Annotated in this window: 31 protein-coding genes and 5 pseudogenes; 16 read left to right on the top strand and 20 right to left on the bottom strand. The window is 35.7% G+C overall.

Features of this window, described 5'->3' with window-relative positions; translation table 11 throughout:
* Nucleotides 1–748: 748 nt before the first annotated feature.
* Complete coding sequence (mnmH, locus tag ACP6PM_RS12905) at nucleotides 749–1,786, bottom strand: tRNA 2-selenouridine(34) synthase MnmH (RefSeq protein WP_426585166.1); 1,038 nt, start codon at nucleotides 1,784–1,786, stop codon at nucleotides 749–751.
* 156 nt (nucleotides 1,787–1,942) lie between these two features.
* On the opposite strand from mnmH, the gene ACP6PM_RS12900 reads away from it, so the two are divergent.
* Nucleotides 1,943–2,809, top strand: a complete 867-nt coding sequence (locus tag ACP6PM_RS12900) for an isocitrate lyase/PEP mutase family protein (protein WP_426585164.1) — start codon at nucleotides 1,943–1,945, stop codon at nucleotides 2,807–2,809.
* A 542-nt stretch (nucleotides 2,810–3,351) separates the two neighbouring features.
* Here ACP6PM_RS12900 and ACP6PM_RS12895 read toward each other — a convergent pair.
* A pseudogene (locus ACP6PM_RS12895) lies at nucleotides 3,352–3,775 on the bottom strand (hypothetical protein); the annotation flags it as partial.
* A gap of 196 nt (nucleotides 3,776–3,971) precedes the next feature.
* Between ACP6PM_RS12895 and ACP6PM_RS12890 the strand changes: the two are divergent.
* The 3 genes from ACP6PM_RS12890 (at nucleotide 3,972) to ACP6PM_RS12880 (ending at nucleotide 9,202) form a co-directional block, all read left to right on the top strand.
* Nucleotides 3,972–5,132 (top strand): cytochrome P450, encoded by a 1,161-nt coding sequence (locus ACP6PM_RS12890; RefSeq protein ID WP_426585180.1) that lies wholly within the window; start codon nucleotides 3,972–3,974, stop codon nucleotides 5,130–5,132.
* Between the two features lie 166 nt (nucleotides 5,133–5,298).
* Nucleotides 5,299–5,808 carry a hypothetical protein gene (locus ACP6PM_RS12885; protein ID WP_426585162.1) on the top strand — a complete coding sequence of 170 codons (510 nt, stop codon included), beginning with the start codon at nucleotides 5,299–5,301 and terminating at the stop codon, nucleotides 5,806–5,808.
* A 1-nt stretch (nucleotide 5,809) separates the two neighbouring features.
* Nucleotides 5,810–9,202 carry a glycerol-3-phosphate acyltransferase gene (locus ACP6PM_RS12880; protein ID WP_426585160.1) on the top strand — a complete coding sequence of 1,131 codons (3,393 nt, stop codon included), beginning with the start codon at nucleotides 5,810–5,812 and terminating at the stop codon, nucleotides 9,200–9,202.
* A gap of 203 nt (nucleotides 9,203–9,405) precedes the next feature.
* On the opposite strand, the gene ACP6PM_RS12875 is transcribed toward ACP6PM_RS12880, so the two are convergent.
* From ACP6PM_RS12875 to ACP6PM_RS12850, 6 genes are all read right to left on the bottom strand, one after another.
* Entirely contained in the window at nucleotides 9,406–9,993 is a 588-nt protein-coding gene (locus tag ACP6PM_RS12875) for a Uma2 family endonuclease (protein ID WP_426585158.1), read from the bottom strand.
* 142 nt (nucleotides 9,994–10,135) lie between these two features.
* Nucleotides 10,136–10,633 carry a tetratricopeptide repeat protein gene (locus ACP6PM_RS12870; RefSeq protein WP_426585178.1) on the bottom strand — a complete coding sequence of 166 codons (498 nt, stop codon included), beginning with the start codon at nucleotides 10,631–10,633 and terminating at the stop codon, nucleotides 10,136–10,138.
* 4 nt (nucleotides 10,634–10,637) lie between these two features.
* Nucleotides 10,638–12,242 carry a tetratricopeptide repeat protein gene (locus ACP6PM_RS12865; protein WP_426585176.1) on the bottom strand — a complete coding sequence of 535 codons (1,605 nt, stop codon included), beginning with the start codon at nucleotides 12,240–12,242 and terminating at the stop codon, nucleotides 10,638–10,640.
* A gap of 251 nt (nucleotides 12,243–12,493) precedes the next feature.
* Nucleotides 12,494–12,979, bottom strand: a complete 486-nt coding sequence (locus ACP6PM_RS12860; RefSeq protein ID WP_426585156.1) for a hypothetical protein — start codon at nucleotides 12,977–12,979, stop codon at nucleotides 12,494–12,496.
* Between the two features lie 132 nt (nucleotides 12,980–13,111).
* The gene (locus ACP6PM_RS12855) at nucleotides 13,112–14,008 is read right to left on the bottom strand and encodes an Rpn family recombination-promoting nuclease/putative transposase (protein WP_426585154.1); all 897 of its coding nucleotides are present in this window, start codon (nucleotides 14,006–14,008) and stop codon (nucleotides 13,112–13,114) included.
* A gap of 152 nt (nucleotides 14,009–14,160) precedes the next feature.
* Nucleotides 14,161–15,342, bottom strand: coding sequence for a tetratricopeptide repeat protein (locus ACP6PM_RS12850; RefSeq protein WP_426585152.1), 1,182 nt, complete (start codon nucleotides 15,340–15,342; stop codon nucleotides 14,161–14,163).
* Nucleotides 15,343–15,955: 613 nt separating this feature from the next.
* Between ACP6PM_RS12850 and ACP6PM_RS12845 the strand changes: the two genes are divergently transcribed.
* From ACP6PM_RS12845 to ACP6PM_RS12835, 3 genes and pseudogenes are all read left to right on the top strand, one after another.
* Nucleotides 15,956–16,114: a hypothetical protein gene (locus ACP6PM_RS12845; RefSeq protein WP_426585150.1), complete on the top strand. Its 159-nt coding sequence runs from the start codon at nucleotides 15,956–15,958 to the stop codon at nucleotides 16,112–16,114.
* 399 nt (nucleotides 16,115–16,513) lie between these two features.
* Nucleotides 16,514–16,768 (top strand): annotated as a pseudogene (locus tag ACP6PM_RS12840) (glycosyltransferase); the annotation flags it as partial.
* 521 nt (nucleotides 16,769–17,289) lie between these two features.
* Nucleotides 17,290–18,879: a hypothetical protein gene (locus ACP6PM_RS12835; RefSeq protein ID WP_426585174.1), complete on the top strand. Its 1,590-nt coding sequence runs from the start codon at nucleotides 17,290–17,292 to the stop codon at nucleotides 18,877–18,879.
* A 442-nt stretch (nucleotides 18,880–19,321) separates the two neighbouring features.
* On the opposite strand, the gene ACP6PM_RS12830 is transcribed toward ACP6PM_RS12835, so the two are convergent.
* The 6 genes from ACP6PM_RS12830 to ACP6PM_RS12805 all read right to left on the bottom strand — a co-directional run bounded on the left by ACP6PM_RS12830 (nucleotide 19,322) and on the right by ACP6PM_RS12805 (nucleotide 28,627).
* Nucleotides 19,322–19,882, bottom strand: a complete 561-nt coding sequence (locus ACP6PM_RS12830; RefSeq protein ID WP_426585148.1) for a hypothetical protein — start codon at nucleotides 19,880–19,882, stop codon at nucleotides 19,322–19,324.
* 647 nt (nucleotides 19,883–20,529) lie between these two features.
* Nucleotides 20,530–21,165 (bottom strand): carbonic anhydrase, encoded by a 636-nt coding sequence (locus ACP6PM_RS12825; RefSeq protein WP_426585146.1) that lies wholly within the window; start codon nucleotides 21,163–21,165, stop codon nucleotides 20,530–20,532.
* A gap of 305 nt (nucleotides 21,166–21,470) precedes the next feature.
* Nucleotides 21,471–22,112: an HAD-IB family phosphatase gene (locus ACP6PM_RS12820; RefSeq protein ID WP_426585144.1), complete on the bottom strand. Its 642-nt coding sequence runs from the start codon at nucleotides 22,110–22,112 to the stop codon at nucleotides 21,471–21,473.
* A gap of 1,581 nt (nucleotides 22,113–23,693) precedes the next feature.
* Nucleotides 23,694–24,806: a RuBisCO large subunit C-terminal-like domain-containing protein gene (locus tag ACP6PM_RS12815; RefSeq protein ID WP_426585142.1), complete on the bottom strand. Its 1,113-nt coding sequence runs from the start codon at nucleotides 24,804–24,806 to the stop codon at nucleotides 23,694–23,696.
* A gap of 922 nt (nucleotides 24,807–25,728) precedes the next feature.
* Nucleotides 25,729–27,897 carry an EAL domain-containing protein gene (locus tag ACP6PM_RS12810; protein ID WP_426585140.1) on the bottom strand — a complete coding sequence of 723 codons (2,169 nt, stop codon included), beginning with the start codon at nucleotides 27,895–27,897 and terminating at the stop codon, nucleotides 25,729–25,731.
* A 382-nt stretch (nucleotides 27,898–28,279) separates the two neighbouring features.
* Nucleotides 28,280–28,627, bottom strand: coding sequence for a response regulator (locus ACP6PM_RS12805; protein ID WP_426585138.1), 348 nt, complete (start codon nucleotides 28,625–28,627; stop codon nucleotides 28,280–28,282).
* A gap of 600 nt (nucleotides 28,628–29,227) precedes the next feature.
* Here ACP6PM_RS12805 and ACP6PM_RS12800 point away from each other — a divergent pair.
* Together ACP6PM_RS12800 and ACP6PM_RS12795 are read left to right on the top strand one after the other, a co-directional pair.
* A pseudogene (locus ACP6PM_RS12800) lies at nucleotides 29,228–29,932 on the top strand (transposase family protein); the annotation flags it as partial.
* 466 nt (nucleotides 29,933–30,398) lie between these two features.
* A pseudogene (locus tag ACP6PM_RS12795) lies at nucleotides 30,399–30,488 on the top strand (IS5/IS1182 family transposase); the annotation flags it as partial.
* Nucleotides 30,489–30,700: 212 nt separating this feature from the next.
* Here ACP6PM_RS12795 and ACP6PM_RS12790 read toward each other — a convergent pair.
* Entirely contained in the window at nucleotides 30,701–31,447 is a 747-nt protein-coding gene (locus tag ACP6PM_RS12790) for a Crp/Fnr family transcriptional regulator (RefSeq protein ID WP_426585136.1), read from the bottom strand.
* 174 nt (nucleotides 31,448–31,621) lie between these two features.
* Between ACP6PM_RS12790 and ACP6PM_RS12785 the strand changes: the two genes are divergently transcribed.
* On the top strand, nucleotides 31,622–32,524 hold the full coding sequence (locus ACP6PM_RS12785; RefSeq protein WP_426585134.1) for a DALR anticodon-binding domain-containing protein: 903 nt from the start codon (nucleotides 31,622–31,624) through the stop codon (nucleotides 32,522–32,524).
* 1,661 nt (nucleotides 32,525–34,185) lie between these two features.
* Nucleotides 34,186–34,611: a thiol-disulfide oxidoreductase DCC family protein gene (locus ACP6PM_RS12780; protein ID WP_426585132.1), complete on the top strand. Its 426-nt coding sequence runs from the start codon at nucleotides 34,186–34,188 to the stop codon at nucleotides 34,609–34,611.
* A 598-nt stretch (nucleotides 34,612–35,209) separates the two neighbouring features.
* Here the strand turns inward: ACP6PM_RS12780 and ACP6PM_RS12775 are convergent.
* On the bottom strand, nucleotides 35,210–35,551 hold the full coding sequence (locus ACP6PM_RS12775; RefSeq protein WP_426585130.1) for a hypothetical protein: 342 nt from the start codon (nucleotides 35,549–35,551) through the stop codon (nucleotides 35,210–35,212).
* A gap of 921 nt (nucleotides 35,552–36,472) precedes the next feature.
* Nucleotides 36,473–37,279: a TPM domain-containing protein gene (locus tag ACP6PM_RS12770; protein WP_426585128.1), complete on the bottom strand. Its 807-nt coding sequence runs from the start codon at nucleotides 37,277–37,279 to the stop codon at nucleotides 36,473–36,475.
* A 720-nt stretch (nucleotides 37,280–37,999) separates the two neighbouring features.
* Here ACP6PM_RS12770 and ACP6PM_RS12765 point away from each other — a divergent pair.
* Nucleotides 38,000–38,878: an RNA-guided endonuclease InsQ/TnpB family protein gene (locus tag ACP6PM_RS12765; protein ID WP_426585126.1), complete on the top strand. Its 879-nt coding sequence runs from the start codon at nucleotides 38,000–38,002 to the stop codon at nucleotides 38,876–38,878.
* 62 nt (nucleotides 38,879–38,940) lie between these two features.
* Nucleotides 38,941–39,228, top strand: a complete 288-nt coding sequence (locus ACP6PM_RS12760; protein WP_426585124.1) for a zinc ribbon domain-containing protein — start codon at nucleotides 38,941–38,943, stop codon at nucleotides 39,226–39,228.
* A gap of 38 nt (nucleotides 39,229–39,266) precedes the next feature.
* On the opposite strand, the gene ruvC is transcribed toward ACP6PM_RS12760, so the two are convergent.
* From ruvC to bchI, 3 genes are all read right to left on the bottom strand, one after another.
* On the bottom strand, nucleotides 39,267–39,758 hold the full coding sequence (gene ruvC / locus ACP6PM_RS12755) for a crossover junction endodeoxyribonuclease RuvC (protein ID WP_426585122.1): 492 nt from the start codon (nucleotides 39,756–39,758) through the stop codon (nucleotides 39,267–39,269).
* On the bottom strand, nucleotides 39,746–39,886 hold the full coding sequence (locus ACP6PM_RS12750) for a hypothetical protein (RefSeq protein WP_426585121.1): 141 nt from the start codon (nucleotides 39,884–39,886) through the stop codon (nucleotides 39,746–39,748). Before ACP6PM_RS12750 ends, ruvC begins: the two co-directional genes overlap by 13 nt.
* A 1,039-nt stretch (nucleotides 39,887–40,925) precedes the next feature.
* A complete protein-coding gene (gene bchI, locus ACP6PM_RS12745; RefSeq protein ID WP_426585119.1) occupies nucleotides 40,926–42,005 on the bottom strand; it encodes a magnesium chelatase ATPase subunit I in 1,080 nt (359 codons plus the stop codon).
* A gap of 97 nt (nucleotides 42,006–42,102) precedes the next feature.
* On the opposite strand from bchI, the gene ACP6PM_RS12740 reads away from it, so the two are divergent.
* From ACP6PM_RS12740 to ACP6PM_RS12730, 3 genes and pseudogenes are all read left to right on the top strand, one after another.
* The gene (locus tag ACP6PM_RS12740) at nucleotides 42,103–42,339 is read left to right on the top strand and encodes a helix-turn-helix domain-containing protein (protein WP_426585117.1); all 237 of its coding nucleotides are present in this window, start codon (nucleotides 42,103–42,105) and stop codon (nucleotides 42,337–42,339) included.
* Nucleotides 42,340–43,159: 820 nt separating this feature from the next.
* Nucleotides 43,160–44,181: pseudogene (locus ACP6PM_RS12735) on the top strand (IS701 family transposase).
* A gap of 313 nt (nucleotides 44,182–44,494) precedes the next feature.
* Nucleotides 44,495–45,028 carry a transposase gene (locus tag ACP6PM_RS12730; RefSeq protein WP_426585116.1) on the top strand — a complete coding sequence of 178 codons (534 nt, stop codon included), beginning with the start codon at nucleotides 44,495–44,497 and terminating at the stop codon, nucleotides 45,026–45,028.
* The last annotated feature ends 6 nt before the right edge of the window (nucleotides 45,029–45,034 follow it).

Raw genomic sequence — 45,034 nt, 5'->3', positions numbered from 1 at the left:
ACTTGAGCTGTTAAGGTAGTTCCTACTTTTTAAGGGAGTAGGGAGTAGGGAGTAGGAAAAAAATATTGTTCTTTCCTAACTACTAAAGTTATTATATAGCAGACAAGCAAAGTGTGAGGACATTGATAATTAAAATGCTTGACAACCAATAGTTTTGACTTGAGCTGTTAAGGTAGTTCCTACTTTTTAAGGGAGTAGGGAGTAGGGAGTAGGAAAAAAATATTGTTCTTTCCTAACTACTAAAGTTATTATATAGCAGACAAGCAAAGTGTGAGGACATTGATAATTAAAATGCTTGACAACCAATAGTTTTGACTTGAGCTGTTAAGGTAGTTTCTACGCAGGAGGCTAGCTGAATCCTTAAAGCTATAGCAATCAGGAATCAGATGTGAGAATTGAAGTGTTTCTTAAAAGAATAGAGTATAGCAGTTATCTTATTCATTGATATACATTTTTTCCTTCTTCTCTGTTCCCTGTTCTCCGTTCCCCGTTCCCTAAAAATTTCCAATATCTCACAACTCAAATCATATTGCTATATAATATGAAATCCGGCTATTAAGACAGATCTTCTGTTAAATACAAATTTAAAAATTCAATAGTTCAAATCCTCTCTTTCTCCTGATACCAAATCCGGTTAATTGCACATAGAATCCGGTTATATGATATATGTTTGTAATTTCTATAATTACTTCAATATTCAATCCCCCATCTCCCCATCTCCCTATCCCCCCAACTATATAATAAGTATTCAACCAGATTTGATATGACTCCTCAACTCCTTACTTTTATCTCGCACCAATATTGCAGCATCAACCGCCGATAACCCAGAAACATCAAATTTATAAATACTACCACCTCGTTTCTCCAAATCATAATTATAGGTTTTATCGTAATAGTGAAGAATTAAATCTGAAGCTGCTGCTAAATTTCCTTCCCTCAGAAAATTAATCGTTTCTTTCGCTCGCACACCTCCCAACCGTCTGCGAATACGTTCAGTAGCAGCAATCAAATCATTAATATTCGCTTCTCCATATGTTTCTACCAAAAAGGCGACCCTTTCCTGACGACTCCGACTTATTTCTATCACTGTCGCTCTTTCCATTTGTGCAAAAATCTCCTGGGGAATACGACACACCCCAATGCTCTTACTCTCAGCTTCTACCCATAAAGGTTGACTCCGGTCACACTTCGCCCATTCCATTGCCACAAAATTCCAAAATTGCTCGTTCGTAGGTTGAGGTAACTGCCCCAAAGCACCAAAACTACTACCTCTATGGTTGGCAAGAGCTTCCAAGTCTAACACTTGTTCCCCCATATTTTTTAAACCACGCAATATTTCTGTTTTGCCACTACCAGTCATTCCACCCAAAACAATAATTTTTTGAGGAATTGAAAATAGAGAAAGCCCCCAACGCCGAAACCCTTTATAACCGCCGATAAGTAGAGTAGCATTAAATCCAGCCGTTTCCAGTAACCAACCAACAGAAGCACTACGCATTCCACCTCGCCAACACTGAATTCTAACTTGACGGTCTGGAGCTAAAATTTTGGCATGGGCAACAAAATTAGCTAATTTCGGACCAGCTAGGGCTAGCCCTAGCTCTACAGCTTCATCTTTGCCTTTTTGTTTATAACAAGTTCCGACTAGGGCACGTTCTTCATTATTAAATAGAGGGAAACTAACAGCACCAGGAATATGACCTTGAGCATATTCGGCGGGACTGCGAACATCAAGAATAATTCCCGGTGCTTGGAAAAATGCGTCTGGTTTGAGAGATTTTGACATATTAGCAAGAAGGAAGGAAAAAGGAAGAAGAAAGAAGTTTGAATAAATCCTGTAACTTCTTGTCGGAAATTGCAGGGTTGATTATTTTACAAATTCTCTAATCTTAATTTTAAGAATTGGTATAAAATTCTATCATGTTTACTCTGGGAAGGTGTTATGACTGCAGGCCAACAGTTACGTCAAATATTAGAACAACCAGGAACTTTGGTGCTGCCTGGGGTTTATGATTGTATTGGAGCAAAAATTGTGGAACAGATAGGATTTTCTGCTGTGTTTACCAGTGGGTTTGGCATTTCTGGTTCCACTCTTGGTCGTCCTGATTATGGTTTTCTCACTGCTACAGAAATGCTCTACAGTGTGAGGCGTATTACTGAGTCGGTGAATATTCCTTTGGTAGCTGATATTGATACTGGATATGGCAACCCGTTAAATGTAATTAGAACTGTGACTGATATTGTGAATATGGGAGTTGCGGGAATTATTTTGGAAGACCAAGAATGGCCAAAAAAATGCGGTCATTTTGAGGGTAAACGGGTTATTCCAATGGCGGAACACGTAGAGAAAATTAAAGCAGCAGTTCACGCTAGGGGTGATAGTGGTTTAGTGATTATTGCTCGGACTGATGCTCGTGCGCCTTATGGTTTGGACGAAGCTATTAAGCGGGGACGTGCTTGTGCTGACGCTGGTGCAGATGTGGTTTTTATTGAAGCACCTCAGTCAGTGGAAGATTTGCAGGCGATCGCTACTGCTTTTGAGGATGTGTATTTATTTGTAAATATGATTGAGGGTGGAAAAACTCCAGTTTTGTCTGGTCAGGAGTTGGCAGAAATTGGTTTTAAAATAGTCGTTTATCCTTTGTCTGGATTATTTTCTGCGACTAAAGCAATGATAAATTGTTATAGTCAATTGTTTGAAAATGGAACTACAGCAGGGTTAACAGATATTGTTTCTTTCCCAGATTTTGAAGAGATTATTGAAGTACCTAAATATCGAGAGTTGGAACAAAAATTTTCAGTTGATTAGATTAGATTTATTGCCGAAGGAAATCAAAAATTAAAGAAGCACTCAGCGATCAGCAAAATTATTTTTTTAAACCCTAGTTCTAAAAGCTGATAGCTAGTTAATCAATACCAGGAACTTTTTGATATATAAAAGAAATCTGGCAATTAAAATCTATACTAGTAAAATTGACTTCTTCTCCCCTGCTATAAGTTTGAGAAATCCAAATTTATTGTTCGTTTTTCCGAAAACATTCTATACTCATCTGAGACTGACTAACTAATACATATTCAGGGCTTACGCAAAGACACTAAAGACACTATCTATAGCGTATGGTAATGTAGAGCGATGTAGCTGCCGCTAGGCTCCGCCAACGCCTCAAGACAAGTATCATTATGAAAACAAGAGTCAAAAAATACCTATCAAATAAAAACAGCTCTGAATTTGATTGTGGGTTTCTTCAGTTCTTGGAGCAGATAATCTCAGAGCAATTCATGTTTGACTTTATAAATGGTTTTTCCTATTTTTACTGCTAATCTTTTTCAAAAATTCCCGAGTAACATCCCACAAACAATATGATTTATTTGAATTTGTATCAGACGACATTGACAGGAGCATAGACCTGTTAATTGCTTAATTTATCTGTGAAATTATTCAATTTCCCATCTGGTTTGAGATTCAAATTCTACATCATATTTGCTGTATTGGTTCAAGTCATTAGACATATCCATAAAAGAGGAAAAACTTAACTGGAAGGAAAAAAATTGATAATTTATGGATAATAATTGATTTTATTTTAGATTTTCGCAAATGTCTATTAGTAGCAATATATTCTGTTCTGTTGGTAGAAACAGTTGCCCAGAACAGCTTTACTTTTTGATATCTCGGAAAACCTTTGATTTGAATGATTTTTCCCGTTCTTTTTTCTGATTTATTCCAGCTTAATTCAGCAATATTTTGATATTTTTTTACACCACCAGTATCATCTACGCGCGCGATTTATTTTTAAAGTGAAAATTCATATCGATCACTTTATACAACATTTCTAGATAATTAGATTCTCGATAATTATATAATCATTAGAGTATTTTGATGAAATTTATTAACATGGAGCAACACCCACCAAACTTAGGTCAGTACACTATATATAGCGTCTTTGTCTAAGTCCTGATAATGATACTTATATATCTTAAGAATCGCTCTACATTACCATACGCTATATGGCGAGTACAGTCTATTTCTACGTCCTGATTTACACACTCAGCGCAAAGCAGCATTGGCACCTGGTCTAACTGGCGCAACATTAGCAGAATATATTCCCCAGATTAATGACATTATTTACCAAAGTCTTAAAACATGGAGTAGCAAAAAAATTCACCTATATCTAGCAGTGGAGAAAATTAGCTTTGATATACTTACTCCCCTACTATTGGGAATTAGCTTAAACGACTCCGAGGCTAATACCTTTGAGGGATTACCAGTTTCTTCAAAAGCAGAATTAAAAGCTTTATACAAAACCTATTTTGACGGTTTTTATGGATTACTGAAATGGGAATCTCCTTTAACTGCTTATGGTCGCGGAATAAAAGCACGAAAAAAATTGATGGAATTTATGGATGCAGTTATTAAGCGACGACTGGGAGAAGGGGGAAGTATTAATGCTACTCAAGACTTCTTGTCAATGATGTTAGCTAGTCAGCAGGAAAACCCAGATGGAATATTTAGTGATACTCTGATTAAAAATCAATGCCTTTTACAATTGTGGGCATCCCACTACGAAATTTCTGGATTTGTATCTTCTCTAATATATCAAGTTGGAAAATATCCCCAGATATTGCAGAGGTTAAGACAGGAACAAGAACATATATTGGGTGAAAATAATAATATTAGTCAATTTTCACCAGATCATTTAAAACAAATGATTTTTCTGGAGGCAACAATTAAAGAAACTCTTCGCACCTTACCACCAAGTCCTACTGCTAGTCGTCGGTTAACTAAATCTGTCGTAGTTGATGGTATCCTCTATGAAAAAGGCTGGACTTTAATTGCAGAACCCAGGGTAGCTCACATTATCCCAGAACATTTTGAGGAACCAGAGAAATTTGAGCCAGAGCGTTTTTTGCCAGAACGTAATGAAGGTCAGATGTACAAATTTATCCCTTTTGGTGGTGGGGTACACGCTTGTTTAGGGGCGCAGATGGCAATGATAGTTAGTAAAGTTTTTGCATCTCATCTGCTACGGATGTTTGAGTGGAAAATTATAGGAGAGCCAAAGTTTGTTCAGTTTCCCATTAAGAGAATTAAAGATGATTATCAGATTGAAATTAAACCTAGGGTAAAAAATTAAATATACATTCTAGGTTTACTTTAAGTAAAAAGATTTGTATGAGTTAGAGATAAACACCATGAGTTGACTATTTTTCTATAATTTTACAAAAAATACTTGTTTTATAAGTACAATTGATTTATATATAATAAATTATATACCCCAAAACTATAGCGCTATAGTAATAATGACTTATATTGGAACCAAAGAAGCTGCTTTTTTATTAGGTATTTGTTGTCAACGAGTCAGATATTTACTTCATCAAGGTAGAATCAAAGGTGCTTACAAGGATAAGAAAAGAGGATTTTGGCAAATCCCTCTTTATGGAAAAAGACAAATGCCTATTGTTAAACCAGGTAAAAGAGGTCCTAAAGGTGTCTGGTGTCATCACAGGCGCGAGAATCCGACTAAGATTCATGTTAATCAACATTGCATTAAAGCAAATGGCAAGAGAATTAAAAAAGATCCTCTTATGACTCCTGACCAACTGATACCAGTAGTTACCTTGAAGCAGACAAATCGTAACGATATGGGTTATCAGATGATTCTTGATGGTCCGTGTCGTATAGTTTATAAGCCTTATGAACCCTTGCCTTGTGGCGCACATTTGTGGATTGAGACTCACAAGCCAGTGCAGTTTGTAGATACTCAGTTTAATCCTTGTACCGCTAGGCGACCGTATAAAGATATATGTTGATATGCAAATATTAATTCCAGGATTATTTCTAACTGTCTGCTTTTGTCTAGGCGCTCTTCCTCTAACTAATTTAATAGTTAAAAATCTGGCAAATATTGACTTAACAAAAGTTGGTACAAGTAACGTTAGTGTGGCAGCCGCATTTGTTCACGCACCTAAACCCTTGGCAATAGTCGCGGTCTTAGGAGAAATTAGTAGAGGTATTGCTCCTGTTTTGGCAGCAAAATTATTATTTCCAGAAATTCCTACTTTGCAATTAGTAGGATTAATATTTTTAGTGGTAGGTAGATATTTTATTGCTCAAGGTGGTGGTGTTACTAATGCTAGTTGGGGAGTTTTTGTTTATTCTCCTGTTGTTGCATTTGCTTCGGGAATTACAGGTTTTTTAATATTAGTAATAGGTAAACAAATCTTTCCTCGAAAAAATCAAAATATTCGACAATGGTCTGCTCGTTTGGGATGTCTCAGTAGTTTTTTATGGGTTTTATTATTTCGCCACGAACCGTCTTTTTCTGAATTTTTGGCAATGGCGGGGTTAGTCATTTTCTTAGTAGTAATAAATTTTCGTCAAAGTGATGATATGGCTTTACAGAAACAACCTAGATTTTGTCTTGATAGTGAACTTGACCATAAAATTTGTGGAGAAAAAGCAGCTAGATTAGCTCTACTCAAAAAAGCTGGTTTTAATGTTCCTGATGGTTTTGTTTTACCTGCACTTGAAAATGGAAATAGGGAATTAGTAATAGAGGGTGGGGTGAAAAAATCTATTCCTGATTCTCGGTTCTCGACTGGCTTTTTTTCAGCAGATAAAATTTTGGATAAATTAAATGAAATGTCTTGGAGTTTTCCCCTAATTGTTCGTTCTTCAGCAGTTGGGGAAGATAGCGATAATAGTTCGGCTGCCGGACAATATAAAACTATTTTTCCTGTGAGAAATCAAACGGAATTATTAGAAGCGATTAATATCTGTCGTCAATCTTATTGGTTGCCAGAAGCTGTTGCTTATCGGCGACAAAGAGAAATTCCTCATGCAGAAATGGCGGTATTGATTCAGCCTTATATTATGAGTCAAGTCGCCGGAGTAATGTTTACTCGTAATCCTTTGGATGGTGGTGGAAAAATAATTATTGAAGCTCTGCCTGGGGGTGCAGAAAAAGTTGTGGGTGGGCAGTTGACTCCTGTGCATTGGGAAATTGTTGAAGAAGGAAGAAGGAATCCCCCCTTGCCCCCCTTTGAAAGGGGGGAGGAAGAAGGAAGAGGGAAAAAGTCGATGGTGACTCAAACTTTAACCAATTTTAAACATCCTGTAGACGACAGGGTATTAAACCCAAAAGAAAAAGATAAAAATCAATTTTTAGAGCAGGTAAAAACTCAGGAGATTTTGCCTCCAGAAATTACTCAAGAATTGGTAAATCAAGCAGAGGCAATTGAAGGATTTTTTCATGGTTTGCCTCAAGATATTGAATGGTGTTGGGATGGGAAAAAAATTTGGATTTTGCAAAGTCGCCCGATTACTAATTTGAGACCTATCTGGACACGAACTATTGCAGCAGAGGTAATTCCAGGGGCTATTCATCCTTTAACTTGGTCGATAAATCGTCCTCTGACTTGTGGAGTTTGGGGAGAAATTTTTACTATTGTTTTAGGGGAAAAGGTAGCAAAGTTAGATTTTACTGAAACGGCAACTTTACTCGGTTCTCATGCTTATTTTAATGCCAGTTTGTTAGGGGAAATTTTTAGAATGATGGGTTTGCCGGAGCAGGGTTTAGAGTTTTTATTACGAGGGCAAAAAATGGGAAAACCGCCTTTGGTAAAAATCTGGTCTGCTTTGCCTGGTTTATGGCGTTTGATTCAAAAAGAAATGACAGTCGATTATGAGTTTGAGCGTGACTATCATCAAATTTTTGTTCCAGCACTAGAAAGTTTAGAGAATAATTTTAAACAAAATTCGTGTCTGTCTTTATCAGAATTATTGGCACAAGCGGAAAGAATTCAGGAATGGTTAAAACCGATTACTTATTACAATATTTTGGGTCCTATAGGTTTGGCAATTAGGCGATCGCTCTTTGGTGTTTCTGAGGAATGGTTGCCTACTGATACTACTCCAGAAATTGTTTCGATTCGAGAATTACAAAGGTTGGCAGTTAAGTTAAAAATGGCAACTAATTATGATGGGGAAATAGAGGCAGAGTTTGAGGAAAATCAGGAATTACAAAGGGAGTTTCAGCAATGGTTAGAAAGTTATGGTTATTTGAGTGAGGTTGGTACGGATATTGCTGTGGCAACTTGGGGAGAAAAGCCGGATAATTTCCGTGATTTATTATTTGCCATGACTCTGAAAGGTGAGGGGGAAAGAGAGAATTTTTCAGTAAGGTCTTTAAATTTATGGCAGAGGTGGCGACTGGCGCAATGTGCAAAACGTGCGAGAACTAAGGGGAAAATTGCTGAAGTTTATGGGAAGCTTTTGGCTTATTTACGACAGACGTTTTTGGCAATAGAAATAGAATTCAAAAGTCAAAAGTCAAAAGTCAAAAGTGATGAGCGACAAGAAAATTTAGAAGTTTTTGAAGAAAAGGGTGATATTTTTTATTTGGAATTTGAGGAAATTCGGGAATGGATTCTATCTACAGAATCCCCCCTAACCCCCCTTGGTAAGGGGGAAATGTTGAGTCAAGAAGCTAGCGTAGGTTGGGTTGAGGAAGGAAACCCAACAAAAAGATTCCCCCTAACCTCCCTTGATAAGGGGGAAATATTTGAAGAAGAAAACCTAACAAAATTTGATACAGAACCTCCTGTAGGTTGGGTTAACAAAGGAAACCTAACAAATAGTGTAGGAGTTGAAGAACAAAACAGAAGAGAATTTAATATAGTTTCTTCCCCCTCTTCCCTCTCTCCCCCCTCTTCCCCCTCTTCCCCCTCTTCCCCTTCTCCATCCTCTTCCCACACTCTCAAACAATTTATCCGTGAAAGAAAGGAACAGTTGGAAAAAGATAGCGATCGCCAAGTTCCCTCTGTAGTTTATGGGAATGTATTACCGCAAGAAAGTCGGGAAACTATTTCTACTGAGGAAAATGTTTCTATTTTACAAGGGATACCGGGAAGTGTTGGTTGTGTAGAAGGTTATGTCAAGGTTTGTCGGAGTTTAGAGGTAAATCTTGCTGAGTCGGAAAATCTAATTATAGTTGTGCCTTATACGGATGCTGGTTGGGCACCTTTGTTATTGAAGGCAAAAGGTATTATTGCTGAGGTGGGGGGGCAGTTATCCCACGGAGCTATTATTGCGCGGGAGTATGGTATTCCGGCAGTAATGAATGTTTCTGGAGCGATGACTCGTTTACAGGATGGGCAAAAAGTTAGGCTTGATGGATATCGGGGTACTGTGGAATTTATTTAATCAGGAGTCAGGAGGTATATTTACGATCCCCCTAAATCCCCCTTAGAAAGGGGGACTTTGAAAGCTCCCCCCTTTCTAAGGGGGGCAGGGGGGATCTAATTATTATGGCTAATTAATGAGACTTGATATTATTCGTAAAAGATAGTAATAATTGGAAAGGGAGAGCATCACTTATATCTGGAATCTGCTGTAATATTACTTCGTTACTTCTTACTTCTTCCTTCTATGCCAGGAACTTTTTGATAGATTAATTCTATCTGACAATTAAAATCTAGACTAGCAAAATTAACTTTTTCTCCCCTGCTATAAGTTTGAGAAATCCAAATTCCTTGTTCATTTTTCCGAAAACATTCTATGCTCATCTCAGACTGACTAACTAATACATATTCTTGTAGACTTGTAGCAGTTTGATAATCGGCAAATTTGCCTCCTCTATCAAATTTAGCTGTGTTTGGAGACAAAATTTCTATGATTAAAGAGGGATAAAGAATAAAGTCTTCATTTGAACTTAAATCCCGTTCATCAGAAGTTACTACCAGATCGGGATAATAATAACAATTAGCTTCTTCTAGTCGAATTTTAATATCAGAATTAAGTACAAGACAATCATTATCCAGAAGATGATTCCCCAATAATGCGCCTAAATTACTAGCAATAATAACGTGGGGTTTATTTACCCCTACCCTTGCATAAATTTGGCCTCGTCTATACTCATGTTTAATCGGACTTTGTCGCTCTCCTGCTAAATAGTCTTCTGGAGAAACATAGAATTGATTTTGGTTAGCTAGCATTGAGTTTGACTCTGCTATTTTTACTGTTATATTATATCAATAACTTAATAGTTGGAAAGAGCGATCGCCTATTAATCAGGTGTCAGGAGGGAAGAGTTGGAGACCGCCTATTTCCCTCAGAGAAAATTGATTTTAAATTACCTCATTTCAATAATCTTCTCAAGATGATTTCTCCATCTCTGAATATAATTTTGAAACTAATTTCGTCGGATAAGTCCTCTTGTCTGTTTTCCCTGAAAACTTGGTGTAAAAAATATAGATAGTTTTTGTGAACAATTTGAGTATTAGGATGTTCTTCTCCTAGTAGTTGCTTATATATCTCCAATGCTTTCAGTAACAAAGGTTCTACTTTTGTGTATCGCCCTTGCAAGTAGTAGAGACTGCCCAGATTGTTGAGACTGTTGGCAACATTAGGATGTGAAGAGCCTAAAAGTTGTTTTTTCATCTGTAATGCTTTCAGTAACAAAGGTTCTGCTTTTGTGTATCGCCCTTGGTTAGAGTAGAGATTACCCAGATTGTTAAGACTGCTAGCAACATCAGGATGTTCTTCTCCTAGCAGTTGCTTATACATCTCCAATGCTTTCAGTAACAAAGGTTCTGCTTTTGTATATCGTCCTTGTTTGGAGTAGAGACTTCCCAGATTGTTAAGGCTGGTGGCAACAAAAGGATGTTCTTCTCCTAGTAGTTAGTTGCTTATACATCTCCAATGCTTTCAGTAACAAAGGTTTTGCTTTTGTGTATCGCCCTTGCAAGTAGTAGAGATTACCCAGATTGGTGAGACTGCTGGCAATATCAGGATGTAAAGACCCTAAGAGTTGTTTTCTCATCTCCAATACTTTCAGTGATAAAGGTTCTGCTTTTGTATATCGCCCTTGGTCAGAGTAGAGACTTGCCAGACTGTTGAGACTGGTGGCAACATCAGGATGTTCTTCTCCTAGCAGTTGTTTATATATCTCCAATGCTTTCAGTAGCAAAGGTTCTGCTTTTGTGTATCGCCCTTGGTTAGAGTAGAGACTTCCCAGATTGTAGAGACTGGCTGGAACACCAGTATGTTCAACCCCAAAAAGACTTCGAGCCATATCTAAGCATTGCTTACGCCAAGGTTCTTCTAGTTCATATAATCCCTGACCTTCATAAAATCTGCCAATGCTGACGAACAGCCACATGAAATCTTCATCCTCAATCCACTGTTGCATCTCAGTTGCCGTCTGAGCCAAGTGAGGAATAGACAAGCCTAGTTCTTCTATCTCTGCTTTTACTGGAGTATGAGGAACTTTTTTTGCTTCCACCACCATACCCCGACAAAACTGAGACCTCAACTCCTCTACTTTTTCCATCTTCTCCAACTTGTCTCGGAAATATCGACGTACCAATTGATGTAATTGATAAGTTTCCTCTGCCGTCTGTTGAATCAAGTTTAAATCTAACAAACTATCTTCCCTCACATCCTCCCAAGTGCTTATAAATTCTTCCTCCTGACTTTCACTTCGAGACAAACACTGTTCCACCAAACTCCAACGTATAGGAGCTAAGGCAAACATACTCAAGAAACAACCTAAATACCTCCCACTCTCATCCAACTCCCGCCAACTTAATTCCAAAGCAGCTTTCACTCCTCTTTCCGCCGTCATTTCTCCCCATGGTTTCTGTAGTGCAGGCAAATCTAAAGCTAGTTTCTCCAATTCCCGTATCATTCTTTCCAACTTCCACCCAGACCGTCTCTTGAGAAAACGTCCTACCAATTCTAATCCCAAAGGTAAATATTCTAACCACTGACAGAGTAGTTTTGCCTCCTCTCTTTGCTCCGCCACGCGAGACTCACCAATCAACGCCACCAACAACTCCAAGGCAGCACCCTCATCCAATACTTCCAAACGCAAATTTTCAAATGATTCTGACAACCAATATCTGCGGGAAGTAATTAGTAACTTGAAACGCTTTTCCTGTGGAGGTAAATAATCTGCAATTTCCTCATAATTATCTACATTATCTAAAATAATTAGCACATCTCCCGCAGGTTGCCAGTTTGACCAACAGTAGTCAAGCTGCTTTTCTAAACTCCAATCTTCAGCCGGAAATAGCCCTAGCTGAGTCTGGGCAAAATCTAATAACTGTTCTACAAAACTCCTTTCCCCAAAATTTATCCAACAAATGCCACCAGGATAAGTCAATTTCTCTCTAGACAAGAGAGCGTACTGGAGTGCCAATTCTGTTTTGCCAATTCCTGCCATCCCTGTTACTGTTGTTATGGAGACTCGCTCATTTTTCTGAAGTTGTTCATGTAATATTTTGAGGTCTCCATCTCTACCGACAAATTTGACTGCACCAGTGCGTAGTTTATTCAGGTTATTAGGAAAATTTGCTGGTTGCCCCTTCCTTGGTAGTCCTTTTGTTTTTGTACCTATATTAATATCACGAATATTAATATCGCGTACTTGAGAGTTATCAAAATCAAGACTAACTGCTGAGTTAAAGGGTGTGACAGGTAAGGAAGGGGGATTTACTTTTTTAATGTGATATTTTCTACTGTCATATCCCCTTTCAATTCCCAGTCTTCTCCTTTTATCCTTACTCCTGTAGCTCCTCCCTCAGAGATAACTTTTTGAATCTTGACATTAACTGCTTTGACACTCTTTATGTCTATACCTACAGCATCAAACTCTGCTTGTGGTACTTTTTCCAATGATTCTGTAAGAGCTTTTGTTCTCCCAAGCAGCTGATTAATAACAATCTCTATTTCCTTTGGGGTTCCTGGCAAAGCCTCAATAGCATCCCCTAAATCTTCTGCTAATAATTTTTGCCTTTCCTCACTTAGCCTTTTTTCCAATTGGTCTACTGGTTTTATTGGTCCAAACTTTTCCCCAATAAATTCTTTCAGGGAACGATACTTGACCACAATTTCTTCTCTAGCTACAGAGGAAGCAACTAATGCAGCACCGGATGCTAAAGCATGAATAACAATCGAACTGATATTTACTAAGTCCATTTAATTATTTTCAAGAGAATATATAGTGATTTAATTTTAACGCAACAAAAAGTCAAAAGTAAGATTTTAGAGCTTTGAAACCTAAATTGAGATTTCCAAAACTTCAACCAAAGTGATAATTTAAAACTAAATTTACAGATTCTCCAACCAACTCAATAAATCTGCCAGACTATTAAAATCAAAAAGTGCCTTAACTAAACTTTCTAGATTTTCACTAGACAAATTAGAAACCCGATCGCTAATATCTTTATCAACCTCTCCAAAACGTTGATTAACTAACAACATTACGACTTCAGCTTTGCCTTCTGCTCTACCTTCTTCTTTTGCATAATTTATTTTCCCTCTTTCATCTTGAAACATAATCGCTCGCCTATCAAATTCCTCTAATTCTTCCCTACTAAAATTAGCTTGATTGGCAATATTTAGAGCGCGTTCAATTTCTGGCACTTCCCCTAAAGGTTCTGGAATTATATCTAAACTAGCAGTTTCTTTTAAAAAGAAAATCCACTTATCAATTAAACTCTCTAATTCCTCTAATTTTTTCTGAAATTTTGGTAATTCCACAAATATCAATCTTAAATCATCCCCTATATAAGCAACATTTTTTGTCTCCTCTTTAAACACAAATCTATTGATGGCTTTCGGAAGTTCATCAAACATATTAAAATCAGTAATTGTCACAGCTATTACTGGATTTAGCAGAAAATAAAGTTCACCTTTTTCTAATTGATTAGCATAAGTTTTACACAAATTATAAGCTACCCGTTTGTTAAAGGCTTGCATCCGAGAAACTTGCATTTCAATAATGACTATTGATTTGTCAGATAATGTGGCTCGAATATCTAAATAAGTATCTTTTAAAGATTCTATTTTACTGGGATTATAGGGATTTTTAATTGTTAAGGATTGGATGATATTTTCACCATCATAAATAATGGCATTCAGAAAACTGATAAGTATTTGTTGAGATTGATTAGAGCCGAATATTTTTTTAAAGGCATAATCAATTTTAGGGCTGATAAATCTCATAATAGTTTAGCAATAAGTAGATTGATAAGAATATATAGTAATATTCTAACCAAAGATTTCAGGGAATAAAAATTATCTTAGAAAAGTAGGGACGTTGCATCTAACATCCCTACAGTAAAAACCGCAACAACCACCAAATTAATAGTCTGTAATTAACCTACCTTTCTTAAACTCTGTTCTTCGTAGACGATACCCAAATTATGAGAAATTATTTCCCAATAAATAGGATAACTTTCCTGAGTATAAACTTCTTGCGCTCTAACAAAACAAGCGATCGCTTCTTCCAAATTATCTTGTCTATTTCCCACCATCCGATCTAAATAAGCATTTCCCAAATTATTTTGAGTAGTTGCCCAGTCTAAAGGAAACTTTTCCTGAGTCCGTACTTTGAGAGCAAAATTATAACAAGCGATCGCCTCTTCAATATTTTCCTTTTTTTCTCCAGCAATACGTTCATGGAAAACACTACCCAGATTATTTTGAGTACTAGCCCACTCTTGAGACAACTTTTCTAAACTTCTAACAGTTAAAGCTTTCTGATAACAACTAATGGCATTCTCCAAATTTTCTTTTCTATTTCCCGCAATACTTTGTTGATAAGCATTTCCCAAATTATTTTGAGTAGTTGCCCATGCTTGAGGCAATGCAGAATTAGTCCGAACTTCAAGAGCTGCATAATAACAAGCGATCGCCACTTCTATATTTTCTTCTAGGTTTCCAATAGTACGTTTTTGGTAGCTACTGCCTAAATTATTTTGAATAGTTGCCCAGATTTTCGGAAATTGTTGACGGGGTAAAACTTTTAAAGCAATTTCATAACCTGCTATTGCTATTTCCACATTATTAGCTTGATTACCCAGAGTAAATTGTAGAATTAGGTTACTGAAATTAACAATATCTAGAGCAAAATTTTGTGCTAATTTTGGTTCCATTTTTGGCAGATTTACCCCTGCCCAAGTTTTGAGAACTCTTAGTAAATTTTCATTGAGCCGATCCTGATTATATTCTAATAATGAATAGGCAGCTTCAGGTTTTCCGTCATTATCTGAAATTACTTGTAATATATGCATCAGGAAAATTAGATATTTTTCCTCATCTACAGAAAGGGAAGCATCTTCTAAATTTATCTCTAACATTGTTGCCAAATTTTCCAACCATTGGGCGTTCAAATTACCTATTTTTTTCTTGATTTTCGCTATTTTTCTCATTACTTGAACTAATCCCCGATCTAGTAAATCTTGATTAGCTTGTAAAATTTTATTTTCATTACCAGCAGGGGAAACTAATAAGGATTGAATTAGACCGATATAACTAGGAATTTGTTGTTGATTCATGTTTTTTTCCTCAGAGTTTTTTTCCTAGACTCCATAACCTGTGTCTAAGATAGATATTTGTAATCTATTTGAAACTGATGCTTACCCTGATAAAAAACTTATAAATAAGAATTTGTAGTTAGTAGAAATATTAGATGGGAATTTTATAGAATTCCAGAGCTAATTAATACAGTAAATAAATGAATTTCTGCTACCTGTTATTTTGATTAGCGAAAAATTCAGGTATAAAGCCTCTCCATTCATGGATAAAAAAGAAAAAAATCCTTTTAGCCAATCCTCTTCTTTATAAGAAGAGGTAATTATTAATTGTTAATTATTAATTATTGAAGAGGGGAAGGGAACAGAAAGCCATTATTTGAGTTGACCCAACAGTTAGACCCATCCTAGCAATCTCTAGTTTAGGAATCTTGCGTTAACTAAGTTAATGCTAACTTTTGGAGATTAACTTATTCGATCGCCACCTCACTTTAGACAAAATCAGGCTTTCTTTTGATCGTATTTATAAATTAACTCTCAAATATTTTCAGTTTATGTTAACTCTTCCCTAATTTATCATAACTAATTGAGTGTTGTATATACCTATAATTAATCCTTAATATATATCCTTCATCCAGTGTCAGTATATTTCCGTAAAGGTTTTATCTTGAATTATAAAATTTCAGAAAATTTATTGGAGTTGGTAGTAGAGATAGCAACACAAGCAGGTAAAGTCCAAAAAAAAGTTAAAATCAAAAGTCAAAAATCAAAAGTCAAAAGTTTATTTTGTCTTTAAAGACCAAATAGTGATAGTCTGTTTCAAAATTATAATATTTAATTGTTAGGTAAGCATTCAGCCGTCAGCTAGCTTCCTACAGATGAACTACATTTTTCATGTTGACGACAGCCGTTTCGCTCCGCGACATGAAAAGCGTTTGCGGAGCATGACCTAGGAAAGTTTTGCGCCAGCAAAACGAAGTTGTGCGGTAGCAAAACAGCTATAAATTATTAACTTATTATCACACCGAAGGAGGAATTAGTTTCCAAAGAGTGAAATATGTTTGCGCAGCATTCCGCAGGAAAAAAATTTCATCAACTAATCTTAGTCCTTGCTTGATTATTTCAAAAGCTGAATACTTACGTTTCTAGATTCTATTAAAGTTCCTTGAGGCAACGTCGGAAAAATATCTATCCAATGAAAAAATTAATTATTCAAATACCTTGCTACAACGAAGAAGAATCTCTAGGAGTAACTCTAACTGCTTTGGCTCGACAACTACCAGGAGTAGATATTATTGAATGGCTAATAATTAATGATGGTAGTCAAGATCGAACAGTTGAAGTTGCCAAAGAATATGGAGTAGATTGCATTGTTAGTTTCCCCACAAACCAAGGTTTAGCCAAAGCATTTATGGCAGGTTTAGAAGCTAGTTTAAAAGCAGGAGCAGATTTTTAATTTTTTATAAATTATTTAGGGTTGCTATATAGCAATCCGCGCATAGGTTGCGGGTAATCAAAAAGTAAATAAAAAAACTGAAACTCTTACCAGTTAAGAGTTAAGAGTTAAGTTTTCCCTAAAAAGCAGTAAGATTTTTGACAGGAATAAAATAGGGTTGCTATATAAGACTTTCATTTTGATACTGCAAAAAAATAAATTGATAACTAACTGCTAATTTATATAAATTAGAGAAAAGTATAGCGTTTCTCAAGCTAATGAGGTACAGTTGTTTTTCTTCTTTTCTATTCCCTGTTTCCCGAATTGCTACTCCCTACTCCCTACTCCCTACTCCCTAAAAATTACTAATTTTGTACCTCACGCTTTTTGGGAATTGCTATATTAACAAGAAAATCAATCAAACTATAGATATGAAAAATCCTCAGTCACCCATAACTAATCAAACTGATTTATCAGATATAGAATCTCATTCATCCTCCAGCAAAAATGACATAGCTAATACCGAAAAAAATCAGATGAGATACTTATTTGCTCAAGAAGCATTAGCTCAAATACCAAAAATTTTGACATTACTAGACCGCAATTTACATAGCCCAACCTACGGGTGTTTTGACCGCAATTTTTGGCATTATAAAATTATAGATTTTCCAAGTGGTATGGCTCAAGAATTTGTCTTGCCTTTAGCTCTAGCTTATAGTTTAGAAATTCCTAATAATCCATATTATCTTCAGGAAATGATACATGAATGGGTAGAAGCCGGAATTTTATATGCTGCTCATACTGCTCATACTGACGGTTCTTGTGATGATTATTTCCCATTTGAACGAGCTAGTGGAGCAACAGCTTTTTCTTTATTAGCTAGTATTGAAAGTTATCAAATATTAGGATTAAATAACTACGAAATTCTCAGTTTTTTTGAGAAACGAGCAGATTGGTTAGTTCATCATTATGAAAGTGGCAAATTGGCTAACCATGAAGCATTAATTGTTTTGTGTTTGGAATTACTAAGTAGATTATTAGAAACTTCTAAATGGGATACAGCAAAAGCAGCCCGTCTTGAAAGATTATTAAGTTGGCAGAGTCAGGAAGGATGGTTTACAGAATATTCCGGTTTTGATCCTGGTTATCATACTCTCACAATATCTTGTTTAGCCAGAATTTATGAATTAAACAAGAGTGAAAAATTAAAAGATATTATTACTAAAGCAGTCGAATTAGCTGCCCAATTTATTCATCCTGATGGTTCTTTTGGTGGAGAATATGCTAGTCGCAATACCTATAACTTTTTTCCTCACGGATTTGAATTAGTCGGTAAATGGTTGCCTGGTGCTTTGTCGATTAACGACCAATTTTTAATAGGTTTAAAAAATGGTTTAGCTCCTTGTTATGCTGACGATCATATTATTGGTCATCATACCTGGAATTATTTGTTGGCATGGCGAGATTTTATTACTGAAAGACCTGTTGATATGAATCGTGATGTTGCTAGTATTTGGTTAAAAGAAGCTCAAATTTTGATTAAACGACGACCAGGAACAGAATTATATGTGAGTCTGAATAAAGGTGGTGTTTTTAAGTTATTTCGTGACCAAAAATTAGTGGCTTCTGATACTCATTTATCACTACAAGTTAGAAAAGGTAAAAAAATTCTTAATGCAGTTAGTCATTTGAACGGTGATTATGATGTGAAAATATTTCAGGATGAAATAGTTATTTCTGCTAATATGGGTTGGGCAAAACAAACTCAAATGTCACCTCTTAAGTTAATAATTCTCAGGTTAGTAATGTTAACTTTTGGGCGTTTTTTCCCAAATTTAATTAGAAAAATATTACAAAAAATTCTGATTACTGGTAAACAAGATGCACCTTTTTATTTCATGCGTTATTTTAAATATGAAGATGGAAGTTGGCATATTACAGATGAACTTTTTGCTAAGTCTTGGTTGAATGTAATTAATGCAGGTATTGGTTGTGACCAAACCTCTATTTATGTTGTAATGAGTCGCACTTTTCAAATTAATCAATTACAGCCTTGGGATGATTTAACAAAAGAGATTAAAAAACTTTCTCCCGGTCAACCTTTGAGAATTGAACGTAAATTTTGACTTATTATAGCTTAAGCATTCAGCTATTAGCTATCAGCTATAGCAATCTTAAATGATTTGTGAAAAAACACTGTAGGTGTTTGGTTTCCAAACCAAAGTAAAAAAGGGTTTTGGTTTCCAAAACCCTATAATAAAATACTACAACTTATTACTAAATGGGGTAAATATAGCGAAGTTGTCATAGAGGGAAATTTAGATATTATTGCAGTTTTCAGTGGTTGGGAGTGTGTAGCGCACTTGGTACGCAAAAGCTAGTAAAACAACTAGCAGATATGCTTTTTAGCCATTCACATAAATTCACTTAAATTTTAATATTGTGCCATATTTCATTGGATGTGATTATGAAGATATCGGTTTCTGAGATGCTTACAGAGTAAAACTTTCATTCCTAGATTGCCCCTGGTGACAGCTTCGCTATATTTGACCCTATTACCTATCGCCCTTATTGCGCTTGATACGGCAGAGATGAATGGTGCAGATTGATTTTCAGCTCGCCATTTTCATCGCGAACATAACCAAAAGTGTATTCTACCTTGATCTCGCTACCGTCTGTTTTGGTGAAAAAATACTCACCCATTGAGGTGGCTGTATTGCACTGGGTAATAATTCCTTCATTCTCAAAGCGCACATTGTTATAGGGGGCAAGAGCAAAACCTTTATCTTCCCTGATGCTGCCGCCGACAAAATAAGACAAAGCCTCTTTCTCCGTGCCTCTGAACGGATCATCGCTGGCCAGTGTTGGTTTGAACAAAACCGTACCAAGATCATAAGCATAAAGCCTGTCAAGAGTACTTTGTGCTTCTGCTTCTGGGTTTTCTGCCTTGCCAATGGCGACAATGGCTTTGCCCCAGCTTTGCTGTGCAGCTAGAACATCGTTTTCTGTGACAGGATTTTCGCATGGCGCAGCCTGTACTGTTGGCGTAGATTGAGGGTTAGTGCAACCAGCCATTGTGATTACTGTGGATACAATTAAAAGTACAAAGAAATATGGTTTCATGGTCATCTTTTTCTTTTATAGGACTAGTGGTTTGTCAATTTTCAAATGATGGGTCTAGACAAGGCAAGGAAGACAAGGGAGGAAAATAGACAAGGGAGAAAATTTAATAGCTTATCCCTCAAATCAATCTTGACAGACCACTCGGCGGAAATAGGTTAACTTATTTCCGCCTACAAGGAGTATAGACTATTTTCTTGAGAAAGTTGCTGAAATTGTTCATCATTTCTGGATAATTAGTTAAGGAAATGTAACTTATACTAGGGGTTTAGTTACCGAAAAATTGAGATCTAAAGCCTCTCCATTCATGGATAAAAGAAAAAAAATTCCTTTGAGTCAATCTTTCTATTACAGAAGAGGTAATTATTAATTGTTAGACATCTCCGATAATTAATAATTAAATCAATTATCGTCCATAAATCATTAATTATTTCCCCCTACTCCCATACGGGCGATTCGCGAATCGCCCCTACTCCCTACTCCCTCTTTTCCGGAGAGGTCTATTAATTATTGAAAACCTCTTCCTGAATGTTTACCCTTTTTTAATTTATTAGATAAACTTTTCCCTGGTCTAAATCATAATAACCACCCACAACTTTTAGTTTATTTTCTTGCACTAACTGGCTAATTACTGGAGAAGAATTTATGATTTTTATTTATTGAAATACATTAGCTTTCACAGTATTTTCTACAGGGTTTCCAGGTTGACCTTTAGCAGCTTCTACAGCAGGTTTAATTGTAGCAATTATACTACCAATCTGACCAGGAACAGGTTTTCCAGCCATTGCTGCTTTGACTGCTCCACAATTTTCATGTCCTAATACCATTAATACTTTTGAACCTAACACCAAAGTACCAAATTCTATACTACTAATTTCTTCAGGAGTAGCAATATTTCCAGCTTCTCTAACAACAAATAAATCTCCTAAACCCCTATCAAAAATTATCTCAACAGGTACACGAGAATCTGCGCAAGAAACAATACTAGCAAAGGGATTTTGACCAGAAGCAACTTCTGTTAATCGGGCAAAACTTACATTAGGATTTGTACGTTTATTTTCAACAAATCTTTTATTTCCTGCCATTAATATTTCCAAAATTTCATCTGGAGACATTTCTGGAGAAACTTTAATTTGGGCAGGTGTTGTTGATGTTGCTTCTGGTTGCCGAACATTTTCTTTTTGACAGCTAACAGCTAAAGTCGTTACTCCTGTTCCTAGAGCAAATTTGCCATAATTTAGTATTTTTCTGCGGGAAATTTGACTACTAAACTTTTTTGCATTTGTATTCATTAGAGTTTTTCTTGATAATTTGATTTTCATTTTTGCCGCCTACATTATAGCGTTTCTGAAATTACTAGACATCTCCAGAAAAGAGGGAATAGGGAATAGGGAATAAAGGAAAATAATTGATTGGATTTTTTATTATTGAAGATATCTACTAAAGTACAGTTATTTTTCTTCTTTTCTATTCCTTGTTTCCCAAATTACTATTCCCTACTCCTTATCCTTTACTTCTAGTATTTGGATAATATTGAGACTCGAGACTTACACAGAATCACCATATGTAGTAGGGGTGGCCGTTAATCCCTACTACATTACCGCCAAAGATTAACTAAATATTGACGCACATCAAAAAAATCATCCCAAGATATATAAGACTTTTGCCTTTCATCTAAATACTTAGCTAGGCGATCGCGTGCAAATACCAAGGACGCTTCTAAACCCATATTCAAATCTGTTACTGAATCTCCTATTGCTATTTTTTCACTAGCATCATATAAATTCATCACCTGTACTTTTGCCATTAACTCTGTCTCTCCTTCAAAGTCAGAATGTACCTGCAAAAAATTACCTCCATTACTGACATCCACAGCGTAAATAGCTTCTACCCTATTTACCAATTCTCCCAATACCGTCTCCACCATAATTCTAATTCCACCAGAAACCACGACAAACTTTACTCCCTCAGCGTCAAGAAAATCTAATAATTCCACTAACCCCGGTCGTATTTGCTTTGTCTTGGAAAATTCAATTATTTCCGAATAACGTTGTGAAGGTATAGCTTCCAACATTTGGCGCACACCTTCCCGTAGACTTATCCGCAATTGATAAATTTCTGGCATAACTTGAGCTGAAACTTCTGGCGCAAAATACTTCAACATTGCCACAAAAGTTTCCTCGGCAGTAATAGTACCGTCAAAGTCACAGAAAACAACTGGTTTTGATTTATCGAACATTTTTATCATTTTATATTAAATACGTTTAATTCGGTATAAAAAAAATTTTCCAGTGACCTAATTGCCAATTTTTTTACAATTCTCTTACCGAAAAAATAAGGTTTAAAGCCTCTCCTTTTAAGGAGAAAAAAAGAAAAAAAATCCTTTTAACTAATCCTCTTATTTTTAAGAAGAGGTAATTATTAATTATTAATTGTTAATTATTAATTATTGAACTCCTAATACTAATTACAAAAATACATCTCCAATCATAAAAAATAAAATTAATTATTGTAGAGCAATTATCAGTTATTTGCCTTCTCCACTCCCTACTCATCTTTGATGGAGATGTCTAAAAGTAATGCTATACTTAGGTGAGACTTCAATTATTAAGTAATTAACACTAGCCCAATAACCTTTTTGATAATTATTAGCGACCTAATATGTTAATTATTCTTATGTTTACCGAAAAATAAGGGTTTAAAGCCTCTCCTTTAAAGGAGAAAAAGCGGTCGTTTGCGGAGCAGTCAGTAGGATGGGATGGCGAGGTTTCCTCACCATATCCAATCTACTCTTGAAAAGAAAAAAATTTCCCTTTTAATCAATCCTATCCGTTTTCAAGAAGAGGTAATTATTAATTATTAATTGTTAATTATTAATTATTTAATTCTCCGCCTACTCCTACTTTACAAGGGTATGTTTTTTATTATAAAAGTGGGTAATATTTGGTAGAGTTGGGGAAAGTAGACAAGGAAGCACAAACGCCTCCAAATTAAAACTTATAGAAATTTAGTTATCTATTACACAAGAACTTAATCTAGCAATGACAATTGCTTTTTTCTGGTTTGTCTTCCTTAGACCTCTTGCAAAAAAACTTTGTGGTATAATAAAAAGCTATTTTTTTGTCTAAATTTACCTGACAAGAACCCCGGAATTCCTCATTTTTTTGAATAATTAAATTCGAGGGCGATCGCCAATCTGATATAGAACCCGGTTCAACAATTAATAATTAATTATTAATTATTACCTGTCCTTGAAAACAGATAGGATTGACTCAAAGGAAAATTTTTTCTTCTGAAGGGGAGATTGGATATGGCGTACTTCGGAGCGGCTCTGAAAGAGAGGGATAGCGCGAGGTCTCCCTCTACCGCTTGTTTCTCCTTGAAAGGAGAGGCTTTAAACCTTAATTATTCGGTAATTATAGCGCTACGCAAATACGCTCTTGATATTCTTCTGTTTCCTGTTCTCTATTCCCTGTTCCCTTATCATCCAAATTTATTGTCAAACACCAAAAGACGTAGTGTTATAGTTATCGTATTGTCGAGGAGTCAGAATTGAGAATTCAAAATTCAAAATTCTGGATAAAGAAAGAATTTGAATAAAATGAATTTTTAAATTCGTATTCAATGGAACATCTGTATTAAGAGGAAGTAATGGATATGATTACTCTATAACCAGATTTTATATGATAGTTGGTTGTAGGCAAGTAAAAAAAATGGATAAATTTTTATTATATCATGAAAAACTTTTGTAATAAATCTTTTGTCTTCCTTGTCTATTCACAACCAGAAAGTAAAAAACCCACCCTTGTGAACCAATCCCCTACTGCCTCACTTCTGACTCCAAACCCAAAGCCTGAAAAAACGCCTTTATCCCTGCCTCTCTACCATCAGGATAATCCATAATTCCTGTACCAGCCATCAAAATTACATCCTGACCATAATCTTTCAAAACTTGAGGTACTACACTTGGTTTAATACCAGCAGCAGGAACAGGAAACACATCTCGACTTCGGAGAATATCCCGAATTTTTCCTTCCTCAGTAGGGTCAAAACCTAGACTGCCATAACTAGCAGGATACAAAACTGCATCCGCACCAGCATGAGCCATCAAAGTTCCCAATACTACCGGATAAGCAATACCATAGTCAGGAGCAGCACATATTGCCCCTGCCAAAGCTGGATGAGCAAAAATCGGAACATTAATTTCTGGGTCAGCAGCCAAACTTTCTAATACAGAAAAACCATAAGATAAAACATTCAGTAAAAGTGCATTTGCACCTTCACGCACTAATAATTTTGCCGTGTCCAGTGGATTAGAACATTTCCCCAATTTACTCGTAACATTAATAGCATATAATACCGTCCGACCCGTTTTTTCCTTAACTTCCTCCAGCACTTGGCGACAAACATGAAGACGAATGAGGGTGGGAGCTTCCTCAAGATTTCCCATAATTTCATCATCCTTAATAATATCCAGACCAGCATTAGCTACTTCTCTTAAAATAGAAGCATAGTCTTTGGTCGATAACCCTAACGCTGGTTTAAAAATTCCCATCAGTGGCGGGCGAACACCTACTCCCAAAATTTCCCGAATACCCTTAATCCCAAATTTTGGACGCAACCCATAATTTTCTGGCAGACGCACTGCTGCTACTTTGGCAGTACCCGCCATCGAATATTTACCAAAAATCATGGTTAAAAGACTGGGAATATCCCCTTCCACATTTGCTTCTGGAAAAGCAACAGTTACTATGCTATCCCCTTCTGGGTTAGTCACACCCTTGACAACTTTCCCTAAATGTGAATGCAAAAACTTTTCTCTATGGGCAAAATTTGTACCCCAAGTACCTGCGGTTTGACCCACTGCAATAATTTGGCCTTGCTTTTCAGCATCTACCTCTGGAGGGAAAATATAGTCAACCTCAATAGTCATAAATTCCTCAGCTAAACTTCCATTAATAATTTATAGCACTACACAAATAGGGCGCAGACATTTATCTCAATGTTGGTTGAAGACCCGCGCTCTCCCGTTGGCGGAGCCTAGCGGCAGCTATTAGGAGAGCCTCGGGATGAAAACCAATCAATCTTGCGGTTTTTACAATAGGATGCTATTGTTAATAGAATTAGGCTACTAGGCTAGTAGTGTCAGTCTCTGGAGCGACCGTAAGACCAGAAAGAGGTTCGGCCTTGGAAGCTGGTGCTATGTTAGCGCAGCTCCTCTGCAAGAGGCAGCAGAAAGCCCCTATCAGTGATGTTAGGGAATCCCGCGATTTCCTTGTAAGCCCAACGGGAGGATGTCAAAAATGCTCTCTCCTCACTCAGAGATTACTTCTAATATCATGCACCCCCTCCAGGGGAGCTACGAATTGCGGATAATCAGTTATAAAAAGTGTTAGTTTGTAGTTGGGCTTTAGCCTGCTAAATATGTATCTGGGGCTAGAGCAAAACTACAAGCCTAATTGTAAGTATTCAAGCGAACATGATATAAGTAGGTAGGTGAAAAAATTTACAAGTACGTCCGCAGCGACTGAAGCGGAGCGGAAGGAAGCAATATCAAGGAAGGAAGCAATATCAAGGGTTTCAACTGCTTTAACATTTCGTTACATAGTGATGTTTATTCGTGCCTACCTACTTAACTTCTAATATTATGTCCGGTTGAATACCTATAAATAATAGGACTTACGCAGAGACCATGTATGTAGTGTTAAAAACTATAGCGCTACAGTTTTTGCACTCTATATATATTACCCCTGCGTAAGTCCTGAATAATAAATAAATGATGATAGGGAACAGAAAATTTTTTCATCACTAATTATCCGGACATGATATAACTTCTGACTTCTGACTTCTGACTTCTAATAATTTACCATTGGTATTAGGGGATTTGGTCTCTCAATATAAAACCCTTGACCATAGTCAATACCTAAATCAATGACTTTGCTGAAAATAGACTCGGTTTCTACATATTCAGCAATGACAATTAAACCCATTGTCTTACCAATATGATGAATACCCTCTACTATTCCTTGAGAAACGGAATCTTCTTCCATCTTCTTAATAAACATCCCATCAATTTTCAGGTAATCTACTGGCAAATTTGTCAGATAAGAAAAAGAAGACATTCCTTTGCCAAAATCATCTAATGCGAAACTACAACCTAGTTGTTTAAGAGACTGAATAAACTGGGCTGCCTTTTCTAAATTAGTAATAGCTACAGTCTCAGTAATCTCAAAACAAATTTGTTGGGGAGGCACTTGATAAAAAGCAAATTGATGTTCGATAAATTCTAGAAAATAACAATCATTAATACTAGCTCCAGAAAGATTAACTGTAAAAATCTGGTCTTTGTATAATAGAGAAATTTCACGCAAAGACAGATAAGCTAATAGAGTTTTAACTACCCAACGGTCAATTCTAGGCATTAAATGATAACGCTCTGCTACTGAGAGAAAAGTAGTTGGTGCAATTATTTTCCCATAACCATCCCAAAATCTCAGGAGAATTTCATACAGCTTTGTTTGCACACCCTCATGCAGTGGTAATATTGCCTGAGAATACAAACAAAAACGATTTTCTCCCAAAGCATTTCGCAGTTGTGTAGCTAAATTAATTTCTTGTTTTTGCTTCTCCAAATTTTGCCTAGATGAATCATAAATCTCAACACAATTCCTGCCAGAAGTTTTAGCATTGTAGAGAGCCATATCTGCCGCTTGAATCAATATCTCCGGATTAGATTGATTAGAGCAGTTGCTATCTGCTACTCCTAAACTACTTGTCACCCATTTACTTACTGCTGAACCTTGATGGGGAATTTTTAAACCTTCTATTTCTGTTCTAATATTTTCTGCAACTTGAAGTGCTCCTTCTATAGGAGTATTTGGCAAGACAACCGCAAATTCTTCCCCCCCGTATCTAGCAACAAAATCTCCTGGTCGTTTCACTACAGGACTAATAGTCTGAGCCACCTGTTGCAAACATTTATCTCCCTCCTGATGACCATAAGTATCGTTGTAGGCTTTAAAATAATCTACATCTACCATAATAATTGATATTGAAGTTTTCTCCCGTGCTAACCTTTTCCACTCTTGTTGTAGTTTTTCTTCAAAGTGACGACGATTATAAATTCCTGTCAAACCGTCAATATAAGCTATTTTTTTTAATTCTTGATTTAGTTGTTCTAAACGATGATAAAGTTGAGCTTGTTGAATAGCAATTCCTGTCTGAGTTGCCAAGCGCCTTAATAAATCTGTTTCTGATAGGAGCCACTCCCTTTTTTCCCTACAATGATGAGCAATTAATAATCCCCACACAACAATTTCTGATACTTCTTTCTCTCCTTCTTTTTGACTAATCAAGATTGGCAATACCATATTTGCTTTCACTTGAAATATTCTAAGTAAATCTCGATGACAGTTTGTTATCTCTGGGCTTTCGATATCCTCTATGATACTAATATAACCTTGTTTAAATTGTTCTAGAACATTGTCATTAGGAAAACATGGGTCGGTAATAATGTTACCTAAAATGGGGGTGTAACCTTCTGTTACAGATTCCTTTTCAACAATGCCACTTGGACCTGGCAGAAAACGATAAATAATTACTCGATCACACTGTAATAAATCCCTGACAGAATCTACTGTTGTCTTTAAAATTTCCTCTAAATTTAAAGATTGATTAATCCTGTCTAGAATTAGACCCAATAAATACTCTTTTTGCCTAAGATTCTGAAGTTCTAATTCAGCTTCTTTGCGCTCTGTAATATCTAGCATTGTGCCGAATATAACTATAGCTTCCGAGTTATTATCGACAATTACAGTAGACTGAGTAGAAATATATCTAAATCTACCGTCAGGTCGAATAATTTTATATTCTGATTCACGACCTTGTTTTTTTTCTAATATTAAAGGCAGATTTTGCTTCAATAATTCTTGGCTTTCAGGAACCAACATTTTCAGCAATTCTGAATAAGTTGGTTGCGATTGATTGGGATTAAGACCAAAAATCCGAAATGCTTCATCCGACAAAGTTATTTTTTGTGTAGCTATTTCGTATTCCCAGTTACCTAAATGGGCAATTTTTTGTGCTTCTTGTAATTTAGCTTGGCTTTCTTTGAGAGCTTTTAAACTTTGATTTCTGTCAATTGCATAACGAATTACCCGCTCTAATGTATATGCTTTAATTTCTGACTTATGTAGATAATCTGCAGCGCCTAAGAGACTGTTTGTAAAGGAAATATAAAAAGGATATAGGGAACAGGGAACAGGGAACAGGGAATAGGGAATAGGTATGGAGGGAGGAAGAAATCAAGACAACTATTTGTAAGTTAAAAATCTGGGAATATATGTACCTTTAAACCTCTGGTATCTAGGAAATTTCAATCTCTTGAAGTACTACCGCTTTTAGATTTTAGTCATTATTTGCTCTGTTAAGACTTATTTTACAAACAGTCTCTAAATTTATAGCATTCACATCTAATTCTCTATCATCTCGATCTGTAAGCAATATAATTGGTATTTGGCAACCCTGAATAATTGCCGTTTGCAGTAGTTCTAACCCGTTTTTTTCTCCTAACCAATAGTCAACTAAACAAACATCATGCTGACTTTTTTCTATTGCTGCTAATCCTGCTCTATAAGTATTTTCCCAATCTACAAATATTTTTGGTTTTCCCTGGTCTGATAATAAATCATTAATGAGAATATAATCATCTTCATTATCTTCTATTAAAAGCACCTTAATAATTTCTTGATTCATTGGATATAATATTTTTTTTGACAAAATTTTTTACTACAAAAACTTAATAAATATTTATAGCAATTCCCATACTAGTGAGGTACAAAATTTTAGGTTTGAGGGAACAGGGAACACTTAACTGGGAACAGAAAAGAAGAAAAAAAACTGTACTTCATAACTTTGGGAATTGCTATATTTTTTTTCTGTATTTCAGTAATACCATTTTAATCAAATAATTTGACCAAGCTAGCCTCAGCGATCAAAAAACCTTATTTCAATTTCTCTTTGACTAAATATAGTAGCTCATGGGTTGTCTCCAAGAAATGCGGGAGTAGCTGCCAATAGACAAAAAATAAGACTTCTTGCAAAAGTATTTCGTGGTACAATTAAAGGCTATTTATTTTGGGAGTAACCACTACAGTAAGCGCGATCGCCACCTAAAAAAGTGATGGGACAGCACTCCTTACTCCTTTCGCTCTGACTGCCAAGTAGAAAAAGTTAATTAAGTTTTCAAGGAAAAATTATTTTCTAATTATTAAAGACAATTGTTTAGCAAATCAAATTAATTTAATCGTGAAATATTTGCCAGCCAAAAAGTTATCATAAACAGAATTTAAGCGTTTGACAGGGGTAAAAAAAACTTTTAGAGTAATGGTTCGTACTGTCAAAACTCAAGAAAAAGAAAAAAAGAAATCAGGACAAAAGCCCAAATTAATAGTTGAAGACCAAATTTTAATGACTCTTAAATATTTGAGAGAATATAGAACTTATTATCATATTGGATTGGACTGGAAAATGTCTGAATCTAATGTCTGTCGTATTGTTCATAAAATTGAAAATATCTTAATTAAATATCGTCAATTTCAACTGCCGGGAAAAAAAGAATTATGGAAAACTTATGCTGAAGAAGAACTGGTAGTGATGGATGTCATGGAAAGTAAAATTGAAAGACCATTAAAACGGCAAAAACAGTTTTACAGTGGAAAACAAAGATAAAATACACTAAAAACACAATTAGTAATTCAACAAAAAAATGAAAAAATCTTATGTTTAGTCAATGGAAAAGGTATAACTGATAATTTTAAAAAATTTTAAAAAAAAATAGTGCAGTTAAATTTGGGAATTTAATTAAAGTTATCGCAGATAAAGGTTATCAAGGAATAGGTAAAATTCATCAATTAAGTCAAACACTACTCAAGAAAAAGAAAGGGAAAAAGTTAACTTTCATAAGAGAAAAAATATAATTGGCAACTGAGTCAATTAAGAATTATAGTAGAACATATTAATAGACGACTAAAAATCTTTAAAATTCTCTCTTATCCTTACTGAATAATTAAGGTTTAAAGCCTCTCCTTTAAAGGAGAAACAAGCGGTCATTAGCGTTTCGGCTGTCGCCGACATGAAAAGCCTTAGCGAAGGTCCTCTGTTAGCGCAGCTCCTCCGTTTGCGTTAGCGTTAGCGAAGGTCCTCTGTTAGCGCAGCTCCTCCGGAGGAGGCAAGAGGCAGCTCCTCTGTTAGCGCAGCTCCTCCGGAGGAGGCAAGAGGCAGCATTCTGCAGGAAAGGAGGCAAGAGGCAGCATGACCTAGGATGGGATGGCGAGGTTTCCTCACTGGCCTCCAATCGACCAAGAGAGCGGTCGTTTCGGCTGTCGCCGACATGAAAAGCGTAGCTTTCCGTAGGATGGGATGGCGAGGTCTCCTCGCCATATCCAATCTCCCCTTGAGAAGAAAAAATTTTTACGCTCCGCGTCAATCCAATCCGTTTTAGGGAGAGGTAATTATACATTATCCATTATCCATTAATGAACGAAATCTTGGTCAAAGATTTGGACTAAGAGCGAACTTAATAGCTCGTCTTTATAATTATGATTTAGCTAATTAACTTTGAAGTTGAATTTATTAAATCTCTAGTTAAATTGAGCTTTTAATTATTAGCTGAACTTATTTTTATTGCCTATTTTTAATGACTTTGCTTTGTGGCGATCGCCTCTTATTAATTATTCAAGAAAATTGATAAATTCTGGATATATTATCAAGCAAACTTAGACCCAAAAATAGCAATTTACCATAGCACAAAATATTTTTGCAAGAGGTCTACTCTGTTGGCAAGCAGATCAGATTATCGTTTTGGATATAGATTAAGCCTTGCTGGCGTAATTTACCCATAAGACGAGTCACAGTTACACGGGTGGAACCAATAGCACTACCAATTTGAGCATGGGTCAAAGGCCAAGGTAAATAATAACCGCTTGTTAGTTCTGCCCGATCTTCACTAATCCAGGGTTCTCCATATTCTTCAATTAATAGTGTGATAAATCCAAATAACCGATCGATAGTACGACGTTGACCCAGGGTACTTAGCCACAAAAGCTTCCTTTGATGTTGATACCTAAAAGCATCTAGAACTTCTCTGCGGAAGTGAGGCCAGTTATCGAGGTCATGCCAATACATCCAAAGTACAGTTGTTTGATCCGCATGGGCATAAGCTTGTAGTGTAAATGGTGACTGAGCTATTAGTTCAAAGGGTTGACCAGCACCGACAAATCCGAGGAAAGCTTCGTCTGAAATTGGACTTGTTTTTGACTTACTAGACTTATTGCGACTGGCACTAATGTGGGCATTACCTACTAGGCGAATTGCTCCTTTTTGTATTAGATACAACAAACCTGGGCGGGCGGGAATACGTTCATCTTTGGTAAAAGCTCTACTACGGTAGTGTTCTTCTGCCCAATCTATGATCAGTTGCCAAGTCAAAAATGGTCTATTATTAGGGGCAGAATTGTTAGTAGATTGTATATTTAGTGACATTTCTGGTAGGTCTGGATGTGATGATAGTTGCATTCTTACTCTCTTTTGCTAAAAGTTGGACTTAAGTTCAAATCAATTTGCTCGAGGGCACACGAGCAGATATTAATTTGTCTGTTTATATCAGTCTTATCTTTTATATCAGTGTAGCAAAAAACACATCTTTTTCCGAATGTTGTAGGATAAATTTTATTTGAGGTGGTGATAATTTTGACAAAATTATCATTTCAGTGTAAAGCAATACATTTTTTGCAAAAAGCTGTAAGTTTATATCGGGAGAAATTGGAATGGTCTTGTAGCGATGAAAATAAATTAGAAGTTTGGGCAAGGATGAAGGTAATTCCAATGAACCAAATTAGGGATTGTAGAGGAGTTATATACAAGTCAGCGATCGCTCTCAAGTTAGCCCCAGTTTTGCAACAACCAGCAATATATATTGCTACTGAGTTAGCTAAGTATTGTAGAGAAATAGTTAATAGTGAAGGAAAGAAAGATGTAGTAAATTTCCAGGTTGAAGTAATTTCATCTGGCATAATTTACTTGAAATTAACGGATTTGAGCATAGCTAAATGGTTGAATTATTTAACTTATGTTCCCCTCAAGAGTGATAAGCAAAAGTTTCAGGTGGATGTTGACCATCAATCTCGTGAAACTATAAATTTGTTTCCTATTCAATATAGTCATGCTCGTTGTTGTTCCCTCTTGCGTATGGGTGAACGGGATGGTCTGATTACTCTTGCTCCGACAACTCCAGAAAACTATGGTCAATTTTGGTTTATTCACACTCCTGATCCCATACCTTGGCAAAAATCTAATGGGGAATTACAATTTTTACATGATGCTGAATATGAATTAATTGTTCAAATTGCTTCTACCCTAGATTACATATATTGTCTTTCCACCACTAGAAAACCTATAAATTGGGTCAAAGTAGCTAATTGTTTTAGTACCACTTTTCAAACTTTTTACGGTCAGTGTCGTATATGGGGCGAGGTGAAAGTCAAAACACCGAAATTAGCAAAAGCTAGATTAGGTTTAGTTTTAGTAACTAAGTCTGTACTGAGATTTTTATTAGAAGAAAGGTTGAGTCGGAAAGCACCTATAGAACTTTAGTTCAGTTCTGTCCCTACTTAGAGGTTTTTATCTACCACTTAAAAGATGGTGGTTTTCAAATTACTAAGGATTTTGATATGAGTTATAAAGTTATATCATGTCTCTTTGAATAACCACAATAAAAAATTTAGGGAGTAGGGAACAAAGGGAAAGAGCGAAAAATATTCTCGCGGGAGTAAAGCACTTCTAGAAGTTGAGTTAGCAGGAATAATTTTGATTGTGTTTAAAATAAATTAAGACCTTTGAGATTCTCAGGATTATATCAAATCTGTCCCTATTTAGGGCTTGCTGATTAACTTTCAAAGCCTTCCATTGTAAATATTTTAGCCTTTTTATAGTTAAAAAAGTGCAAGATTTTCAGTCTAGGGAGCTAAAAAAATTAGGATGAGTGAGTAGATAAGGTATAGAAAAATCAAGGGATATTTCTGCCTCCTAATATAGAATCCGTTTATATAATATATGTTTATAATTATATCTATACAATATTCAATCCCCCCACCTCCCTACCTCCTCATCTCCCCATCTCCCCCAACCATATAATAAGTATTCAACCGGATTTGATATAACTCCTCTAAATTCAGAATTCAGAATTCGCGTATTCTGAATTCTACCCTCAACCATAAGACTTTTTCAGCCAACCCTACTTAGAGGTTTTTATCTACCACTTAAAAGATGGTGGTTTTCAAATTACTAAGGATTTTGATATGAGTTATAAAGTTATATCATGTCTCTTTGAATAACCACAATAAAAAATTTAGGGAGTAGGGAACAAAGGGAAAGAGCGAAAAATATTCTCGCGGGAGTAAAGCACTTCTAGAAGTTGAGTTAGCAGGAATAATTTTGATTGTGTTTAAAATAAATTAAGACCTTTGAGATTCTCAGGATTATATCAAATCTGTCCCTATTTAGGGCTTGCTGATTAACTTTCAAAGCCTTCCATTGTAAATATTTTAGCCTTTTTATAGTTAAAAAAGTGCAAGATTTTCAGTCTAGGGAGCTAAAAAAATTAGGATGAGTGAGTAGATAAGGTATAGAAAAATCAAGGGATATTTCTGCCTCCTAACTCCTCTAAATTCAGAATTCAGAATTCGCGTATTCTGAATTCTACCCTCAACCATAAGACTTTTTCAGCCAACCCTACTTAGAGGTTTTTATCTACCACTTAAAAGATGGTGGTTTTCAAATTACTAAGGATTTTGATATGAGTTATAAAGTTATATCATGTCTCTTTGAATAACCACAATATAAAAATTTAGGGAGTAGGGAACAAAGGGAAAGAGCGAAAAATATTCCCGCGGAAGTAAAGCACTTCTAGAAGTTGAGTTAGCAGTGATAATTTTGATTGTGTTTAAAATAAACTAATACCATTTCTCAAAAAGAATGCTATACCCGATCGGGTGGGGAAGTGTGGTCTGTGTGTTCCGTGTAGGGAGGAATAAACATAAGAATAATAAACATTAAATGGGCTAATAAAGAGCAAAAAAGTAATTTCCCCTGTGTTAATTACTTAATAACTGAAGTGTGACCTAAGTATAGCAATGCTTTTGGGAATTGGTATAAGACCTTTGAGATTCTAAGGGTTATATCAAATCTGTCCCTATTTAGACGTTTTTATTTACCATTTAAAAGATGGTTATTTTCAAATTACCAAGGATTTTGATATGAGTTATATTGTAATTTACGACGGGAACTGTAATCTATGTGTAACCTTAGTCCAGGTATTAGAGACTATAGACCAGGGTCAAATATTTGAGTACATTCCTATGCAAGATTTAGAAACATTAAATCAGTTTTGCATTACTGCTGAAGATTGCGAAATGGGAATGATTTTAATTAATACTAATGCGCCACAATTTCGGTGGCAAGGTAGTGACGCAGCAGAAGAAATAGGCCGACTATTACCTGCGGGGAATTTTTTTGTAGCAGCATATCGGAGTTTACCTGGGGCGAAATCGATGGGCGATCGCTTTTATGAGCAGATTAGAGATAATCGTTACACTATTTTTGGTAAACGTTCTACTACTTATCATTCCCCCTATCCAGTTGGTTGTAAAGCTTCTTTATCTGAAGAAAAACATTCAACTTAAACTTGAATATTCAGATTGAATTTGGGTAATAATTCTCAACTATTTTGACAAAAAAATAGTTAATTAAGAAATTGGGATTTTTGCCTAATTTTAATCTCAATCTCAAGCCTAATTAGGGTTTGCTGAAAAAGTCTTTATTGGTCTTTATAGTAGTCAGTAGTGACGAAAAATGGTGGATTACAGAAGATTTAGTCGGAGCAATTGTCCCTCAATTTTTCCACTGTTGTTTGCTCATCCATCCTCACTTTTTGAGCTATTGATAGCCAAAAGGTGGCACTTTTAGAACACACGCAATGGCAAGTTCCTTTATTTATCAATGGTTTGAGATTTAATCAGCAAGCCCTAATTAATTAGTCATAATAAAAATTTTTCTCTCTTTCAACAGAGTATCTTTTCTTGCGGAATGCTGCGCAAACAAAATTCTCCCTACTTGCTGTTTTTGAAAGTTTTTATTTCAGGTATTCAAAAAGAAATGATATTAGTAATTTTATGGCAACTTAAATTTAGTCTCTCATAAAATCCTTTTTCTTTTCATCTTTAATCCACTTCTGAAAATACTTAATTTCTTGTTATACATATTTTCTGTGTTCCATAAAGTCTATTTGATTAAAAATTGGCAGTAGTGATTTAAGATATTCTGCATAACTTTCATGGGTCGGTTTAAGACTCTCAGACCACTCAAAGTAAAAGATTCTGCGGAAAGTTTTTTATAATTCTCAAAATAAGGTTCTAGGGGAAGTTTATTAAAATCCTCAACACTTTGATTATACTTACAAAATAAATCAATAAATTGATAACGTCTTTCGTAGGGAAATGTTGTAACTAAGTTAAACACTAATTGCATCAAATCAATATCTTCATATCTATTTTCAATCAGACTTTCTAGCAGTTTATTTTGTCTATCCTCAAGAACAACTTTCTCTTCTTCTGTTACTTCCAAAAGAAATCTTCTTTCCAGAATAGTATTTCTGAATCCAGAGTTAGATAATACCTTGTATTTCGGATCAATATGCTCAACTTTTTATGAAGGTAAACATCCGCAAATTTTTGGAACTCACCATCACTCAAAGAATTAAGTTTATTTTGAATCAGATTAATTTTTGCCAGAGGAATTTTCTAGAGATAAAAATCATATCTTTTTCCTAAATTTCCAAGTAGCGATCGCTTCTCTCTATTTTAGAAGTTAAATTTTGGCTCTCTTTCGATAAAGTAATATCTGGAGTTTCTTTTGTTGTTTTGTTAGTTCCCGGTACAGACCCTAATGATTTAATTAACTTTACCTGTTCAATTTTTTGATGAAGGTAAGTATCAGCAAGTTTTTATAGCTCACTACCACCTATTTTTTGAGTTGATTTTGAATCTGATTAATTTCTGCCATAGTAATTTTATAGAGTTCAAAATAAGAGATTTTTATCCAACTTATACCAAATTCAAAAAAGGTAGTTACATCTTAATTTGTGATTTATTGCTACAATTTTTAATTGTATATATCCATCAAATGTCAAAATTAAGCATTTTTTCTTCTTTTTTATCCAGTTTTTCTTTCACTATTCTCTGTTATATGTTCCCTGTTCCCCGTGTCGAGACTGTAGCAATATTTTATGAAATTGGTATTAAAACTAGCGATCACTTCTCTCTATTTTAGGAATTAAAAATTTCCTCTTTCCAGCAAAAAATAAACTTCAAACAATAAAAAAACTAGGAATAATTGGATAAATCAAATATTCCTAGTTCTTAATTTTTTTCAGTTTAAATATAGCTAAGAAAGAATTGTTTAGGAAATATTTTTCCAACTGTTCTCTGTTCTCTGTTCTCTGTTCTCTGTTCTCTGTTCTCTGTTCCCTGCTATATATAAAATTATTTACGTTTCAGAAGGAGAAGATTGACTCAGAAAAGGAGTCAGATAAGCAACCAAAGCACCAATAAGAAAAGCCGCAACATTACGAGTCAATGGCAACCAATCTGAAGTTCTTGATACTACCGGACCAATACCAAAAGCAATAAACAAAATTCCCCACAATGGAGAAAATATTAACGCCCACTGCCAAGAAAAAGCTTGGTCTGGCTTACGAGGTTGAGCTGCAAAGCCACAAATTACTCCGCCAATAGCTGATGTAATTAAAGTTAAAATCCACTGTTCCCGTGGTAAACCTGGTACAACATTACAACCCCCTTGACGCAAACAAGTTTGGATTGATTCTAATGATTGAATAATTGATTGGTCTTCACCTTGGTCTCGCACAAAAAATTGATTACCGTAGCGAGTTTGCAACTCTACCCAGAATGTCCGGGGAAGGAATTCATAAAGAGCGCGACCCACATTAAAATTAAGGATATTACCACCACGAGCGTCAGCTACTAACAAGACACTTTTATTATCAAGTTCCCAAAAATCTTTAACTGCTCTACCAGGAGTACGGTCAAATTGAGTTAAAACTCTAAGTTTCCAGCCAGTTTCTGTTTCAAATTGCTCTAAGTCTTTGGCTAGTAAATTTTCTTGAATGTCTGTTAATGCTCTGGCTAGGTCGATGATTGGTGTTTGCTCTTTGGGAAGTAAATCTGGATTGTTGTAGGCTTGAGCAACTTTTGGAGTTAGAGCCAAAGTCAATAATGCAAGGAAGATTGCTACAATTGATACAAAAAAGTTTTTTGAAAAAAATTTTATCATTTTATATTTAGTTTAAATCCAAAAGGTGGACAGTAAATGCTTGTATTAACAAAGAAAGTGAAAAAATCTCATCTTTCTTTACAATTATTTACTTTAACTCACAATTAAATAAAGTGTGAAGTTAATCTTAATATTTTTGAGACTTTTGACTTGGTTATATGGTCTTTTGTTAATACAAAATAGCCATTAATGATGTATTGAGGATAACAATTATCTATCTTTTTACGGCCAACGAAGCTAGGGTTTGGAATGTAGTGGGAGCAAAATCCTGCCGTCAGTGAAAAAAAGACATTTAAGTAGGGTTTGCTGAGGGTAGGATTCAAGAGCCAGGAATAAGAAATAATAAGGATTAACGAGGAGGTACAGGGAAGAAGTATTTCAGATTTTCTGCCCTTGTCTGCTCCAAATGTGAGCATTTAGGAGTGAAAAGCTTCCACTTCTTTCGTAAAAAAAGGCTTTAGCCTTTATCTCTAAAAGAATTTAGAGTTAATCAGCAAGGCTTAAATAGAAAGAGCAGTATAATTCAGGAGTATAAATCTTAGTTAATATGTATTAATGTCTAGATTACCTAAAATGTGATACTTTTGTCTGTTAAAGTTTAAGTTTAAAAATAAAAATTACCGAAAAATTTGGTTTAAAGCCTCACCCTTCTAGGGCGACTTTTTAGTTGATTTTTTTCCAAAGATTATGTTATCATATTGTTAATAATAAAGTCATTTTATGAAAGCGAGATTTAAGTACCGCATATACCCAACATCGGGACAAAAACACCGATTAGCAAGGCTATTTGGTTGTGTCCGTGTTGTCTGGAATGATAGTCTAGCTTGCTGTCAGGAAAAATATAAATCAGGAGATAGGAAGCCTGTTAACTCTGAGCTACAAAAACAGTTTATTACTCAAGCTAAAAAAACTGAAGACAGAAAGTGGTTATCAGAGGTTTCTGCTATACCATTGCAGCAATCTTTAAACGATTTAAACCAAGCTTATCAAAATTTCTTTACTTCAACCAAAGGTCAGAGAAAGGGTAGACCTATTAAACCTCCTAAATTTAAAACCAGAAAGTCAAGACAAATTGCAAGGTTTACCAAAGGGGGGTTTAAAGTTGGTCAGGATAAAGTTTATTTGGCCAAAATTGGAAAACTGAAAATTGTTTGGTCAAGAGAATTACCTGCTACTCCATCATCAGTAACAGTAATCAAAGATTCAGCTAATAGATATTTTCTGAGTTTTGTAGTAGAAACTTCACGAGAAGTGTTGTCTAAAACTGATAATTCAGTAGGTATAGATTTAGGAATTAAAACTTTTGCTACCTTGAGTAATGGTCAAAAAATTGAAGCGCCCAAACCGTTGAAAAAACAAATTAAGAAGTACCGAAAATTGAGCAAGTCATTATCTAATAAAACTAGGGGGTCATATCGATATGAAAGAGCTAGGCTAAAAATAGCTAAGTTCCATGCCAAATTGAAAGACACTAGAGCAGATTTTCTACATAAATTATCTACTGAAATAATTCGTGAAAACCAAACAATTGCTTTAGAGGATTTGAATGTATCTAGTATGGTTAGAACCGTAAATTATCCAGAGCCATATCAGATTTAGGTTGGAGACAGTTCCGAACACTTTTAGAAGGAAAAGCAGAAAAATACGGTCGTGATTTTAGAGTGATTAGCAGGTGGGAAGCAACATCACAAAAGTGTTCATGTTGTGGATTCAAAGGTGGAAAATTAGACCTTTCAGTAAGGGAGTGGGAATGTCTCAACTGTGGTACAAAACATGACCGTGATGAAAATGCAGCAATAAATATATTGGTCGCGGGCGGGCAGTCCGAAACAAAAAACGGACGCGGAGGCAAGCGTAACCCACCCCCATCGCCTCCCGGGAGGGGAGCAAGAGGGGTGGGTGCGGCAGCCTGTGCAACGTCAACCCATCGAGGAGCTACGGCTCGGTAGGAATCCGCGTGCCTTTAGGCCGGGGAGGATGTCAATGCCTAATTTAACCAACTTCCTGCTAGAGCAACCGCTAAAGCATCAGCCGCATCGTCCGGTTTAGGAATTTCTTCCAAATTTAATTCTCTAGCTACTGCTTGTTGCACATCAGATTTATCTGCATTGCCATAGCCTGTTATTGCTTGCTTAATTTGTGCGGGTGTAAACTCAATTAATGGAATTCCATGTTGTGCTAATACTAATACTAAAATTCCTCTAGCTTGGGCAACTAAAATTGTATTGCCCATGCGATAAAAGAATAATTTTTCTGTGGCTGCTAAGTCTGGTTTAAAGTTATTTAGTATAGTGTGTAAATCTTCATATATTGTGATGAGACGTTGCCCCATTTCTTGTTTTTTTGTGGTTTTAATTACCCCAAAATCAACCATAGAAGTAGAATCTATTTTCTCTGTTTTTGCATTATAAACACACTTAATTAATCCAAATCCTAATACTGCTAAACCTGGATCTAATCCGAGAATTAATTTTTCCATATTTTTGTTACTTCTTTAGCGATCGCCTGATTAATCTGCTGTTTATCAAAATGTTGGTATTTATACCCGCGCTCTCCTGTAAAGAAGCGTCCTATGGGAATGCCAATCAATCTTGTAATTTTACACATAAATAAATATATTAAAAGGAAAAATCCCTGACAGCTCAGCTACATACTCATAAAAATTGTGATATCATAAAAATTGCCTGTGGTTGCTCGCCTCTACACATGACTTTTTATTCAACTAAATTTCTTTGCTCAGAGACCATTACATATTCAGGAATTTTCTCCAGGAGCAATACCAGAAATATCTTCATCTTGTGAAGCTCTCATAAACTTATGTGCTTGTTTTTCCACGATCAAATTTTTTCATCCATCGCTCCTCACTAGAAAATAACCAAAATTTTCATTTTTTTAGGCTCCCGAAAAGAATCGGCACACCACAGAATTTTCGGTTGCATCCTCACTTTAATTGTGATACTATAAAAACTATCTTGAGTTTTTTGCCTCTGCATATGACTTTTTATTCAACTAAAAAAATAGTATTTCAGCAATAGAACTCTGTTCCGCTTTCGCTGCGCGACATGAAAGGCGGAGCCTAGCGGCAGCTATATCGCGAATGCTATAAAAAGGAAAATCAATGTCAAAGATACACTTAGGGGTTCTATAAAAATCAAAGAAACTAAATTTATTTTCCTAAAATAATATTTTAATTTAAGTATCCCTGAATCTAATATGAAATAGGTTAATATTTGCTGCTAAAGATTGATAGCCTCAGGAGTTCAATAATTAATAATTACCTCTTCTTAAAAACGGATAGGATTGATTAAAAGGAATTTTTTTGTTTTTTTATCCTTGAAAGGAGAGGCTTTAAAGCTTAATTTTTCGGTAATGGGGTGATTCGTGAGTAGTAGAATTTTTTTGTATTTCATATAACTTAGCTCCAAAGAAAGAACAAACCTGAAGACTTAATGCTAATTGCTGTATTATTAAAGATGCAATATTTTTAATTATCTGAAAAACAACCCAAAATTTAATCAAATTAGGAGAAGCACTGATACAAGTTTTTGATAATTGTTACATAGTCAATTTTTTATAAAAAACCTGCTTTGATCAATCTGCTTCTCCCTGAAAAATCAAACTACAATTGAGAATATTAATTCTTAAATTATGCTTCTACTCCTGCCAATCCAAAAACCCTATTAAACACCTTTTTCACCTTATCACCAGAGTCAATACTTTCCAAAGGATCTTTTCGTAGTCGATGTCGTAAACACATAGTAATAACACGACCAATCTCCTCAATACTCACTTCTGTATTACCTTCAAAAGCAGCTAAAGCTTTCGCAGCACGATTAGTGACAATATCTCCCCGTAAACCATCTACATCTAACTCAGAACAAACTTGAGAAACTTTTACTCGTAAATCATGGTCAACTTCCACTAATTTCAACTTTTTTTGAGCATCTACAAGCTTATTTTGTAATTCTTCCTGTTGTGATTTGTACTTTTCTAAAAATTCTTGAGAATTTTGGTCAAAAGCTGAACGTTGTTCAACAATTTCAACTCGTAATAAAGGGTCTTTTACAGTTCTAATTTCAGCGTGCATACCAAATCTGTCCAGTAACTGAGGTCGTAATTCCCCTTCCTCTGGGTTTCCCGAACCTACAAGTACAAAACGAGCAGGATGCCGTATAGAAATACCTTCTCTTTCCACAGTATTCCAGCCACTTGCCGCCGAGTCAAGCAAGACATCAACTAAGTGGTCATCCAAAAGGTTGACCTCATCAACATACAAAATCCCACGGTTAGCCTTTGCTAGTAGACCTGGTTCAAAAGCCTTCACCCCTTCCGATAAAGCTTTTTCAATGTCAATAGTGCCACATACCCGATCCTCCGTAGCCCCCAATGGTAAATCTACCATTTGGACCTTTCTTGTAAAAATCGGAATTTCTTCCTGCCGTGCTAGTCTATCTCGCACTGAATCACTCATCAAATCTGGGTCATCAGGATCGCTATTAAAAGGGTCATCAACAACAATTTCAATTTCTGGCAATAGGTCAGCTAAAGCACGGATAGTAGTAGATTTACCCGTACCTCGATCGCCCATAATCATTACCCCCCCTATTTTGGGGTCAATTACATTTAATAACAAGGCCAGTTTCATTTCTTCCTGGCCGACAATTGCAGTGAAAGGAAAAACAGCCCGACCTTTGGAAACGGCTGGTTTAACAGATGTATTTACCATAAAATTGGGTTTAAAGCCTCGCCCTTCTAGGGCGACTTTTTAGTTTTTTTTCAATAGAATAGATATGTTATCATGTTGTTAGTTTAAAAGTTAGGTTATGAAAGCTAGATTTAAGTATCATATATATCCAACACTGGGACAAAAATACCTATTGGCCAAGCTATTTGGTTGTATCGGTGTGGTTGGGAATGATAGCCTAGCTTATTGTCAAGAAAGTATAGATCGGGAGAAAAGAAACCTGAACTTATCTGAACTACAAAAACAGTTTATCACTCAAGCTAAAAATACTGAAAATAGAGAGTGGTTATCAGAGGTTTCTGCTATACCATTGTAGCAATCTTTAAATGATTTAAACCAGGCTTATCAAAACTTTTTCAAAGTACGGACGTTGTATGGAACGTCCCTAGGTCAGAGAAAAGGTAGGCCTATTAAACCTCCTAAATTTAAAAATAGAAAGTGACGCTCAAACTGCTAGGTTTACAGACGCTCAAACTGCTAGGTTTACAAAAGAAGGGTTTAAAGTTAGTCAACATAAAGTCCCTAGCAACGCCAAGATTGGAAAGCTGAAAATAGTTTCGCCTCTCAGAGTTACCTGCTGCTCCATCATCAGTAATATTAATCAAAGATTGTAGGGGCGATTCGCGAATCGCCCCTACTAGATATTTTCTCAGTTTTGTAGTAGAAACTATACCTGAAATCTTACCTCAAACTGATGTTTGAGAAGATTTGAACGTTTCTGATATGATAAAAAAGCGGTGCAACCCCGCGACGACTACAGTCGCAAAGGAACCCACACCAAGAGACCTTCATTAATTGATAATGAATAATTACCTCTGATTAAAACTGTTCTTGATTGAATATAAGGAAATATTATTTCTTGTCTTGGTCGATTGGATATGGCCAGGACTTACGCAAAGACACTATATATAGCGTATGCTAAATAGAGCGATGTAGCTGCCGCACTTGCTCCGCCAACGCTTAAAAATTATAGCGACCGCCTGAACAAAAAAATTATCATAACTAATACTAAAGATAAGCTAATATAATTGATTTTAACTCTATATAGATATATGTGGCTAATTATAAATAAATTTTGCTAAAATACCCTGATAATTGTAGAATAATATTATTGTTAATTTGAGCTAACAAGATGAATTTTAACTATATTGATCCCATACCAATATCTACTAAATTCTCAGACAAATTATACTATCACGCTCTTTAGCAAATCACCTAGAAAATGTTAGCCATGACACGATAAATCGTTATTTAAAAATCGAAAACTTTGATAGCAAATATTTGTGGAGAAATGTTAAAAAAGAAATCATAACTAATACAGAAGGTTATTTAATTTTTGATGATACAGTCCTTAACAAGAAACATAGTAATAAAATTGAATTAGTTCGGCGACAGTATAGTGGTAATGAGCATCAAGTAGTTCGTGGCATAGGAATAGTAAATTATATATATTTTAATCCAAAAATCGAACAATTTTGGCTGATAGATTATCGAATTTATGACCCAGATACTGATAAAAAAAACAAAATAGATCATGTGGAAGAAATGATTTTATGTGCATCAAATAAGAAAAAATTACAATTTAAGACTGTATTAATGGATAGTTGGTATGCAACACAAAGGTTGATGGGATTGATAGATAATATGGAAAAAATTTATTATTGTCCCTTGAAAATAAATCGTTTAGTCGATGATACAGGTGGTGTAGCAAAATATAAAAACATAGGAGAATTAAGTTGGAACTCCTCAGAAAAAATATCAGGTAAAATAATTAAAATCAAAGGTTTTCCAAGAGATAAAAAAGTTAAACTATTCTGGGCAACTGTTTCTACTAACAGAACAGAACATATTGTGACTAATGACTTAAGTCAATCTTCGCATTTATGCTGTAGAATTTGAATCTCAAACTAGATGGAAAATTGAAGAATTTCACAGAGAAATTAAGCAGCTAACAGGTATTGAATTTTGTCAATGTCGCCTGAGAGAAATTCAAAAAAATCACATAGCCTGTGCTATGTTAGTCTGGAATTTCTTATGCATATTAGCAGTGAAAATAGGAAAAACTATTTATCAAGTAAAACATGAATTACTCTCAGATTATCTGATCGAAGAGTTGAAAAAACCCACAATAAAATTTAGGGCTATTTTTATTTTATAGGTGTTTTTTAACCCTTGTTTTAACAATGGCAAAAATCTTGAGGCGATCGCTATAATTTTTTAAGCGTTGGCGGAGCAAGTGCGGCAGCTACATCGCTCTATTTGGCATACGCTATATATAGCGTCTTTGCGTAAGTCCTGATGGCGTTTAGCGTTCCGCACAACTTCGTTAACGCTACGCGACATGAAAAGCGTTAGCGTTAGCGCAGCTCCTCTGTTAGCGCAGCTCCTCCGAAGGAGGCAAGAGGCTGCGGCTTTGGAAGATCGGGAAACCTCAGCATCCCATCCTAGGTCATGCTCCGCATTGGTTAAACGTGAGTCGCGGTTATTATGCTCAATTTGCTATTCAAACATATTTAAAAATGGTAGGGGCGATTCGCGAATCGCCCCTACCAAAAGGAAAAGCAGTAGGTTTAGATGTAGGCATTAAATATTTCTTGGCTAATAGCAATGGCGACACTATAGAAAACCCTCAGTTTTACAGAAAGTCTGAAAAGCAGTTAAAAAGAGCTAATAGGCAGAAATCTAAGAAGTACAACAAAGGCGCAAAACCGCAGTCAAATAACTACCACAAAGCTAGAAATAGATATGCACAGAAACATCTGAGAGAGGGACGTTGCATGCAACGTCCGTACAGGCAACGTAGAGAATATGCTAAAGGAGTAGCGTATTGCGTGGTTCAATCTAATGATTTTATAGCCTATGTAGACGCGAAGCGGCGTGCCAAAGGCAGACTTAAATGTGAAAGGTATGCTAAGAAATCGAAGGCTCGTAGGGGCGATTCGCGAATCGCCCCTAGAATTATAGCGGTTTTCATAAACATAGACTACAGTAACAGCAGTGAGTAAACCAGT

The sequence above is a fragment of the Dapis brunnea BLCC-M229 genome (assembly GCF_050015995.1).
Taxonomy (GTDB): domain Bacteria; phylum Cyanobacteriota; class Cyanobacteriia; order Cyanobacteriales; family Microcoleaceae; genus Trichodesmium.
This window is presented reverse-complemented; position numbering and strand designations above follow the sequence as displayed.

Coding starts and splice junctions, on each gene's coding strand:
- ACP6PM_RS12830 (WP_426585148.1), bottom strand. CDS start 19,882: ATGACCATGAAACCATATTTCTTTGTACTTTTAATTGTATCCACAGTA.
- ACP6PM_RS12805 (WP_426585138.1), bottom strand. CDS start 28,627: ATGAATCAAGAAATTATTAAGGTGCTTTTAATAGAAGATAATGAAGAT.
- ACP6PM_RS12780 (WP_426585132.1), top strand. CDS start 34,186: ATGAGTTATATTGTAATTTACGACGGGAACTGTAATCTATGTGTAACC.
- ACP6PM_RS12850 (WP_426585152.1), bottom strand. CDS start 15,342: ATGAATCAACAACAAATTCCTAGTTATATCGGTCTAATTCAATCCTTA.
- mnmH (WP_426585166.1), bottom strand. CDS start 1,786: ATGTCAAAATCTCTCAAACCAGACGCATTTTTCCAAGCACCGGGAATT.
- ACP6PM_RS12820 (WP_426585144.1), bottom strand. CDS start 22,112: ATGTTCGATAAATCAAAACCAGTTGTTTTCTGTGACTTTGACGGTACT.
- ACP6PM_RS12790 (WP_426585136.1), bottom strand. CDS start 31,447: ATGCAACTATCATCACATCCAGACCTACCAGAAATGTCACTAAATATA.
- ACP6PM_RS12880 (WP_426585160.1), top strand. CDS start 5,810: ATGCAAATATTAATTCCAGGATTATTTCTAACTGTCTGCTTTTGTCTA.
- ACP6PM_RS12740 (WP_426585117.1), top strand. CDS start 42,103: ATGAAAGCTAGATTTAAGTATCATATATATCCAACACTGGGACAAAAA.
- ACP6PM_RS12815 (WP_426585142.1), bottom strand. CDS start 24,806: ATGACTATTGAGGTTGACTATATTTTCCCTCCAGAGGTAGATGCTGAA.
- ACP6PM_RS12825 (WP_426585146.1), bottom strand. CDS start 21,165: ATGAATACAAATGCAAAAAAGTTTAGTAGTCAAATTTCCCGCAGAAAA.
- ACP6PM_RS12885 (WP_426585162.1), top strand. CDS start 5,299: ATGACTTATATTGGAACCAAAGAAGCTGCTTTTTTATTAGGTATTTGT.
- bchI (WP_426585119.1), bottom strand. CDS start 42,005: ATGGTAAATACATCTGTTAAACCAGCCGTTTCCAAAGGTCGGGCTGTT.
- ACP6PM_RS12855 (WP_426585154.1), bottom strand. CDS start 14,008: ATGAGATTTATCAGCCCTAAAATTGATTATGCCTTTAAAAAAATATTC.
- ACP6PM_RS12835 (WP_426585174.1), top strand. CDS start 17,290: ATGAGATACTTATTTGCTCAAGAAGCATTAGCTCAAATACCAAAAATT.
- ACP6PM_RS12770 (WP_426585128.1), bottom strand. CDS start 37,279: ATGATAAAATTTTTTTCAAAAAACTTTTTTGTATCAATTGTAGCAATC.
- ACP6PM_RS12900 (WP_426585164.1), top strand. CDS start 1,943: ATGACTGCAGGCCAACAGTTACGTCAAATATTAGAACAACCAGGAACT.
- ruvC (WP_426585122.1), bottom strand. CDS start 39,758: ATGGAAAAATTAATTCTCGGATTAGATCCAGGTTTAGCAGTATTAGGA.
- ACP6PM_RS12750 (WP_426585121.1), bottom strand. CDS start 39,886: ATGTGTAAAATTACAAGATTGATTGGCATTCCCATAGGACGCTTCTTT.
- ACP6PM_RS12860 (WP_426585156.1), bottom strand. CDS start 12,979: ATGGACTTAGTAAATATCAGTTCGATTGTTATTCATGCTTTAGCATCC.
- ACP6PM_RS12765 (WP_426585126.1), top strand. CDS start 38,000: ATGAAAGCGAGATTTAAGTACCGCATATACCCAACATCGGGACAAAAA.
- ACP6PM_RS12875 (WP_426585158.1), bottom strand. CDS start 9,993: ATGCTAGCTAACCAAAATCAATTCTATGTTTCTCCAGAAGACTATTTA.